Raw genomic sequence first — 57,671 nt, 5'->3', positions numbered from 1 at the left:
CACTATCACAAGCCCATCGCACGGATCGAAGCTACGTGCTGGCGCACCCAATAATTGGTGCACAAAGACAAGCGGTACCGTCTCGCCACGGACGTTGATGACATCGCGGCGATTGGGCATGTGAACGATTTGTTTCGAAGAAGGCCGAAGTGATTCGACGATGCTCAGCAGAGAGAGATATGCACAGCAATAAATGTATTAACATGCTAATAAGTGTAATTGAATGGAGCATTATTGATGCCTGCGCCGGTAATCCAGCATGGCAACAGACCAATTTGCCACGAATCCGAGGTTTCCGCTGGTCGCCCCTCTTGAATTGGCGCGCAGACCTCAACAGCAGGCTAAATAGCAACGAATTTCTTAACTTGCCGGCTAGTCTTCTCGGTTCCACGGGGCTATGGTCAATTTGCTCAGCAACTCCCGACCTTCCTTCATATAACTGCCTGATAAAACTCGAAGATCATTCATGGAACACTTGTTCGATCCTCGCCGTGGTGACCACGCGATCCGTCTTAGCGATTTGCGTACAAGCGGCAATGCGTGGGAACCATCTCGGACGAATTACTTCACCATCTATTTCATCCAATCCGGATCGGGGAGGTTCTGGGCAGATACGGCGTGTTTTGACTTTGGTCCTGATTCCACTTTATTTTTCGTGCCCTATCAGCACATTCGGCTTACTGCGGATTCGCCTGTTCAAGGAAAGATCATTCAGTTTCACGCTAACTTTCTGTGCGTTGAAACATTCCATGCGGAAGTTGGCTGCAGTGGTATCTTGTTCAATGATCCCTATGGGATTCCGCTGGTTCAACTGGATGAAGAAACCAAGGTCAAAGCCGTGCGTCTGATCGAGGAGCTTAGCACCGAACATGCCGAGCAAGAACTTGCGTTCAGTGAAGTGATGCTGGCCCACCTTAAAGTGTTGCTGGTTCTTGCAACGCGTCTTAAAGCTTCCACCACAGAAATTTGCGTTCCGGCCACGCACGATCCCAAACACCCGGTTCTAATCGAACTTCGGGAGTTAATCGAGGAAAACTACTGCACGCTGCATGCGCCTGCCGAGTACGCCAAGCTGCTTCATGTGACGCCAAAATCGCTAGGCAGAATTGTCCGCGAGAACCTTGGCACCACCCTTACTGAACTGATTCGGGCTCGTATCTTGACGCATGCCAAATGGCAATTACTGCATACACTGCGGCCCGTCAAAGAGATCGCGCGCGAAGTAGGTTATACCGACGAGCTTTATTTTAGCCGTCTGTTCAAGAAGGCGACTGGCTGTTCTCCCAAGTTCTTTCGCGAATTCGAGACCGAAATTCGCGGAGGGAGCAATTTGTCCATGCCTTCGTCCCCTTCATCCATTCTCGACGCAGGCGGTTCGGTCGATACTAGCTCTTCTACGAAAAAGAAATCGAAACCGACCGAGATCTGACGCTTCTCGGTCTTTCCGCCCAGAGGAGTATCGGTAGATGGTGAAGCTGTTTGAACTGGCCGCCCGCATGGACAAAGTGGGCGTAACGGTGACTCGGATCGGTTTAATCGTAGTGCTCCTCTGGATCGGCGGTCTCAAGGCGTTCCGATACGAAGCAGATGGAATTGTTCCCTTTGTGGCGAACAGTCCCTTCATGAGCTTCTTTTATGCCGACGGCGACAACTACAAGCCTCACATGAATCCCGAAGGGGTGCTCAATCCAGAAAACCGTGCCTGGCACGAAGCCAATTACACCTACGAATTCGCGTACGGCCTAGGAGCCGTGATTGTGCTTTACGGGCTGCTGATCTGTTTGCATCCTTGGCTCCCTCAAGCAGCCACGTTAGGGAGTTTTCTGGTATTCGTGATGTCGCTGGTGACGCTGTCGTTTCTCATCACCACCCCAGAGACATGGGTGCCCGACTTGGGAGATGCCCAGCATGGTTTTCCTTATCTGAGCGGCCGGGGCAGACTGGTCGTCAAAGATGCCATTATGATGGGCGCGGCTTTGGTCACCATGGCCGATTCGGCGAAGTCCTATCTCCGCAAACGCAAAGGTCTCAATCACCCCGACGTGGTTGCAACTTCCTAAAGAAGTGCGACGCCATATTACAGAAAGTGCAAATCAGACCCATGGGACGTTTCACCCAAAGTGTCTCTTGGTTTGGCGCTGGGGATTTGATTCGACTAGAATAGTGGCAACACCTCCCACTCAGGATCTTGCCATGCGAAGCGTTACTGCTCTTCTTTTTGTTGTCGGACTGCTTTATCCCCAGTTGGTCAGCGCGGCCGATAAGCCCAACATCGTGTTCATCCTGGCCGATGACATGGGCTATTCCGATCTCGGTTGTTATGGTGGCGATATCGAAACGCCCAACCTCGATCAACTGGCCGCCCAAGGTCTGCGTTTCACGCAGTTCTATAACACGGCCCGCTGCTGGCCTTCGCGGGCCGCGCTCATGACCGGTTATTACGCGCAGCAAGTCCATCGCGACGCGTTGCCTGGTTTAGGTGGGGGCGGCGGTGGTAAGCGGCAAGCGTGGGCGCGGTTGTTGCCTGACTTTCTGGCGCCGCATGGTTACCGTAATTATCACAGCGGCAAGTGGCACATCGATGGTAAGGTGCTACCAGCGGGCTTCGACCGTTCGCTTGATATGCGAAACCAAGGCAATTTCTTTTCGGCCCAAGGCAACGCAATAGACGATCAACCGATTCAGCCAGCCGCAGATGAATCGGACTATTACGCCACCACGGCTGTCGTCGATCACGCGATCGATTGCCTGCAGGAACATGCCGAAAAGTATGCCGAGCAACCGTTCTTTCATTACGTGGCGTTTATCGCTCCCCACTTTCCTTTGCATGCCAAGCCTGAAGATATTGCACGCTATCAAGACAACTACGTTGCCGGTTGGGACCAAATGCGGCAACAACGTTTTGCTCGGCAGCAAGAGCTGGGCCTAATGGAAACCGAACTTTCTGCGCTCGAACCCGATGTCGGGCCGCCCTACCATTTTCCGGAAGCATTGAAGAAGCTGGGGCCTGGCGAAATCAATCGCCCGCTTCCCTGGGAGGAGCTAACCGCCGAACAGCAGCGATTTCAAGCCACGAAAATGGCCATTCATGCCGCCATGGTCGACCGCATGGACCAAGAGATTGGCCGCCTGATCGCTCAATTGAAGGCGATGGACCAGTTGGACAACACAATTATCTTTTTCGCCTCCGATAACGGGGCCAGTGCTGAGATCATGGTGCGACATGGCGGGCACGACCCGACCGCCCCTCCGGGCAGCGCCGCGACGTACCTTTGCCTTGGTCCCGGCTTTTCGAGTGCCTGCAACACGCCGTTTCGCCGCCACAAAACCTGGGTGCATGAAGGAGGCATCAGCACACCGCTGATTGTCCATTGGCCCGCCGGAATCAAAGCCCACGGGCAACTGCGGCAAACCCCGGCCCACATGGTCGACATCGTGCCGACGATTCTCGATGTGTTAGATATCGAGAAACCAGCCGAGTGGAACGGCCAACCGATTCCGCCAGCCCCCGGGAAAAGCTTGTTGCCTGCGTTCGCGGAAGACAAAACCATCGAGCACGATTTGCTGTGGTGGCTGCACGAAGGGAACCGGGCAATCCGGATAGGAGATTGGAAACTCGTCGCCGCCAAGGGAGATGCGTGGGAACTATACGATCTGCGAACCGACCGCGCCGAGTCGCACGATCTGGCCCAGCAACATCCCCAGAAGGTGCAACAGATGGCAGCGGCCTGGAATCGGCAGCTAGCCGACACGCAAGAGCTGGCAGCGAAAACCGCTCCGCAAAAATCTTCCCCCAAACCGAAGCGAAAGCAGTAGACAACCCAAGCAGATGAAGAACGCGGGAAGTCGTCCCCCGGCCTTTTCGGCAATTGACAATTCAGGTTCGTGAAACTAGCTTTAATATTCACCTACCCCAAAGTCATGCGACCCTTCCCTCGGTTCGTTCTTGCTAGGATTCCTGGTACGCGTGTTTTTCTTGCTGAGTAGTTCGTCTCTCCCCTTGCTGGCATTGCGTTGCTTCGTAATGTTCGCGGTGTGGACTGGGCCGATTCCTTATTTGCACTGCCATGGTGCGTTGGATTCGGTTACAGGGACAGGCTACGTCCAGTTGGCTAAACATCTTTCCCGGCATCACAAGTGCGATTCCAGTTGCATTGCTAAGAGCTACAGTTGGCACTTTCATTTAGCCGTGCCAACCGGGGAAGAAGAAGGAACCATTCCTCCTTCGCAATGCCTCTCTGCCGATGGCATGACCACCAATCAATCGAGCGATTGGGACGACTGTCAACTCGCCGCTTCGCTGGCCCACCCCTTCTTGCAAGACAAGGGGATGTGCGTTGCGCCCGTGGCGGACTCGGTTTTTCTAAGCCGTGGTTTCTACGACTCTTACGCGCGGACTCTGCCGCTGCCAATGCGTTTTTCGGTCGTTCGCTGCTAACGACACAATTACGCAAACTTCTTTCCTGACGCTGCGCTGTCGACCGCCGAATTCAAACCGGTTCGTCCTGTCAGTCTGCTGCTTTCGTTCTAGCCATTTGTGTGATCCTACGGAGATACGGGATGACAACCCATTCCTTGAAACAGTCTCAAACGAACGTAATCTTGGGCATCGCCGCGTTGGTCCTGTGCGGTATTGCCGCATGGTGGATGATGTCCTCCTCCTCCCATCACACCGAAGCCGTTGGCCCTGCTGCGACCGACAAATCGGAAGCAGCTTCTGCTCCGGCAGACAGTAGCGAAGGCTCGCAGAACATCGAGTTCCCCCCAGATCGCTGGGAAACCGCTTCCATTGAAGTCGCCCCAGCCGAGGTCTTGCCGTTTCGGCAGATCTTCGAGTTGACTGGCAAAGTCGAGATCAACGACGACCGCCGGGCTCATATCTATCCGATCGTTGATGGTGTCGCTGAAGAGGTGAACATTCATCTGGGCGACCGGGTGAAGAAGGGGGATGTCCTGGCGATTGTGCAAAGCAAAGAAGCGGGTCAGGCCAAGCTGAAGTTGTTCCAAGACCGCCTCGAACGCGACTTTGTCACGACCCGCGATGGGTGGACGCAAGAGATCGTGACCAACACGCGCAACTTGATCGAATTGATTCGCAACGATGCCCCGCTGGAAGAGATCAAGCAGCAGCTTCAAGGCAAACCAATTGGCGAGTACCGCGATAAGTTGCTCTCGGCTTACATCAACAAGTACACGCTCGAAAAAACGGTCGAACGCCTGTCGCCGCTCACGCAAGACGGTGCGATCTCGGGCAAGCAAATGATAGAAGCCAAAGCCCAACTCGATGCCGCGCGGTTCACGCTTCAGTCTTTGTTAGAGCAAATTCAGCACGAAACGGTGCAAGAATCGCTCCGCTCGACCCACTCGGTCAAAGAGCTTGATACCCGAGTTTCGGTCGACGAAGCGGCTTTAAAAATCTTGGGGCTGAATGACGAAGACCTGAAAAACGTCGAGCCTGCCAGCCAAGGCGAAGCGGTCTCGCATGTCCCTGTTTTGGCGCCGTTCGATGGAACCGTTATCTCCAAGGATGTCGTCTTGATGGAACGAGTCGGCCCCGACACACAAATCGTCAGCCTGGCCGATCTTTCCACCGTGTGGGTGACTGCCGACATCTACGAAGATCACATGCCGCTGCTCAACGAACTCGACGGCCGCACCATTCAGCTTCGTAGCAGCGTGTGGCCCGATCAAAAATTCGAGGCCAAGGTCTTCTATACCGGCGATATCGTCGACCAGTCCACACGGACGATCTCGCTCCGAGCGATTGCCGACAACTCGAAACGGATGCTCAAGCCTGGCATGTTCATCAACGTGTTGTTGGAAATGGGAGAAGAAAACGAGCAAACCTTGCAAGTCCCCCTAACCGCCATCCAAGAGCACGAAGGCCGGACGTTTGTCTTTGTGTACCTCGGCGATGGCCAGTTTGCCATCCGCGATGTCACACGGGGGCGTCAAAATGCGCAAAACGTCGAGATTTTAAGTGGTTTGAAACCAGGTGAGGAAGTGGTTGTTAACGGCGGCTTTGCCTTGAAATCGCGCATGCTGGCCAGCTTGCTGGAAGAGTAATTTACCTCGCGCACCCTCCTTGTCGCTTGCATCAACGGATCGATCTCACCTCAGGGTAATCTCGTGGTTCAACACATCATTGAATGGTCCCTCAACAATCGTTTTATCGTCATGTTGCTGGCCGTCGTATTGCTGGGGGCTGGTGCCGTTTCGGTGACCACGCTGCCGCTCGACGCCGTGCCAGACTTAACGAACGTTCAAGTCCAGGTTCTCACCACGTCTCCTTCGTTGGGGCCGGTCGAAGTCGAGCAGTTCATTACCTTCCCGGTCGAAAACGCCCTGAGTGGTCTGCCGAATGTTGACGAAATCCGTTCGATTAGCCGTTTTGGTTTGTCGGCGGTGACGGTCGCCTTCAAAGATGGCACCGACATCTATTGGGCCCGGAACTTGGTGACCGAACGCCTGCAACAAGCTCGGGAAAGCATCCCGCCAGGCATGGGCGATCCTCAGCTTGGCCCTATTGCCACCGGGATGAGCGAGATCTACCAGTTCGAGGTGAAAAGCGACGAGGGGTACGATTACAGCTTGATGGATCTTCGGACGATTCTCGACTGGCAAATCGCCTTCCAACTTCGCAGCGTCCCCGGTGTGATCGAAGTCAACACGTTTGGTGGCGAGCTGAAAACGTACGAAGTGCAAGTCGATCCCAACAAACTGCTGAACTTCAAGATCTCGCTCAATCACATCTTCGAGGCCCTGCAAGAGAACAACGCCAACGCCGGTGGTGGTTACATCACCCACGGCGCCGAGCAACGCCTGATTCGTGGCGAAGGTTTGATTCAAAATCTGGACGACATCCGCAATATCGTGCTCGATAGCCGCATGGACGGCACGCCGATTCGCATTTCCGATATCGCCGAAGTCCGCTTTGCTCCGATGCTACGTCAAGGCGCGGTGACACGCGACGGCAATCGCGAGGCGGTGACTGGCATGGTGATGATGCTGATGGGAGGCAACTCGCGTCAGGTGGTTGAAGATGTGAAGCACAAGATTGAAGAGATCGAAAAGACCCTCCCCGCAGGGGTTCATATCGATACCTTCTACGACCGGACCGAATTGGTCGAGAAAACGATTCACACCATTGCCGAAAATATCGGCGTGGGGGTGATCCTGGTGATCATCATGCTCTTCCTTTTGCTGGGGGACATCCGGGCTGGTTTAATTGTCTCTGCCGCGATTCCTCTCTCGGCCATGTGCGCTTTGATTGCGATGAAGATGGCTGGCGTTTCGGCGAACCTGATGAGCTTAGGGGCGGTCGACTTTGGGGTGATTGTCGACGGGGCGGTCGTGATGATCGAAAACGCCGTCCGCAGTGCCAGCCACTACAAACGAACCCACGGCAATGCTGGCATCGTCCCGAAAGAAGTCTTCAAGGAATCGGCCAAAGAGGTCGGAACCCCCATTTTGTTCGCCGGAGTCATCGTGATCATCGTGTTCCTGCCGATCCTCAGCCTGCAAGGGGTCGAAGGCAAGATGTTCCGCCCGATGGCGTTCACGTTTATGTCGGCCCTGACTGGGGCGTTGATCCTAAGTGTCACGGTGATGCCGGTCATGGCCTCGCTGTTTCTGGCCCGGCGAATTAGTGCTGGCGATACCTTCCTGGTTCGCAAGCTGAAGCATTGGTACGAACCGATGCTGAACTATTCGATGCGTCGCCCCGCGATCATGCTCGGCACCGCGTTCGCCATCTTTGCCGTCAGCGTCCTGGTGGCCGCGCGGTTTGGTGTCGAGTTCGTGCCGAAGCTCGACGAAGGGGACATCGCGATTCAAGCGGTCCGTTTGCCGAGCGTTTCGCTCGAAACATCGCTCGAAATGACCAAGGCGATGGAGCGCACCTTGCTGAAGTTCCCCCAAGTCGAAACGGTCATCTCGAAAACAGGTCGCCCCGAAATCGCCAACGACCCGATGGGCGTTCATCAAACCGATATCCTGGTCCGGATGAAGTCGCCCGACGAATGGCCTGAGAAAATCGACAAGACCGAACTCGTTGAGCAAATGCAAGCGGCACTCGAAAAAGAGGTGCCGAGCAATTCTTACGGGTTCACCCAACCAATTGAACTTCGCGTGCAGGAACTCGTTGCCGGGGTGCGATCCGATATCGGCATCAGCATTTATGGTGACGACCTCGATGTCTTGAAAGAGCAGGGGGATCGCGTGGTGCGAGCGTTGAACCAAGTGGAAGGCGCCGCCGACGTGCAAGCCCAGCAAGTGGCTGGTCTGCCTTACTTGCGCGTCAAAATTCGCCGCGACGCGATCGGACGTTATGGAATCAATGCGTCCGACATCCTCAGCGCCATTCAAGTGGTGGGTGGGCATCCGGTTGGGGAAGTCTTTGAAGGGCAACGACGTTTCCCCCTGCAAGTCCGTCTCGCCCCAAAATCTCGGGAAGACGTCGAAACGCTCAAGCAGATCAAGATCGAGGATCCCCAAGGTCGCCAGATTCCGATCTCGCAATTGGCCGACATCGTCATCGAGGAAGGCCCTTCCGAAATCAGTCGCCACGCAATTCGTCGTCGTTTGCTGGTTCAGTGCAACGTCCGCGGGCGAGACTTAGCTGGCTTCGTGGCCGATGCTCAAGCGACCATCGATCGCGAAGTGAAACTCCCGCCTGGTTACACGCTGACTTGGGGGGGCCAGTTTCAAAACTTGGAACAAGCCTCGCAGCGGCTAATGATCGCCGTGCCGGTGGCGCTGTTCCTGATTTTCTCGCTGCTGTACATCACCTTCAGTTCGGTCAAATTGACACTGCTGATCTACTTGAACGTCCCCATCGCCGCAACCGGCGGGATCTTTGCTTTATGGATGCGGGGGATGCCGTTCTCGATTTCGGCTGGGGTGGGCTTCATTGCCTTGTTTGGTATCGCCGTGATGAACGGGGTGGTGCTGATTGAACACATCCGTCACTTGCGTCATTCCGGCAAAGACCAAACCACCTCGGTCGTGCAAGGGGCGATCGACCGTTTGCGACCGGTGCTCATGACCGCCACCTGTGGTGCGCTCGGCTTTGTTCCGATGGCCATCTCGGGCAGTGCCGGGGCCGAAGTGCAGCGGCCCCTGGCGACCGTGGTGATCGGGGGGCTAGTGACCTGTACGATCTTGACGCTGCTGGTATTGCCAGCCATTTATCGCTGGTTCGAGCCTGTCGAAAACACCAGCCCCGCGCAATAAAGTCGTGCGATCCGAAATATCAGCATTTTTTCTGGCAGCAACTATCAAGGAGACCAACGGACAACCCGATATTGGCTATAAGAGCCGAAAGGTGTTAGCATGGCCCATGATGCGCCTTGCCGACATGCTGGCAGAACATTCGTTTAGGGAAATGCCCCAGGACGAATTTCTCCTGTAGAGCCGCGTCAAATCCCCATTTGGGGGTGTGCGACAAAAAATGTGTCCTATTTGCCTGGCGGTTCTCGCTAGGAATAATAGATCACCAACTTATAGCGATTTTGAAGGGTTTCGGACGTGACCTCTGCCACAACCATTTTGACCATGCTTGCGATGCTTTGGCACGCCATGGCCGGTTGTTGCGCTCATCACGTCCACGAAGGCGTTGCCCACCAGCACGAACATGTTGCCACTTGCGGACACGGACACACCCATTTCGTGCCCAGTGCTTGTGGACATCAGCACGCACATCCTAAGAGCGGCTCGCCCGAGCAGCACGAACATCAGCACGATGTCTGTGAAAGTTCGAATTGTGTCTTTTCGCTCCCAGATGGTGGTGCCGAATCGCTCGGCCTGAGCAAGGCCATCGGCTGCCAGCCTTACTTCGATACCGGTTGCCTGGTCTTTTCTGCCAGCACGCCAGATTGGTTTGCTCTTTCCCACCCCCATCTGCCCGACCGGTGTCCGCTCGGCAAAACGCGGGTACACCTGCAAGTTCAGGTTCTTCTCATTTAAGCGTCGTCTCTTGGAAGACCGGTTTGCGCTGGTTTTTGCTATCCCTCGACCGCTGATATCGCCCATCGATTCCAGTGGTTCTTGATTGCACGTTACCCTCTGACGCACGCTTACAGCTTGCCCCTTTCGCTTTCAAAGAAGGAGGCCGAGAGAACTATGAACACGCACAGCATCCCCTCGTGGGTTTGGAGTATTTTAACGGTCGCCGCACTGAGCATCGTGGCCCTTGTCACGTCCTCGTTGTGGTTGCCCACCGTACGAGAACTCGTCGCCCAACCGAGCGATCCCCAGCACAATGCGGAAACCACCGACCCGCACGCTGGGCACGACCATGCCCACGCTGGCCACGCCGAGACGACCTCGGTCAAGTTAAGTGCTAACGGGCTGAAAAACATCAACTACCAACCCCTCACCGTCGAGCTATCGTCTTACACCCGCAACATCACCGTTCCGGCGATGATCGTGGAACGCCCCGGGCGGACGCAGCTGAATATCTCGGCGCCGTTGACCGGTGTGATCACCAAGATCTACCCGGTGGAAGGGGCGTCGATCGAATCGGGCAGCCCGATGTTCGAGATTCGCCTGACCCACGAGGAACTTGTCACCGCCCAGAGTGATTTGATTCGTACGGCGGAAAACTTAGACGTGATCAATCGCGAACTGGCGCGCCTAACGGGCTTGCCCGAAGGGGTCGTCGCCGGAAATCGAATTCTCGAACAGCAGTACGAAAAGCAGCGGCTCGACGCCTCGCTACGTGCCGAACGGCAATCGCTGTTGCTGCATGGCCTGAACGAGAAACAAGTTGCCAATATTCTCGAAAACAAGCAACTGCTCGATACCCTCACCGTCCATGCTCCGAACCATTTAGAGGGAAGCGAAAGCTGCTCGGAAGCCCACAGCTTTCACGTGCAGAAGATGGTTGCGCGGGTTGGCCAGCAAGTTCAAGCTGGCGAACTACTGGGGGTGATCGCCGACCACTGCGAACTATACATCGAAGGACGAGCCTTCGAAGACGACGCTGTCCGTCTACGCGAAGTTGCCGCCCAGCAGTTGCCGATTTCTGCTTCGTTGTTGACCGCAGGCAAACTCACCGACGAAATCACCGGCCTGCATCTGATGTACCTGGCCGACCACGTGGACCCACAAACGCGGGCCTTTCGGTTCTTTGTCGCCTTACCTAACGAAGTCGTAACCGAACGAACCACAAACGATGGCCAACACTTTGTGGAATGGAGGTTCAAGCCAGGGCAACGGATGGAACTGCACATTCCCGTGGAAACATGGGAAGACGAAATCGTGCTGCCGGTGGAAGCGGTTGTGGATGAAGGGGCCGAGAAGTATGTCTACCAGCAAAACGGCGACCACTTCGATCAGGTACCGGTGAACGTGAAGTATCGCGATCAAACGAATGTGGTGATCGCGAACAACGGCGCGTTATTTCCGGGCGATGTGGTCGCCGCGCGAGGCGCGTACGAAATGCATTTGACTTTGAAGAATCAAGCTGGCGGGGGCGTCGACCCACACGCAGGACACAATCACTAGTGCTTCCAAGATACACGTCGCACTAGTCCTGATCCCTACCATTCGCCACCGCTTCGGAGTCATCCCTATGCTTAACGCCATCATTCGATTTTCGCTGCAAAATCGCATGCTTGTCATCGCGATGGCCGTGTTCCTGCTGCTGTACGGCGGTTGGCAAACGGTTCAATTGCCGATCGACGTCTTCCCCAACCTCAACCGCCCGCGGGTCGTCATTATGACCGAAGCCCCCGGGATGGCGCCTGAGGAAGTCGAAACGCTGATTACTTTCCCCCTGGAAACCGTCCTCAACGGAGCCACCGGCGTGCAAGATGTTCGCACGCAATCAGGCGTGGGCCTGTCGGTCATTTATGTTGAGTTCGACTGGGGAACCGATATCTATAACGACCGCCAAGTCGTTGCCGAACGCCTGGCCTTGGCGACCGATCGCCTGCCAGCAGGAGCCAGCCCGCAACTGATGCCCATCTCGTCGATCATGGGACAAATCATGATTATGGGCATGGTCAGCGAAGGAGGGAAAACGCCTCCGATGGAACTTCGCACGATGGCCGACTGGGTTGTGCGACAACGTTTGCTGACCATTCCTGGCGTTTCGCAAGTGATTGTGATGGGAGGCCAGCGAAAGCAATTTCAAGTGCTGGTCGATCCCAACAACTTGCTGCGTTACGGCATTACGCTCGACGAAGTCAAACGCGCCCTCAGCGAAAGCAACCAGAACACGGCTGGGGGTTACCTCGACGAACAAGGCCCCTCGGAACTGCTCGTTCGTTCGCTGGGGCGGGTGACCAGCATTGAGGAGTTGGAAGGAATTGTCGTCGCCCACCGCGATGGTCGTTCTATCCTTCTCTCGCAGGTTGCCGAGGTGGTCGCAGGGCCGCAGGTAAAGCGAGGCGATAGCTCCGCGTTCGCGCGAAACGAAGCCGGAGAGTTTATCGGTGGGTCGTCGGTCGTATTGACCATCCTCAAGCAGCCCAATGCCGATACCCGCTTGGTGACAGAAAAAGTGATGGCCGCCCTGGAAGAAATGCAGCCATCCCTGCCCGCCGATGTCAAAATGCTGCCAGAGCTGTACCAGCAGAAGACATTCATCGACCTGGCCATCGAAAACGTGGTCGAGGCCCTCCGCGACGGCGGTATTTTGGTTGTGGTGATCTTGTTTCTGTTTTTAATGAACTTGCGGACCACCTTCATCACGCTGACGGCGATTCCACTTTCGCTTGTGATGACTGCGTTGGTCTTCGCGATGTTTGGGCTTTCGATCAACACCATGACGCTTGGCGGTCTGGCGGTTGCGATTGGTGAATTGGTCGACGACGCAATTGTCGATGTCGAGAACATCTTCCGCCGCCTCCGCGAAAACCGCCACGCAGCCAACCCGAAGAATCCGCTGCTGGTCGTGTTTCAAGCCAGTTGCGAGGTACGAAACTCGATTGTCTACGGCACCTTGATCGTGGTGATCGTGTTCGTTCCCTTGTTCGCACTTTCTGGCATGGAAGGACGCTTGTTCGCACCGCTGGGAATTGCCTATATCGTCTCGCTGATTTCGTCTCTGTTTGTCTCGTTGACGGTAACACCGGTGCTCAGTTACTGGTTACTCGGCAACGCGAAACTAGGGCACGGCGACAAAGACGGCATCATCCTGCGTGTGCTGAAAAGCATTGCCGACAAGGTGATGACGTTTAGTTTGAAGCTGGCCTATCCAATCTTAACCTTGGCCGCGGTTTGTGTGCTGGTCGCAGGCTGGGGGCTGTGGCGCTTGGAAAGTGACTTCCTCCCGCCGTTTAACGAAGGAGCGGTGCAGATCAACGTCGTGTTGCCGCCAGGGACTTCGTTGGCCAAGACGAATGAAGTTGCCCAACGCGTGGAACGTCGCCTCCAAGAGATCGACGACATTCAGGCCTTCGTCCGCAAAACCGGCCGGGCCGAGCTCGACGAACATGCCGAAGGGGTCAACGTCAGCGAGTTCATCGCTACCATCAATCCCCATACCGAGCGTTCTCGAGAAGAGGTTATCGAGGAAATTAGCGAAGCGTTGGCCGACATTCCTGGCATTGTCACTGCCGTCGAACAGCCGCTGGCGCATTTGATTTCGCACATGCTTTCCGGCGTGAAAGCTCAAGTAGCAATCAAGCTGTACGGCGACGACCTCGACGTGCTGCGGCGCGAAGCCAAGCAGATGGAAGCTGCCATCGCCGGGGTGGAAGGGGTTCGCGATTTACAAGTCGAACAGCAAGTCAACATCCCGCAACTACGGATCGAAGCCGACGGCTACAGCCTGCAGCGTTACGGGTTGCGGCGGCAAGATATCAACGAGTTCATCGAAACGGCCATGCAAGGGGAGGTCGTTTCCCAGGTACTCGATGGCCAGCGCACGTTTGATTTGCTCGTTCGCCTTGATGAACAGTTTCGTGAAGATCTCGATTCGGTGAAACGCCTGACGATCGAACTGCCCGACGGCGGTACCGCCAAGCTCGAGGACGTGGCCCGCGTCTATGAGGCCAGCGGCCCGAATACGATCAATCGAGAACAGGTTCGCCGCCGGATCATCGTGCAGTGCAACGTAAGCGGACGGGGGCTGGTCGACGTGGTCGGAGACATTCGTCAACGGCTTCAGCCTATCGAAGCCAGCCTGCCGACCGGTTACTTCACCGAATACAGCGGCCAGTTCGAGAGCCAGCAATCGGCATCGCGGATGATCCTGATTCTGTTTGCGATCTCGATGGCAGGGATGTTTTTGGTGCTGTACAAGATGTTCGGTTCGGTCAACCTTTCACTGCAAGTGATGATCGCCCTGCCGATGGCTTTCATTGGCTCGGTCGCCGCGTTGTATCTCACGCAGCAAACGCTTACCGTGGCCAGTATGGTCGGGTTCATCTCGCTCTGCGGGATTGCTTCGCGCAATGGAATTTTGCTGATTAACCATTACTTGCACCTGGTGAAGTACGAAGGGGAAACCTGGTCGCAAGCGATGATTATTCGGGCGGGCAAAGACCGTTTAGCCCCAGTCTTGATGACCGCTTTGACCTCGGGCATTGGCCTGGTTCCGCTGGCCATGGCTGCCGGAGAACCAGGAAAAGAAATCCTTTACCCGGTGGCAACCGTCATCATTGGTGGGCTGATTACCAGTACGCTGCTCGAGTTCCTCGTGCGGCCAGCATTGTTCTGGACGATCGGAACCGGCGCCGGGCGTCAGGTGGTTGAACGGCAAGACCGTCAAATCGAACTCGTCGAAGAAGCGGAAGCTCACTCGGCGGATGGCTTGTCCCCGGCAGCCAACTAGAAACAACCATTTTCGTTACGCGAGATCGCTCGGAGTCGTCGATCTCGCTCACTCGTAAGGCTCATACCAAGTATCCTACGCAAAGGAATTCGAAATCATGCGACAAATTACCTTGCTCTCGCACCTGCTTTTGGCGGGCGTTGTTACGATTGGCCTGACCGGCTGTGGCGGTTCCCCCTCGAAAACCGACGATCACGACGTCAGCGAAGAAGGGCACGATCACGCGTCGGAAGGCCCCCACCATGGCACGCTGATCGAGCTGGGCGAAGAAGAGTACCACGCCGAACTCGTACACGACGACGAGGCCGGAACGGTCACTATTTACCTGTTAGACGCAGCCGGGAAAGAGCCGGTGGCCATTGAAGCCGAAGAGTTGACGCTCAACGTCAAAGCTGGCGACGAAGCGGCCCAATTCAAGCTTGCTGCCGCTGATGCCGCCGATGGCAAAGCCGCGAAGTTCACCTCCAGCGAAACGGACTTGGCCGAAGCGTTTGACGAAGATGGAGCCGAAACCGTGTTGGTTGTCACCATCGCAGGCAAACAGTTCCGTGGAAATGTCAAGCATGATCATGATCACGACCATGATCACGGACACGACCACTAAGCACTATTGAGGCCTGGCACGAATCGGGGGCTTCTATGGGGCGCCCCTGTTAGCTTGGCGGCGTTGTCGTCGTTAGAAACTGGGCGAAAGCCCCAACCGAAACCGGCGTCTATTCTGGGCAGGGCCGGTTTCTTTATTGGTGCAGGTCAGCCAAAGAGCAACGAGCTATTCCAGCGGTTTTTCAATCGAAAGCGAATACTTCACATCGCTAGGTGGGTTGCTGGAAAAGTCACCGTCGGTGTCGTTAATTTGCAGAAAGACGGTCGGATAGTCTTTGTCCGCGGTCCAAGTGAATGGCCGAATGTCGGTCATACCGGGTACAACCGCCAGCTTGACGATTTCCGATTGATTTTCCAGCGCACTGAGGGCCAAGCGGCATTTCTCACCGCCACCAATGTATTCTGCATCGGGCGATTCCGAAGCCAAGCGTCCCCAGGCTTTCCATTTGCCACTGATGTAGCTCAGCCGGATCGTGTCTCCCTTTTTCACCGCTCCAATCATATAACCAACCGCCAATTGCGAGTCGACCATCACCTCTTGAGTGGTCACCGAGGTTGGTTTCTTCTCGGTAAAAGGATCTTCCGCCAACGGCTGACTGGGCATGTCGCTCGGCTGTGCTCCGCCAGGTAGACGAAGATCCTGGGCAGAGACCCACCTTGAGAAAGGAATATCGGACTTGCTGAATCTCACGTAATAGGTGTTATCCGCCGGGCGAACTGCCAGGATAGTTCCGGAGTACCAGGTACCGTCGTCGACAATCTCGATCTCGTCCCCTTGCTTGTAAAGTTGCCCTGGGCTGCCAGTTGCTGAGTCGGCCGGCACCTCTTGAAAAGGATTCTCACTGAAAGGATCTTCGCCGCCAGTGGCAGGGCCAGGCGAAGGTCCGAAGAAATCGGCGGGCGGTGCTTCGCCGTCGTTCTCTTCCACGGGGGTCATGCCCACCGGCGTCATCCCTGCCGGAGCAGGCTGGCTATCAGAAGGCCGACTTGTGGCGGCCGGAGCGGGGCCATTTCCGGCCAGATGATTCAGATAGTCGTGGTCATCTTGGCTCAGATATTTCAGCGGCAACGTGATTTCAATATTCTTCGACGTCTTGAACGAAATGAAATCCCCTTTGCGCTCGACCGCTCGGCCCGAGAAGACGAGGCTTCCTCCTTTGCCTTTCCACGTGTGCATGGTTTGCGAAGGAGGATAAAAATAGGGCGTTCCCCCTTGGGCTAAAAGCATGCTGCTAAGCAGGCCAGTTGCCACGAATGCCAGCGTGCCAATCAGGAAATAGCGCGGACGATGGTTCGACATCCTCTCCGTTCCCACAAAATCAAAGGCTCGTAGAGGCATGATTGCCCCCAGGTGTTTACCAAACTAAGGACGTCTGCGTCCCTCAACATGACACGCGACGCTTGCTAGTGGATTGCCTCGGCTAAACGAACCGCCTGAGTCGCCATGCTCAACAAAAGCGAGAGCATGGCAACGGTTTATTCAGGCCGATCAATGCCTAGTATACACCCCTTGGCCCATGATTGCGGCGCTAGTTGGGGGGCTGTCGGCTACTTTTTCCCGGTCTTTTGCTATTCAACCGCCAAAGCCGAGCTGCCGCGACGCCAATCCCCAACTCCTTTGGCGACCCCAGTTTCCGTATCAACAATAATTCCCTGGGCACATCCCTGGCGACCGCGACCAGGATCGACCTTGTAGCCACGGGCCTCTAGGTCGGGAATGATCTTGGTAAAGACGCCATCGTCGAGCTTCTCGAACCGAATCTCATCGGGGAACCACTGGTGATGGAAACGGGGGCCATCGATCGCTTCTTCCAGCGAACGATTTAAGACCAACGTTTGCACCAAGATTTCGGTCACGGTGTTGATAATCGTTCGTCCGCCAGGGCTGCCGATCAACAGCTTGGGCTTGCCATCTTGCAGAACGATGGTCGGCGACATCGAACTCAGCATCCGCTTGCCAGGGGCCAGGCGATTAGGCTTGGTACCGATCTTCCCTTCGTGGTTGGTGTAACCAGGGTACCAGTTGAAATCCCCCATTTCGTTGTTCAGCAGAAAGCCCGTTCCCGGCACCACAATCCGGCAGCCGAACGTCCCTTCCAAGGTGTAGGTGCTGCTGACCGCCACGCCATCTTTGTCGATCACTGAAAAGTGGGTCGTCTGCGGGCTTTCGTATGGGCCATCGGTCAACTTGATGTCCCCGGCGATCTCGGTGCTGGGGGTCGCTTTGTAAGGGTCGATCGTTTCGGCCAGTTTCTTGGCGTGCTCTTTGGTGAGCAAATGCTCGGGAATCGTAACGTAATCAGGATCGCCTAACCAAGCCGCTCGTTCGCGGAAGCCACGTCGAATGGCTTCGGTCAGCAAATGAACTTGTTGGGCGGTCCAATACTCTTTTTGGTCGGTCGGAAAGTCGAGGGCTTCGATGATCTGCATCTGAATCAAAACCGTGGTGCCGCCGGAAGAAGGAGGCGCGGCGCCGTAAATGGTGTAAGGCCCGAAATCGGCCTTGACGGGCGTTTGCACCTTGGCGGTGTAATCTTTCAGGTCTTGCTTGGTCATCACCCCGCCGCCACGTTTCATCTCTTCAACGATCTTATCGGCGATGGGCCCTTCGTAAAAAGCTTTCGGACCTTCTTCGGCGATCAAAGTCAACGAGACCGCCAGGTCTGGCTGTACCAGCGTATCGCCTGCCCGCCAAGGTCGCCCTTCCGGATGGCCATAAACCCGCCGCAACTCGGCGAAGCGTTCCCCTTTTTGAATGTAATCTTGCAGCAATACCGAGTTCAGCGAGTAGGCCAGGTAGCCATCTACTTTCAAACCATCGCGCGAGGCGACGATCGACGGCTCGATCAGATCTTTCCATGGCAGCTTGCCATATTTTTCGTGAGCCAAGGCCAAGCCGCGAACCGTTCCCGGAACGCCTGCCATGAAGACGTGATGCTCGTCGGTCCACTTATCGAAGCTGTACTCGTCGACGGCAGCCGGGGCTTTCTCGCGGTAGCTGACGCAAACCACTTCTTCATCCGGCTGCGCGATCATCATGAAACCGCCACCCCCGATGTTGCCAGCTTCGGGCCAACTGACCTGCAAGGCAATCGATACCGCCACCGCCGCGTCGACCGCGTTGCCCCCTTTGGCCAAGATGTCGCGGCCAACTTCCGAGGCAAACGGGGTATCGGTGACCACCACCCCTTGCTTGCCGGTGGCTACTTTCACGGGCTCGCGGGGCGGACGAGGGTTGGCTTCCTGGGCCAAGGTCGCCACCGGAATGATCAGCAGTGTGAGGCAAACCAGCGAGAGCGAAACAATAGCCCGGCGACGCGGGAGAAGCGTTTGGAAGTAATTTGTCATGCGTATATTCTTCAATTCCAAGGAAGCAATACCAATTCTTATTAGCAGAAAAACAAGGTCATCGCTGTCCAGCCAACAACCGCCAGCAGGGCCGCGAACGAGGCCGGCACAATTTGTGTCAGCACGTGATCCATCAGGTCGGCTCCCGAGGTCATCGCGCTGAGGACTGTGGTATCGGAAATGGGCGAGCACTGGTCGCCAAACACACTTCCGTTAAGCACACAAGCAAAGCAAATTGCCACATAAAGCGATTCGTTGTCGAGTCCCTGCATGCCAGCGACCGAAGCAGCCAGGGGCATCGCCAGCGGAAACGTCACAGCAAAAGTGCCGAAGCTGGTTCCCGTCGAAAACGAAATAATAATGGCCAGCAAAAACAATATCGTGGGCAGGGCCCAGTAAGGAATCGAATTGCCTAACTGCTCGACCAGATAGGTTCCGCCGCCAATGGCCTGGGTCATGCCGCCTAAGGTGACCGCCAGCATCAAAATTACCGAGGCAAACACCACGCTTTGCATTCCGGAACCGACCCCGGCCATCAAATCTTGCAGCGACATCCCGCGAATCATCGCGATACTGCCAGCCACCAGCAAAGCGGACGAAAAAGCCAATTCAACCTGGGGTTTGCCGTAAAGGTAGTAGCTGCCCACAGCAATTCCGGTCAGCAAAAGCAGTGGCACGATAAAGTCGAACGCATGCGGCTTGTAGTGAACGGCAACTTTCTGGGAAGCCGGTTCCACAAAGGCCAACGGTTCGCTGCCCGGCCGATCGAGCTTACCCGTGGTGCGGGCCCGCTCGATCGCCGTCCGAAACCGCTTGCCGAGCAAAGGAGCCATGTCGAGCGAAAGCAAAAAAGTGCTTAGCACGGCAAAGATGGCATAAAAGCTGAGTGGCAACGATGAGAAAAAGAACGACAGCCGATCGTCCTCGGTCGCCAAGTAGGCAATCCCAGGCACATAAATCAAACTTTGAATGTAAGTCGGCCACGCATTAAAGGCGATCAGCACCGCAATTGGCGAGGCAGTCGAGTCAACGATGTACGAGAGTTCTTCGTGGCTGACGCGTTCTTGATCGGAAATCGGACGCACAGCGGTACCGACCAGCACGGTGCTGATCGTTCCCCCCTGAAAAAACAACACGCCCAATAGCCACGCCACCAGCTTGGCCGAACGTGGCCCACGGACAAAATGCTTGGTGGTCCACTCGGCAAATGCCTGAGCAGTCCCGGTCCGGGCCCAAATTCCCAATAAGCTCCCCAGCAGCCACAAGTAAAGAATTAAAATCGTCGCCGCTTTCACCGACGCCAGCGACGGAAGCAATACCTCTTGGGTGAAGTTGTACTTCTGCAAAATCAACGCCCCGCTGATCGTCCCCAGCAGTAGCGCAGTCAACGGTTCCCGAAAAACCCAACACGAGGCGATCGCCACCAGCGCCGGAAAGAGCGACCACAAGCCGTAATGCTTGCTGGCGGTCACCTGCGCGAAGATCGTTTCCCCCTCGGCGTCCTTCTCGCGGACCAGCACCTTCAATTCCTTGGGCTCGGTTCCGTCTTTCTGATAGTTCTCGATGTCTGCCGGGGTGAGGCCAGATTGGTCCGCTGCCACCACCTTCTCAGGTTCTTCCACGGTGCTGGAGTCGACCCGGAATTGTTTCACCACCCAGGTGGGCGTGACAAATAAACCGACCAGCGCCGAAATAGCGAGGATCACGCCCAGCAAACTAAAAAAGGCAATGCGATTACGCACCGGAGTTAAAGCCCCAGAGGTATCGACGACCACGTCATCAAGTTCGGTATTGTTTGGATCAGAAGAATTCAAGCAACTGTTTCCCTAATGGCGTTGATTGGATGAGGATGAAAGGAAGGTCGAACTTGGTACGTTGGTCGTCCCAAGTTTAGCAAGCCCGATGCCGAAGCAACGAACAACCGCATGTAATTGAATCAAAGCAGCCAGAATTTCTGTCTGGTCTGCAAGGAACGTAGACTCGATTGCGTAAAGTGGAGATTGTCAGCAAGTCGGCTCCCAATTTGGTGTCTCCTGCGTTTCTTAGGGTTGATGCGAAATCGTCAACGTGTTGACTGCCATGTTGTGGATTCGTCAACAACGTAGTTCGATTTCAAGTTCACCGCTACGTTCGTCAGACAGTCCGCAAAAAATTTTTGCACGTTTTATTCCTCCCCGTTCGGAGTCAAGCCATGGCGTTTGGCCAGGCGATAAAACTGGCCTCGGTCCATCCCTGCCAGCCGTGCCCCTTCGGCCATGTTGCCATTCGCCTCCTCGATCGCTTTCAAGAGATAATCTTTCTCGAACTGGTCGCGAGCTTCGCGAAATGGCAGCCGCTCGGCGGGTGGCGACACGCGAGCGGCCGGGGCTGAACGGGTAGGGGGACGCAAAATTCGTGCAGGCAAATCGGTCGCCTCGATCCTTGCCCCAGCATGCAGCACGGCCAGTTGTTCGGCGAAGTTCTGCAGTTCGCGCACGTTGCCGGGCCAGTTGTACTGCCGCAACGCTTCGACCGCCGCTGGCGTAAAGGTTGGTGGTTGTTGACCTTCTGTCACGAACTGATTGATAAAGTGCTGAGCTAAAATGCCGATGTCGCCTGGTCGCTCGCGCAGCGGTGGCAGCTCGATCGAGATGACGTTCAAGCGGTAATACAAATCGGCCCGAAAGCGACCAGCTTCGACCTCTTGCATCAGGTCGCGATTGGTCGCCGAGACCAAGCGGGCCCGGCTGATCATATCGTTCCCGCCACCTACGCGGGTGAACTTGCCGCTGTCGAGAACGTGCAGCAGTTTCGACTGCAGCTCGAAGCTCAATTCGCCAATTTCGTCGAGAAAAATCGTCCCTTTGCCTGCCGCTTCGAACCGTCCGATCCGCCGCTTCGAGGCCCCGGTGAACGCCCCTTCCTCGTGACCGAATAGTTCGCTTTCTAGCAGGTTAGCGGGGATCGCGGCGCAGTTGACTTCCACAAACGGCTCTTGCGCGCGGCGGCTTTGCTGATGAATGGCATGGGCCAACAACTGCTTCCCGCTGCCGGTTTCCCCCAAGATCAACACGCGGCTATCGGACGGGGCGACGGTCTTCACTTTGTCGAAGATCGCGCTCATCTGCCAATCGCCAGAGATCATACGCGCCAACGACTTAGGACGCTCTGGCGCGCGCGGGGCATGCTCGGCCAACACGCGTCGTACGCGGGCAACAAGCTCGGTCTTCTCGACCGGTTTGGTCAGATAATCGGCTACCCCCAAGCGGGCCGCTTCGATGGCCGATTGATCGGTGCCGAAGCCAGTAATCATGATGATTGGCACCCGGCAACCGGCCCCCCGCAGGCGACGAATGATCTCGAAACCGCCCATTTCGGCGATCACCAGGGTGGTAATCACCAAATCGAAATCCCCCCGTACAATCTTAGAAATCGCCTCGTGGGGGCTAAGCATCGACACGGCGTCAAGCTGTTCGCTTTGCAGCGTGGCGACCATCTCTTCGCAAAACGCCGGGATGTCGTCGATGAATAAAATTTTCTGCCGCTGGGTCAAGCTCATTCCGCTGTCCTAGTTTCGCTTTCCGAACCCATGTTGGGTCAGTCCGGTACGATTCTTGCATAACGGGCCAGCAACCAACTGCCAAGTAGCCTTCGCCCAAATCTGGCCGAAGATGGAACCGTTTCGACCTTTGCTGCCAAGGAAACGCAAAACATGACAACCACCGTCCCTCAAACCGCGCTTCGCCCCTTCCACTTGGCGGTCCAAGTCCACGATTTGGCTGCCGCACGCGAGTTTTACGGCGGTTTGCTGGGCTGCCCTGAAGGACGCAGTAGCGATACGTGGGTCGACTTTGATTTCTTTGGTCATCAGTTTGTTTGCCACCTGAACCCTAACAAGTCGGCGCATTCCATTCATTACAACGAAGTCGACGGGCACGGAGTTCCTGTCCCGCACTTTGGTGTAGTACTGGATTTAGCAACCTGGGAAACACTCGCAGCCCAGCTCAAGGAAAAAGGGATCGAGTTCGTGATCGCACCTTACATTCGCTTTGCCGGTGAACCGGGCGAACAAGGGACGATGTTTTTCTTCGATCCCTCTGGCAACCCGATCGAAATCAAAGGATTCTCCGACATGGGACGCCTATTTGCCAAGTAAATCTTGCTTGGCAAGCGAGCAACATGGAAGGGACGGGACACCCTTTCACGCCAACCCCAACCTGCTTGTCCCCAGTTTTCATTTGTCATTTTAACACTTAGGAACCGGCTCACTCCTATGAGCACCACGGAAAACGCTTCAACGGAAACTCCCAAGTCACAGCCCAAGACCAACACCCCTTTGGACTTGACTTCCTATCACCGCATTGTTGTGCTGACAGAAGGTATGACGACGCCGTTCTCGGCCAAGACCGCTATCGGTCTGCTTCGCTTTCGGGGCGAAGATGTCGTCGCGCTGCTCGACAGCCAAGCCGCCGGACGCACCACCGAGCAGTGCCTTGGACACGGGGGCAACACGCCGATCGTCGCCGCGCTCAGCGATGTTGACCGGCCCGACGCCTTGTTCATTGGTATTTCGCCCCCGGGGGGACGTTTGCCGGAAGCGATGCGGAAAGCGGTGTACGATGCCGCCGAAGCTGGCGTCGATGTCGTTTCGGGGTTGCACGACCACATGATCGAGGACGAACAGTTGGCGGCCATCGCGGCGAAAACCGGCGCCAAGCTGATTGATGTCCGTCGTAACCGTTTCCGCGAGACGGCCAAACACGCGACGTTCCCGGCCAACTCGGTCCGCGTGCATACGGTGGGACACGATTGTTCCGTCGGCAAAATGTTCACGGCCTTGGAAGTCGAACGGGAATTGCTGCGGCGAAACGAAGACGCCCGCTTCCTGGCGACCGGCCAAACCGGCATCATGATTTCTGGCTACGGCATTCCTATCGATTCGGTTGTCTCCGACTTTGTGAACGGTACGATCGAAGGCATGGTTTTGGAAAACTCGTCGCACGATTACTTGCTGGTGGAAGGGCAGGGGAGCGCCGTTCATCCTGCATTCTCGGCGGTTACGGTCGGTCTGCTGCATGGCTGCGCACCGCACGGCTTGATCTTGTGCTACGAAGCAACTCGGGCGACGACGAAGGGATTGGATCATGTGCCACTGAAATCCCTGGCAGAACTGAAAACGTTGTACGAAATGTTGGCTTCGGCTCGAAACCCATGCCAGGTGATCGGCGTGGGCATGAATGGTCGGCGGATTACGCCCGAAGAAGCGGAAGTCGAAAAGGCGCGTGTTTCCCAAGAACTGGGACTACCCGTTTGCGACGTGTACCGCGACGGGGCCGGCATGTTGGCCGATGCCGTTCTCGAACTCGGAAAGAAGGTGCGTTCGTGAGGCTGGAAATTCATCAAGTCAAATTGCCTCTTCGACGGGTTTTTGCCATCTCTCGCGGTGCGATTACCGAACAAGAGAGTGTTATTGTCGAACTGCACGACCAGGGCAAAACAGGCCTGGGCGAAGCGGTTAAAAGTAGTTATTACGGGCACGATGCCGATACCATCACTGCGGCGCTGCAGCGCATTGCGCCGCAGTTGGAAGCGTACGAATTTACGACGCCGGAAACGTTATGGGACGTGATCGCGCCGCAGTTGGAAGACAACTACTTCGCGTTGTCGGCGCTCGATCAAGCGGCCCACGACCTGTACGGGAAGCTCCATGCGACCACGGTTTACCAACGTAACCGGTTATCTTGGCGAAACGTTCCCCAATCGAGCGTGACCATTTCGCTCGGCCCCATGGAGGAAGTCCTCCGCGAGGTCGAAAGCTACGCCGATTGGCCGATCCTCAAGGTGAAACTCGGTACGCCGAACGACTTGGAAATCGTCGCCGCGCTGCGGCAAAACACCGCTGCGATGATCCGTGTCGATGCCAATTGTGCCTGGTCGGTTGAGGAAACGATTCGCAATTCGCAAACGTTGGCGGACCTGGGAGTCGAGTTCATCGAACAACCTCTGCCCGCCAATGCTCCGGAAAGCTCGAAACGTGTCGTCTACGAAGAATCGGCCTTGCCGATCATCGCTGACGAAAGTTGTCAGCGAGAGCATCACGTGCGCGAATGCGACGGCCTGTTTCACGGGATTAACGTTAAATTGTGCAAGTGCGGCGGATTGACCCCGGCGTTTCGGATGCTGCGTGAAGCAAACGTGCGCGGGCTCAAGACGATGGCCGGTTGTATGATCGAATCAGACGTAGCGATCTCGGCTGCCGCCCAGTTGGTTCCCTTGTTGGACTTCGCCGACCTGGATGGTGCTTTCCTCTTGGCGAGTCAGCCTGCCCAAGGGGTGAAGCTCGAACAAGGCAACTTCAGTCGTCCGGAAGGTTACGGTTGTGGTGTGACCTGGGACGCCAGTTTGGTGTAAAGGTTCTAGCGGAAACTCGAGCCGGGTGATCGCGTCGAATCGCCCGGTTCTCTATTTTCTTCGGCATGCAACGAGTCGATCATGCGCGTGTTGCGAACCCAGGTACTGGCCCGGAATGCGTCGAGAAACTCGTTGGAAATCGCCCGGCACCCGTCTTCACAAACGGCGTGATATCCTGGGTGGGGCAAAATCGTGGAATCAATCGTCTGCCGTCCACCAAAGGTATCGCGTCGACACGACAAAAAGTACGAAATGTGGGGCACAAGGTGGTCGTGCTCCCAAGCTACCGTCCATGCCGGTAGCAGATCGTACGCCGATTCGCGGATGTGCAAAGCTCGAAATGCTTCGATGTCGAGCTCAAATTCGATTCCGTTGAACCAGTCGGTAGGGTCGCTTGAAGCCCTCGCGTTTAACACGCCGTAATTGCCTGGGGAAGGCCCTTCGCCATAGACGCCCCTTCCGCGCGGGCTCATGACGTATTCGTAAATTCGCTTTGCCCCCAGTACCACTACCGGCCGAGCAAGTCCGACCGCTTCTTCCGAAAACGAACGCCGGGCTGAGATTAAATTGATTAAGCTGCCGTATCCCACAAACGAGATGCGCGAGTTCGGTTCCGGAAATAACTCGGCCAAGTCCCACGGGTACTGGTGCTCTTTAGCTGTCGTAACCGGACATGGCAGCGTTAGCCGCGCGATTCGATCGAGCAGCTGCAAGCGAAAGGTGCGATGGAAGATCAAACGCAAATTCCTACCAAGGAGACAAGACAACGAGCCCAGGAAACAAAGCTCCCCAGGCCAGCGAACCAGAAAAGATACCAGGCCGAACTATTTCTTCGGAGCCGAGCCTGCCCAGCGCACCCCTTCAATCATCAGTGCGTTGGGACCGCCATCTTTTTCTGGATGAGGGCTGAAGCAGATCACGCGACCTTCGCCGTACTTCGTCCGCACAATCGCATGCGTCCCGACCATCGCCCCTTCAGGAGCCCCCTTCTTGGCAATCTCGGTTCCGTAAGTGGCCAACACTTCGTAGCCTGGCAGATCTGGATTGTTGTCTGGCACTAGCAACGGGCCTTGGCCGTAGTAGCATTCCATCTCGTCTTTCTCGGCCTTGAGTACCTCTGAGCCGCTGGAAGAGAATTCCAATTCAACGTTACCCGTGCCCCGATTCCAGTGCGAACGGTCCCAGACTTTGGCGTTGAGAATGCCCAGCGACCAGGAATAGTGAGAGGAAGCGAGGTACGAACCGGCACAGATGCCGACGTACGAACCGCCTGACTTAACGTAGTTCTTAACGTTTTCGCGTCCTTTTTCTTCCAGCATCTTCGACTGTTTGCTGCCAGACCCGCCGGGCATGATCAGCACGTCGTAATCCTTGAGCACGCCATCGCGAATGTCTTGCGGCGTGACCATGGTTGTCTCGAAACCGGTTTCCGGAACCAAAATCTTCTTCAGGTTCTTCCAGCCGCCAGAATCGCCGTTGGAATGATCGTAAACCGCCACGCGAATCGTCTTTGCCGGGGCAGCCTTTTGGGCATGGGCTACGGCCGGAACTGCCAGGGCAACCAATGCCACGGCCAAGATCAAATGAGTACCAATTGCTCGCATACTTGTCATTGTTTAAAGACTTTTTCAGGTGTTATTCATGGAATCAAGGAAAGGAGGTCGGCTGACTGTAATCGCCAGGCGATTAGAACTGCGGTGCCAAGGGAGCAGGCTGAGCCAATGCGGCTTCTTTGGCTTCCAACAGCTCTTTTTCCATCGCCTGCATGGCGGCTTCGGCGGCCTTTTCCTGCAGGTTCTTCACTTCTTTCAGCGAGACGCCTTCGGTCGCCCAACGCTGCTTGGCGGCCAGGGTGCGATCGAGCAGCAGATCTTCAACCGGCCAAACGTCTTGCCAGATATCGGGCAGACTGGTGGTGACAATCGATTCCTTGTCGGCGGTCATGTTCCAATCGCGAAGCGAGATGGCAATTTCACCGATTTCGCCCCCTTTTTCATCCGTTAAGTCATCCTGAACCGAACCAATTGGAAATGTGGGAACCGCGATCGAAAATTTCGGATCGCCCAGCATCGTCCACATGGTGGTCAGCTTCGGATCTTCGCCTGGCTTCACCCCATGAAACACCGCAGCAGAGACGGTGGTGGTGCGGCTAATGGTATTTTTTGTCGAAAGGATTTCGGGCAAGCTACCTGGGCTACCATTCACCGAGCCCGGATAAGGCACCCCGCTGTCGTCACTCAGATCGCGGGCACAATTTCGCACGACTTCCTGTAGCGAAATCAGTTCGTCCGAGCGGCAAGATTCCAGCGTCCGGCAAGCACACAGAAAGCGATCGCTCGAGTAAATCTCTTCCAGTTGTTCCGGCTTGGGGTTCGCGCCTATCTTACGAGCCGTGGTGGCGAAGTTCGAGCGGACGATGTACCCGTTGGGGGCAACTTGAGGGTCGTTGGCATCGAAAAACTTAAACGTCTTCGGGCCGGTTTCAAACAACCCGGCACCACCATGGGCATCGATAACGCCGTAGTTGGCGACCGTTGAACGCCCCGTTTGGTTGGTTTCTTCCAGTAGTTTTTGGAAGTCTGCGACCGTTTTGCAGGTTTGCAGGGCCATCCGCATGATGGTGCCGTTCCCTGGGCCAGAAGCCCCCCCTTTGATGGCCAGGTCTTTGCTGAGCGAGTTCTCGATGCAGAACCCGGCTTCGTTCACCCCCATCCAAACGGTCTTGCGTTCGCCAGCGTTGACAACCGCCACCGCTTGGAACTTGCCCCCCTCAATAACGGCAACTTCATTGTGCAAGTTCGAGGATGTATCGCGATTTTTCCACAGCAGCGGCCGACCATCTGCGGTCACTTTGCCACTGATTACTGCCGTTGTGCAGGCGTACAGTTCCGTAGTGATTGTCGAGGTGCAAACCAAAAGCAGGGTAAGCTGCGTGAAAGCGTATCGCCAATGGAAACGAGACGTCATAGCGGCTCCTGAAGACAAAGGAAACTCGGGCGGGAAAGAAGCATATCCGAGATAAAATGCCTGATAATTAGGCATCTTTGGTATCTCTGTAGCACAACTATCCCCGGTCTTATGGGTAGTCGCAATGTTCTTCTGCGCAGAAAAATATTCGATTTTTCCGAGCGTAGCCGCCCGATACAGAGTTTAATAGGAATATCCCGCCTTAGACCAAACTAATGCAATGAGCTCGCCTGTATTGGTCCATGAGTTGCATTGAATGAGTCGAACACCGTTGTGAGGGATGAAGAACATCGCTCCGGCGGGAACAGAGAAGATCTCGTTTCCCCGCAAGAGAAGCCAACCATGATTAAGCGGATATCCGCCTACCCCGATCGTCTTCGCATTGCTTTATTAATTCTCAACGAAAGCCACTGGAGCCGTGGAGTTCTGGATGGAATCGCTCGTTTCGCCTCGGAACATGGGGGCTGGGACTTTTGGCTTCATCCGCGCGGCGTCAAGCAACCACCCTCCCTACCACACGATTGGCAGGGACAAGGGGTCATCTCCCGCATTTCGGACGAACCGCTGCGGCAATCGATTGCCAAGCACAACTTGCCAACCATCAATGTTTCGTGGCATGGGGTCCATAGTCCTCGGTTTCCGAAAGTGATTGCCGACCCCCAAGCCGCCGGTCGATTGGCAGGCGAGTTCTTCGTCAATCGTGGCTTCGAGAACATCGGCTACATCGGGCCACCCCTCTACTATAGTTATCAAGATGCCGTTTTGCCCGACTTGGTAACCGCCGCCGAGAACGGCGGGTGCCGCACTTTCCAGTTTGCCCCCGATCCGAATGTGGCACAGCCCGACTTCGACTTTCAAAGGTTGCGTCTGGTGCACTGGGTGCGTTCGCTCCCTAAACCGGTTGGCATTGTCGCCTGGAATACAATCCAAGCACGCGAAATCATGCTGACTTGCAGTGCCGAGGGGATTAACGTGCCGAACGATGTGGCCGTCTTGGCGGTCGAGAACGACCCGGTGGTCTCCAAGCTTTCGCCGATGCCAATCTCGTACATCGAGCAGCGCGTCGAGCAAGTTGGTTACGAGGCCGCGCAAGAGCTTCAGCGGCTGATCTCCGGCGGTAAACCACGCGATACGCCTCTGTTGGTGGCCCCGGAAGGGATTGTCGAAAAGGCTTCGACCGACACGATTTTCGCCACCGATACGCTCGTGCAAGATGCCGTCGCGTTTATCAAACGAAACTGCGATGTCGCCATCAGTGTGTCGGACCTGACACGGCACTTGGATGTCTCGCGACGGTCGCTCGAAGAACGCTTCCGCAAAGTGCTGAAACGCTCGCCCGCCGAAGAAATTCGCTTTGCCCGCGTCAAGGTGCTTAAAGAAATCCTCAAGCAAACCGATCAAACCCTGGCTGAAATCAGCCAGCAAGCGGGCTTCAGTTGCGAAAACGCGATGCTCCGTTTCTTTAAACGGATGACCGGCATAACCCCGGGCGAATTTCGCCGCAACCATCCGCAAGATCTACTGCACGAAAGCTAGTAGCGATTGCGACCTTTGAGTCCTTCCCAAGAGCCGGTTTTCGTCGGCTCTTGTTTTTTTAAGGACTGCGCGGCCCACGAACGGGCCCTAATCGCGGATACCCGCAGTTTGCTTAAGGCAGCTTTTCTGCCAAAGATTTGTGTACGCCGTTCTCAAAATGAGCTGTATTTTTCAGCTTTTTGCGGGGAAAAAGCTTCTTTCGGCAGTGCTTAACCAGATCTGCAAATTCGGTTAATCATTTTGCGCGAACGTCCCTAGGGGCATGGTAGCAACCGGTCTATCCTGGCAGATGGAAAAGCAGACGGGATGTTTGCTCTGGCCTTTATGGTCTTATTCACTCCCTCTTTTATCTCAACTTTACTAAAGAGACTTTATGGAAAAGAGAACTGAGGCTTTACAGCAAGTTTCGCGTCGAGGTTTTACCCTCGTCGAATTGTTAGTGGTGATCGCCATCATTGGTGTCTTAATTGCTTTGTTGTTGCCAGCCGTCCAACAAGCACGCGAAGCCGCTCGCCGGATGCAATGCTCGAACAACTTGAAGCAAATCGGCCTAGCCTTGCACACATACCACGACGTGCATGGAGCTTTCCCAGCTGGTTTCTGGCGGCGCACACCGTATACCATTAACACTTTCTCTGGTCCAGGCTGGGGCTGGGGTGCCGCCATCCTGCCGCAAATCGAACAAGGTGCTCGTTTCGATGCTTTGAAGATCTCGCAAGGGGCCTACACTTCGGACGCGCAAGATGTTCTGCAATATTCGCAGCCACTTATCTCTGGCTATCGCTGCCCCAGTGCTCCAGGCAAAGACGTCAACGATGTCTTGGTCAGTGGCAGTGCGACCTACTCGCATGGTCTTTCGACCTACAAGGGTGTGTTCGGAGACAAGAACACCCAAGCTTCGTACAGCGACAACAAAGATGGTTGCAAGAAGGCTCAAGGAAGCTGTGTCGAGGGTGGCAACGGCATGTTCTCGGCTAACAGCAGCGTTAAACTTCGTGACGTAACCGACGGCACCACCAACACCGTGATGGTGGGTGAAGTTGCTTTCGGTGTGAATGGTGCGACCGATTCTTCCGGCAATCCGAACAGCTACCTCGGTGCCGTTTGGATTGGGGTTACGCCTAGTGGTGCTTCCAGCAATGTGGCAACCTTCCAAACGTTGCGAGGTATTCTTGCTAGTGGAAATACCAGCAAAGAGTACGTTATTAACGGTACGAACCCACGCTCGTTCAGCTCGCATCATCCTGGTGGGGCTCAGTTTGTTCACAGCGATGGAAGTGCTCGCTTCTATTCCGATACGATTGATCAGCTGATGACCAATCGCATCTCGGCTCGCAACGATGGACAAGTTGTCAGCGAGTAATCTTCGCTGCCTCATCGCTTACCTTGGCCAGATTCAGCCAACTGAATAAAGCTGAATCTGGCCCACCTTCGAGACCCCACACAGAAAGATCCAAAGAGACTTCCTATGCCAGCTTACTCTCCCACAGCGGCAGTTGTCACGTTACGTTCCTACACCGTTGGCTGGACATTGCCTAGCCTTTTGTTCGCTCTATTGCTAACCGTAGGATGCTCGCACAGCGGGCCTAGCTACAACTTGTCGCCTGCTTCTGGCTCGGTCACCCTAGACGGCAAGCCGGTGACCAATGCGTTGGTTGTTTTCCATTCCGACTCATCTCCGGTAGCCTCAGGCAAGACCGATTCCAGTGGCAAGTTTGTTCTGGAAACCGGTAAGCACGGCCCTGGTGTTACCAAAGGAGATTTCCTGGTGCAAATCATGTCCACCGAGGAAACAACAGACAGCGCTGGCAAATCGGTGACGATTCCTCACGTTTACTCCGAAAACGGTTTGGAAGTTGTCAAAATTGGTGAGGGGGGAGACAACACGTTCACCTTTGAACTGAAAAGCCGACCTGGCAAGAAAGATTATCTCTCCAACAACCCATTGGCCGAGCCTTAATCGAATCGACGTACAACACTGGCAACCACAGCACATTCTGTTGCCGTATAACGTGAGGCAAGGTTTCGTTGACTGAACACACTTGAACCTGCTGAAATCAGCGAGTTGGTGATTTCGACTCTCCGGTCGATGATCTTTTTGTTGATTCAACGAAACCTGGCAGAACAGCCGCCGCGTCCCCCCGTGGCGGCTGTTTCTGTAGGTACGTGCGAGGGATTATGCATCCGACAAGGCCCTCCCATAGTGTCAGGTTAATTCTGCAAATTCTGGTAATATGTTTGCGCAATCTAACTCTGTCGATAAAACGGCTTGGCTAGTAGCGTAGAAGGCATGCCCAACTAGTCGAACGAGGCAACCGGGCATCCGAATTCATCTTTCCCACCGAAACGGCGTATACCCAGAGAGGACTCAAATGAGTACACGACCCGTCACCCGGACGCGAAATGAGCGAAGCGGCTTTACCCTCGTCGAACTCTTGGTTGTGATTGCGATCATCGGCGTTTTAATCGCTTTACTTCTTCCCGCAGTTCAGCAAGCTCGCGAAGCGGCTCGCCGGAGCCAATGTTCTAACAATCTCAAGCAAATGGGATTGGCGATGCACAACTATCACGACGTCAACGGCTGCTTCCCAGCCGGTTTTTATCGACGTACTCCGTACAAAACCTACTCGACATTCTCTGGCCCGGGCTGGGGCTGGGGGGCGATGATCTTGCCGCAGATCGAGCAGAACAATCGTTACGAAGGGCTTCGTGTAAACCAGCGGTTTTGCTCGGACGATTCTGACATCTTGAAATACTCGCAGCCGCTGATCGAGACCTTTCGTTGCCCGAGTGCCCCTGGTAATAACTTGAACCCCGAGTTCAAAAATAGTAGCTCGGAACCTTCGCACGGGCTATCGACCTACAAAGGTGTCTTTGGCGACAAGAATACCCAGTACAACTACTCGGGCGACGACTGTCCCTACTATGCCGGTAGTTGTGTGGATGGTGGTAACGGGGTGTTCTCGCCCAACAGTGCGACCAAATTTCGAGACGTTACTGACGGAACCACCAACACCGTGATGATCGGCGAGGTCCCCTTTGGTGAAAACGGTACCCGCGATTCTTCTGGCGACCTGATCCATTATCGCGGTGCGGTTTGGGTCGGAGTGACTTTGGGGGGAGCCAGCAGTAACGTTGCCACCCATCAAACGCTTCGCGGCGTAACGGCCAGCGGCAGTCAAAGCTCGCAGTACAAGATCAACGGAACGAAAGATTTCGCCTTCGGATCGCATCATCCAGGCGGAGCCCAGTTTGTCCTCAGCGACGGCAGCGTTCGCTTCTTCAGCGATACGATGGATAGCGTTTCGATCAATCGCATTGCGGACAAGGGAGACGGCCAAGTCATCTCAGGTGACTTGTAGTCGGTTCCACCGATCCGAGATCAACCTTCAATACCGTCGCGCTCGGTTGCAGGGATCAATGCTGCCCCGTTGATTCCTGCGACCGACCGATGCTTCTTGGCTGGCTTCAAGCCCCATTCGATCTAATCCTCTTCGGGGATTTCATGCACGGTGGCAAATAGTTCTTCCGTGAAGAGTTTCCCTTCTGCGTCCTGAAACCGCATTTCTAGGCGCAGTTGGTCGCACACTTCCAGCCCCGGAATGTTTAGCCGCACGGTTTTGGGGTCGATCATCTCGACCGATTCGATCGATAACGGGTCGTGCCCTCGCTGTTGCGGATGGCGGACCGAGAACTGGTCGGAACCGTATCTGGCCGACCATAAGTAGTTCCACATTTCAGCGGACCAACTTTTGGGATCGGTTGCCGAACGCCGATCGACCTCGAAGCTGAACGACACCTGCACGCCATCCGGTGTGACTTGAAAGCTGTCGATCATCGCGACCGGCTCGCCGGTGTATCGTAACCGTTGCAAGCAGCCATCTTGGCCATCGCTGGGGCCTTGCCAGCCCGAAAGCCCCGTGCCGTACAATTGGCCATCGTGCGGATTAACCCGCAGTCGCATCACGCCAGCGTCCCACTGATGCGGCAACGCCACAATCGAGGCTTGCATCGTATCGTCGATCTCTTGCAGCGAAAGATAATACAACCAACCCTTGCCAAACGAAGAATGAATCAGCCTTCCCGCCAGGGGACCAAAGCGGGGGTCAGCCACCCAAACCTGGCCACCACACGAGTTGTCGAGCTCTTGCGGCATCCACACGATAGGTTCGTCGAACGTATCTGGTAGCTTGCCTCCATGCTTCGCGGCCAGCCACTGTCGCTGCTCGTTATTGATGGGCATGTTTCCTAGAAAGCTATCTTGTCGAATCAGCGAGATCTTGCCCGCTGGCATCCAGGGCCCTTGATTGTCCGATACCGTAAACCGGTCGTCCTGTAGCTTGCCCATGCCGTTGGGTGTTCGTAATCCCCAGGCCACCACTTCGGCGCGGCCACCTTCCGGCGGGACCCGCATGATGGTCCCTGGCCGATGATGTTGTGTGTATTGTCCTGCTTTGGCAAAGTAAAAATTGCCTGCCGAATCGGTTTGCAAATCGAAGTTGTAGGCATGGAACATCGACGATACGTCATCGTCATTCCAAAACGCTTCCACAAAATCCGCCTCGCCGTTGCCATCGAAATCGTGCAAACGCTTCAGGCCATCGCGGCAAGTTACATAAATGGTTCCTTCAATCACCCGCACGCCAAACGGCTCGAACAGTCCAGCAGCAAACCGTTTCCAGGTGACCTTCTCCAAGCCTTGATCAAGTCCACTCACCAGGTAAACATCACCGCCATGCGTCGTAACAACCGCGCGGCCATCGTCCAGAAAATCGAGCGCACTTGTCCGCAGCCAGGCATTCCAGGGGTTACTCGCGGGAATCGGGATCGTGTCTAGCGCGTAACCATTGATCGCTTCCCCTCGTGTTCCTTTCACCTCTAATACTTCCGGCCATCGAACCGGCCCGCCATGCGTCCATTGCTGCAAATCGACAACTCGTTGCTCTTCAGCCAGCGAAGCCGTGTCATCCTGAAAATGAGTGATGTCGGCCAGCGTCTCGCACGAGGCCCGGACAATGCGTAACCGCCGAGGCTGATCGCTCGGGGGAATGGTCAGCACAAGTCGGCCATCATCGGTCGGCTCCCACTCCAGCCCAGCGGTTTCTCCTGAAAGGGCAGCCGCGACAAATGTCCCAGCGAATTTCTGTCCGGGCGCGTTTTTCTGAAGTGCTTTTTCAACGGAAGGGCGTTCGCTCGACGGCTTCCAGGCAAAGAGAACCTCGTCGGCGGTTGGCTCGGCATCAGGCTTAATAGCCGCGATTTGCTGAGCAGACAGAGCGCCCTCGCGAATTTGCACCCAACCAATCTCGCCGACATAATCTCCCCCGAAGTTCGTCGCGGTCGCGCCGATCTTCAGCACGTGATCTTTCACAGGTGGACGCCGGAACTTGGCTCGGGCAGCCTCTAACTTGCCATCGACGTACAATCGTGTCTGGGCATCGTCGACGACCACCGCGGCGGTATGCCAACGATTGTCGGCGACGTTTGTTTTACCGACCAACGCCCCCACCCAGCCAATATCAAATACCACTCGCTTTCCGCGGATAAACAGCGTCTTGCCGTTGGGGGCCCACTTACCTTCCGGCGGTGCCGAGGCAATGAGCGTTCCTTCCTGATCGGTGCGAAAACGAACCATAATCGTCCGTTCCGGCGTTCCCAGGTCAAACCGCTGGGCGTCCTCTCCGGCGACCAACTGCAGCGGTTTGTTGTCCATCGTCGGAGGCTGCCGCACAGTATCAGGCTTCCCGTAAATCACGGCCAAGTTCGGCCCTGATGTATCAACCGCTTGAGGCTCGGTTAGCAGGTGCGGAATTTCGATTTCCGGCAGAGGTAGTTTCTCTAATCGCCCGATGCTCAGCTTTAACGGTTCATCACCCGCCTCGATACGTAACGTGTGAGAAATCGTTGCCAGGGTGCCCGCTTTTTCCCCAGTAATCGATTCCAAAATCTTCCGGTCACCGATCGTGTAGCTGAGGATTGCCTGATCGCCGTACAGGTAATGGCCGTGGTAGGTCGCTAAATCGGCGCTGACCGGCCCTCGGGCAGGTTTCTGCTCTGGGGTAATTTCAAACGAACTGTTGTCTAACGACCATTGCCAGTCGGTCAGCCCAGAGAGAATCTCTCCTTGGATCTGCGGCATCTGTTCGCCCCGTTGGCGGTAATGCTGTGTTTGCGAAAGATTCAGAAACCCTCCCTGCCAGGCCCCCGCCAGACGCATGCGGTGCAGGTCATAGCTAACAGAGATCTCGTCGGCCAAACGAAAGGTCAGCGCGTTGTTCACTTCGCTGCCAATCTGCGATCCCAATACGGGGCCAAAGTCGCGTTCGCCGGTTTCGCTCCGGTCGCCGGTGTCGGTCCCAGCAGGCAGTCCGGCCAGGTACTCCTTCGTTACCTCTTGGTAGCCTGGGTTGCGATCTTTCATCAGTCCTTCGCGAATGAAACCAATCACCTGGTAACGTTCGCGGGGCGAAAGATGTTGCATCGGAGCCATCAGCCCAGCCCCTCGGGTCAACGTTAGGAACATCGCGTAAGGGTCTTCCCCAAACTTCAAGCGATCTTTGCCAAACGCCCGCGCCGTTGGTAGCTTAGGCGTGTTCCCATCTTCGCCGTGGCAATTGGCGCAATGTCCCAGATAGATCTTGCGTCCTGCTTTAAAATCGGCTTCGCTCAGCGAGCGCAGAATCCCTGCGTGATCTAACCCCACCGAGTCGTCTTGCACCAGCAGTTCCTCTGCCGAAGGGCGAAGCTGTTCCGCTCGCTCGGCCCCACCCTGCGCGACTTCGCTGACATATCGGACCAAGTCGTAAAACTCTTTCTCACTGCGCAGCGACGCGACCAAGCCATCGGGCATGAGCGACTTGTCCGTTTGCGCCATCTCTTCAATCGAATCAAGACGGAGTGTCGTGACCTCAGCAAGGTTCGAAGCGTCGCGCAGCACAATCTGCTCGTCAGATTTCGACTGCACCAAACCGACATGCAAATGCCCCTCGTCGGTCAAAATCGTAACGGTCTCGTACCCTTTCCGAATCGCTTGCGAAGGACGCAAGATGGCGTCGATCAGATATTCATCGCTCAGGTCTTTCCCCAGCTCCGCCAGCTTCGGCCCTAACGAAACGGACTGGGCGTCAGGCTCATGACACTTCGCACACGCCGCCGCCGACTTGAAGAACACCAGCGCGCCTTGCTTCGGATTCCCCCGCAGTCGCGCCTTGGCTGCCAGGGTACTAGTATCGATCTCTCGGAGTCGCGTTTCCAAATCTTGAGCGGAAGCCAACGAAGTTAGCCCAAGTAACCCACCGATAATCAACCACAGCGAAAGCAATCGGATCATGTTAGCAGTACACCGCATCGACAAGGAAAGAGAAGCTAGAAGCAAGTGCAAAATGGCGCAAGAGGAAGGAGTCTTGCTGTTGTACCCTTTCTCGACGTGAAAATGCAACTAATTCCCGAGGAAAAACAGCCCCGCCGCTGACAATCCCCACGGAGTCTTCGTGTGTCGGTGTTTGTACGATCGCTTGTGGCCATTTGGCTTTGTTGGTTGGCAACGCCCCTCCTGCACGCCGAGGACACAACCGAGCGGCGTTTGGCCGATTTCTTCAAGGCAAAGACTCGTCCGGTCTTGATCGAAAGTTGTTACGCGTGTCACGACTCGCACGAGACCGCCGAAGGAGAGTTTGCGCTCGACCATCTTCACGTCCTGCTCAGGGGAGGGGGCCAGCGGAGTGATGGTGGTGCCAGGCAAACCAGAGGAAGCGTTGAGACAGCGCAACTTTTAGAAAGATATGCACATAACTTTAAATCGTCCCTCGCTATCCTGGCCACAATCGGCTATTATCTTCCATTGCCGGGGACGTGGCTGTTGCGCACGTAGCAACGATGGTCCAAGAAGCTACGTTCCCGGCATTGTTCCTTATTGCTTGCCTGAGAAAATCCCTTGATTTCCGTTTCTGCCTACCGATGTTTTGATGGCTCAAGACGAACTCCAAGATCTGCAGCGACAATGGCTGGAAGTGAAACAACAGCTCGATAACTTACCGGCTGCCGAAGAAGCGTTCGACGAAGATACCGTCGACTTGGAAGCCAGTTTGCAACAACGCTTGGATGAGCTGGAATTTGAAATCGCCCTCCGCCAACGAGGCGGCGGCCCTTGCTCGCTGATGTAATCATCCCGTCAATTTAAGCCGCGTCGCGCTAAGCGATTTCTTGTTTGAGCAGCTCCACAAACTTATCGCGTGCCCGAAAAGGCAAGTCCCCCTGACTCTTCAGCAAACAAACCGTGCGGGCTGGGGTTGGTTGCACTAAACGAACCGTGGCAATTCTCTTATCTTGCGTGGCCAACGTCGGCAAAATCGTGGCTGGCCCGCCTGCCGTGGTGACGGCCAGCAGACCTTCCACCGAGTTCATCTCGACCGCCAGACGCGGGACATAGCCACTCGCAGAAAACCACGCATCGATCATCTGCCGCGTCCCATACGAACTGCGCAGCAAGCAAAGGGGTTCGTCCGCCAGCGATTTGGCTGAAAGTGTCTTCCGTTTGGCCAGCCGATGCCCGTGCTGAACCATCAACACCAATTCTTCTTCGAACAACGGTTCGGCCAACAAATCGCGTTCGTTCTTCGGCGAAAACGCGATTCCTAGATCGAGCTTGCCGCTTGAGACGCCTGCTTCAATTTCGGCGGCAGATAGTTCTTCCACGCGGAGCAATACATGCGGATAGCGGGTAACAAACTCGGCAATCACCTTCGGCGTTAAATAGGCGTTCACGGTTTGTACCACCCCCAGCGTAAGATTCCCGCGCAGCAGTTCGCCGAACTCGTGCAGGGCGGCTTTCCCTTCTTCAATCACGTTCAGCGATCTGCGGGCGTAATCGCGAAACGTTTCGCCTGCTTGGGTCAAACGGACCCGCCGTCCGACACGCTCGAACAGGGGCGTTTTCAGTTCCTTTTCCAGGTCTTTGATTTGCTGCGTCAAAGTCGGCTGAGAAACCAGCAACTCTTCTGCCGCATGGCGAAAATGACAGTTCTCGGCAACCGCCAGAAAGTAACGGAGATGGCGAAGTTCCACCGGAAAACCCTTGATAGCCTACAACGATCAGTCTGATCAATATTACGTATTGGACCTATCATTCTAGCACTGATACGATGCCTTCGTCCAATCAAAATGTTCTTTCACCGGAGGCTATCTCATGCCAGAAACCACAACACCCCAGGATGTTTACAGCTCTGCCGATTTCGATAAAACGCCGGTCCAACCGCAGGTGGTCATTCCCGACCGTCTCATCCATCGCAATGTGGAATCGGTCGGCCAGCACGATGCTTATTCGGCCGAGCGAAAGCACCCAGTCGCCTTCGTCGACTTGCCTTCAAAGTGCCTCAGCATGACCATCGGCGGACTTGCCCCGGGGCAATCTTCCAACATGCACCGCCACACCTACGAGACCATTCTGTACGTGTTAGAAGGAGAAGGTTACTCGACCATTCAAGGCAACAAAATCGAGTGGAAGCAAGGGGATGCCGTTTATATCCCTGTGTGGGCTTGGCATCGGCATACCAACACCGGCACTGGCCAAGCCCGCTATCTTGCCTGCGAGAACGCTCCCCTGCTACAAAACATCGGCGGCGTGGCACTTCGAGAAGAAGCCCATGGAAAGGAAAGCTAACATGAGCAGTACCATCCCCCTAAAAGGCATTGTCGCCTATCCCATTACGCGGTTTGGCCTTGATGGCCACGTCGATTTAAAGACCTATCGCCAACTGTTAGAACGCTTACTGACCTCTGGCGTGCAGGCGATTGCCCCTTTGGGCAGCGCGGGCGTGCTGCCTTACCTGAGCGATGAAGAACGCGAGGCGATCACCGAAGCAACCATCGCTCAGGTTGCCGGCAGAGTCCCCGTGATGATCGGTGTGTCGGCACTCACCACCGAGCGCACGCTACACCATGCCAAGTTTGCTGAAAAAGCAGGCGCGGCGGCGGTCATGATCATTCCGATGAGTTACTGGAAATTGACCGAAGACGAGATCTTCCAACATTACCAAACGGTTTCGGAAGCCATCTCCCTGCCGATCATGGCCTATAACAACCCAGCCACAGGCGGCTCGGACATGAGCCCTACCTTTCTTGCTCGGCTGTTGCAGCTTCCTAATGTTACCATGATCAAGGAAAGCACCGGCGATGTGAATCGCTTGCATCGGCTCGTGCAAACGGCAGGGGACTCGGTCGCGTTTTTCAACGGCTCGAATCCGCTGGCATTCGACGCCTTTGCCGCCGGGGCAACCGGTTGGTGTACGGCGGCGGCCAACTTGATCCCTGATTTAAACTTGGCCCTTTACCAGGCATTCCGTGAGCCTGCGAACTTAGAAAACGCACGAGCCGTTTTCCTTCGCCAACTTCCCCTCTTGCAGTTTCTCGTCGCGCATGGTCTGCCGCGTACGGTAGCTGCCGGCTTAGAATTAGCAGGAATCGAAGTCGGTCCGCTGCGGGCTCCGTTGTTGCCGTTAAGCGAGAGCCATCGAGCGGAGTTGCAGCGTCTACTGAAGCAAGTTCGGGAGTCACACGAATGATGCCGCCACCCTTGGGCCATCTTCATTCCATTCAGGTTGGTCGGCCCCAGAAATATGAATCTGGGGCCGATTCGACCAAGCCGTGGACCTCTGCGATCGAGAAACACTTGCTCAACGGGCCGGTTCACGTCGGCAAGCTTAACTTAGCCGGAGACGAACAAGCCGACCTGGTCCACCACGGCGGCCCCGACAAAGCAGTGCTGGCCTACGCCCTGGGGCACTATGCAATATGGAAGCAAGAGATCCCCGACCGGCAATTCTCGCCAGGGGCATTTGGCGAGAACCTAACCCTCGCTCAAGTCGACGAATTCAACGTCTGCGTGGGAGACATCGTGCGCCTCGGCACGTGCGTCCTGCAAGTTTCTCAGCCCCGCCAACCTTGTTGGAAGTTATCGCGGCGCTGGAATCTCCCTAAACTGGCCGTCGAAGTTCAAAAAACAGGCCGCACCGGTTGGTACTTCCGCGTGCTGGCTGAAGGAGAAATTGAACCTGGCATGCCCCTAGAACTGGAAGCCCGACCTTATCCCGATTTCACCATCGCCTGGGCCAGCTCGGTCATGTACGCCAAACCCAGAAACCCACGCGAAGACCTCCGCCTCGCCCAATGCCCAGCACTATCACAATCGTGGCAAACCACGTTGCTCAAACGGAGCCAAGGGAAAGGCTCCGTAGATGACTCGCTGAGGCTGTTTGGCAGGGGGAACGACGAACAGCCTCAACGATAGGCTTCTGAATCAAAGCATCGCTCCAGACGGCATACAGCAAGAAACGAAAAAAGCCACGAAGCATTTCACTTCGTGGCTTTTTCATTCAGTGTGGGCGACAGGGATCGAACCTGTAACCTTCGGTTTCGTAGACCGATGCTCTATCCAATTGAGCTACGCCCACATGGGGTTTTCCGCCTCTGTGGGTGCCTTATCGGCACTTCTCTTTGACGGAAGATCATGGATTATAGTAGCCTCTCGCTACGTCGTAAAGACGGGCCTTGGGGCTGAAGGTTCAGGATCGGGAGAAATTTTTCGTGAGGGCCTTATTTTTCCTACGATCCGTAACTTCTTTTTCAGGAATCAGTTCGGACGAGGGGCGGGAACGCCGGTTGGGCTTAAGCGAAGGGGAGGGCGGCTTCTAATTGCAATAAACGCTGCTTGAAGCGAACGCCTTGCGGGTTGGTGAAACCGCCGATCTTGTTGCCTGCCGCAATCACGCGGTGGCACGGAATGATGATCGGAATTTGGTTGTTCGACATCGCGGAACCAACGGCCCGGGCGGCCCCAGGGCGACCGGCCAGCTTGGCCAGTTGACCGTAGGTTACCAACTGGCCATACGGTATCTGCTGGCAAGCCTCCCAAATCCGCCGCCGGAAAGGTGTCGGTTCATCGTAATAGACCTCAACCTGGCTAAAATCAATGCGCACGCCTGCCGCGTAATCGATCAGATCTTGGAGCAAATCTTGTTGGGTTTGGGTAAGGTTGGCTGCCAGGGCAATATTGTCCACTTGATTGCCTGAACCAGATTGTTTCGCTAACCAGCGAAATCGGCGGACCTGATCACCCCGCCAGGTGAGTTCCGCCATCCCTAATTGGGTCTCAAAGCGCACCATTAAATCGTTTTGACCGTCGATTACGGAAGAATGTCGATTCATGGGAGGGCTCCTTTCGCTGGCCCAGCGCCTTTGACACTGTTGCGACGGTCATTCTATACTTGAACCAGAGCCGTGCCACTCCTACCGTTTGGTTGGTTCCCCACGCCCAAATCATTAAGGAGGTTTGAATGGTGGATATCCGCTCGCTAACCGACGACTTCTATATCAATATGAATCTCAATACGGAGATGGATTTACCAAGCGGGCGAGAAACGGTCCTTCACTTCTTTGAACTTGTGCGCAAACGTTACCCGAACATGCGCAATTTCTACGCGCGCGATCGGAACGAGTATGTGCTGGAAGAAGACAAAGATGGCGGAAGCTATCGCTGGACTTCGGTCGAGCCGAAGCGAATCCTCTCTGGCCACGTGAACCCAGCCACCTTCGAAGAAGCAGTCGAACAGCACTGCGTGGTTTTAGACCAGGTACCTTACACGTTGTCGATCAGTCCGTTGGACTGCGAGTCGCTCAACGCAATGTATGGGTTCGATTTCACCTATAGCGGCAACCACAATCAACTGGTTGCTGAAGCTTTGGGTTTGCCGCCTGCTTTGGATCGCATGGTGCAGGGCAACGAACATCGCCTCATCGGCTTCGAACCCTCGATTCAATGCAGCCTCGACGACGACTGCCGCACGCAGTTTCGCCTGAGCATCGAAACACGCACGTCCGCCTACCATGTCCGAACCAACGAGTTCCCCGAAGAACAACTCAGCGTTTACCTAACCGTACGCCGGTTTGGCAGCCTGGACGAATCGGATACCTATGTTAGCGCGTTTAAGCGGCTGCACGATCAAGCGGTCATGCTGCTCGAAAACCATGTGATCGGCAACATCTTAGAGCCGCTGAAACAAGCGATTACCATCCGTTAATGGGCGGCGGAGTTTTTCAGAGAAGCAAGATCGTGCCGCCCCGTTGGGGCTTGGTTTTCGCAGTGCTTTCTTTCCAGGGGCTTATGCCCCTGGCTATTATCGGGCGCCCCTTTGGGGCGGAGCAGTAGAGAAAGAACGCGTCCTGTGGCGTACGGCAACAGGACGATTCTCGCTAGAAGCAGGCCGGTTATTCTTCGGCTTCGATTTCTTCCGTGGCCACGTTCTCTAAGAAGGGTGGTTCTTCCCCTTCAATTTCGTGCAAGGCGTTCTTGGCGGCTCGCTGTTCGGCTTCCTTTTTGTTCGACCCCCACGCCGACGTGTAGCGGTTGCCTTGCAACTGCACGGCGACGTTGAAGATCTTGCTATGATCGGGCCCTTTTTCGGCGACCAATTCGTAGTTGGGGGTGGTGCCAAACTCGCGCTGGGCGTATTGCTGGAGCATCGATTTGTAGTTGCTCCCGACTTCCCCCGCCGAGGCCTGTTCGATCTCTTCGGCCAGAACTACGTCGAGGAATCCGTTGACCTTTTCGTTGCCACCATCCAAATAAATGGCCGCGATGATGGCTTCAAACACATCGGCCAGCAGCGACCTGGGAACGGACTGGGACGAGGCCATCCCTTTGCCCAAAATCAGAAACGGTTCCAACCCCATCGCATCGCTCAGTCGGGCGCACGTACTGCGGCTGACGACAATCGACTTGATGCGGGTTAAATCCCCTTCCAAATAGTTCGGAAACTTATGAAAGAGCGTTTCGCAAACGTACTTGCCGAGGATCGCATCCCCCAAAAACTCTAACCGCTCGTTGCTTCCCAAGCGGTGCGAAGCGCCCGAAGCATGCGTGAGGGCCGATTGAAGAAGAGCACGATTTTGAAACGTATAGCCGAGTTTCTGTTCGCACTCTGATAGCTGATCTTCGCTGGAATCCAGCGAATCTTGGCTTCGTAGCATACCGAACTGGTCCATGTTGTTGGCGTTCGATATTTTCTTCGTTTCGATGAAACGCCAAAAAACGGCCAGCAAAACGAAGGAAATACCCAACAAATTATCGTGTTAGATATTCTGAACGTACTTTCAGGGGGAGCGAATGTCAATCGCAACCCCATTATAGTTGCTATCTTGGGGCAAAGCGTTCCCATCCGCGGTGAATAATTACCATTTATCGGTCACTTTGGGGCAGCCCTCCGCACGAAGTGGTGTCTCCAGTAAGATATACGCTCAAGAATCCGCGAAAGAGGGACTCACCAAGTCGATCGATCAAAGGAACTCCATGATTAACACGCTGTATCTGCCGGAACTGCGAGAAATGCTGGCCGAAAACGACTCGAACGGTCTCCGTGAGTTCTGTACGGCTTTGCATCCGGCCCGGACAGCAGAGTTCATGGAAGGACTTGCCCCCCAAGAGGCATGGGGGGTGCTCGATCACGCCGATTTGAATCTGCAAGGCGAAATCCTCTCTTACTTCGAGCCCCACCTTCAGGCCGAAATGCTGGAAGTCCGTTCGCCCGAGTCGGTCGCTCCGGTGGTTGCCACCATGTCGGCCGACGATCAGGTCGACTTGCTGGGGGAAGTTGGCGAAGAGACGGCCGAGCAGATCTTGGCCTGCTTCACCGTCGACGAGCGCCGCGACGTGTTGCGGCTGTCGAACTATCCGGAAGGAACCGCCGGCGCGATCATGACGACCGAGATGGCCCGTCTGAGCGAAAACCTCACCGCCCGGCAAGCCCTGCAGGAACTGACCGAACAGGCCGAAAACCTGGAAACGATCTATTACCTGTACGTGGTCGACGAACATGGCAGCTTGCATGGTGTGGTCTCGACGCGCGATATCGTTTCCGCGCTCAGCAAGCCGCAAAAACGGCTGAACGACATCATGGAGACCGAGGTCATCCATGCCAGCGTGATGGACGACCAAGAAGAGGTGCTGCGGAAGATGGCCGACTACGACTTGCTGGCCATCCCGGTCGTCGATGAAGAACTGCGCCTGGTCGGCATCATTACGCACGACGATATCTTGGACGTGGTGGTGGAAGAAGCTGCCGAAGATGCGTACCGCGCGGCGGCGGTCGAACCGTTGGAAGAAACGTACCTTCGCACCAGCGTGCTGACCCTTAGCCGTAAACGAGGCGTCTGGCTGGCCGTACTGTTTGTCGGCGCGTTCATGACGACGTTCGCCCTGGAACAGTATCAAAACGACCTCGAGCGGATACCGTGGCTGGTGATCTTTATTCCGCTGGTCATCTCTACCGGGGGCAACTCAGGCAATCAATCGGCCACGCTAGTGATCACCGCCCTGAACAAGGGGGAAGCGAGTGTCGCCGATTGGTGGATCATCATGCGCCGCGAGATCGTGATGGGTTTGATCTTGGGGCTAATCATGGCCTTCATGGGCATGCTGTTGGCGCTCTTTAAATCGCCGTCGGTCTATTCCGCCTTAGTCGTCCCCTCGACACTGGTGCTGGTGGTCATCGCCGGAACGTTCATCGGCTCGATGTTGCCGCTGATGTTCAAAAAAATCGGCCTCGACCCAGCACTAATGAGCAACCCATTCGTGGCCGGACTGATCGACCTGTTCGGCATCGTGATCTATATGAAAGTCTCCCTCTTCCTGCTAGGCGAAGTGCAACCGTTGGCCACCCCTTAGCCAATTGCTACCCCAAAAAACTCCGTGTGCCACGGTGCCAGAGGCCCGTGCCTTAGTAGCGAGAACACGCACGGCATCGAAGTTCAAATTGCCAAACGTGCTTCCTAAAAAGGGTGTCATGCCGTCGTCTTCGTCGGCATGCGTATCCTACTCTACGTGAAATTCAGTACCGCCATGTATGAATACCGTCTATGGATTGAGCTTAGCGAATCAACTGAAGAATCCGATTGCGGACAACTCGCACAAAAAGTTGAATTGCTTAAAGCAAAGGTCAGTGACAATTTAAAGTGCCTTCCCATCAACTGTATCATGCAGGTGAACTACGCCACGATTTTTCAATGTTCAGGAGGTGCCAATCATCGAGGTGCAGAACATGATAAGTTGTTAGATGTACTGCAATTCCTGGTCGAACTTCTCCCAGGTAGTCATGGTCTCGTCTATTGGTCAGATGACGAAAACCCCGGCAACTCCGTCTTTGATGGTTACAAAGTACTGGTGGTGGCAAGAGGAACAATTATTGAGAAATTCGACCCTTTTCTATCACCAAGAAATCCTACTGTGGAAGACTGAATGTTTGTTGCCATCTTGCCCATGGTCAGCACGTGTGCCACGGTACCTCTGGCCTGTGCCTTCGTGGCGAGAACCCGCACAGCAACGAAGTTCAAATTGCCAAACGCACTTCCCAAGAAGGGTGCCATGCCGTCGTCTTCGTCGGCATGCCAAGCTCAGAGAAAAGATCCCATCAACAGACGGACCAAGTTGAGCAGACTGATTCGACCGCCACACCATAGCCTTCTTCGGCAAACGCAGGGGGCGGGTGAGCGACTTATTGAACTAGCCGCTCGGCTTGGAATCGCTCGGTAAGAAGAATTCCCAAATCAACCGTATCAAACGTCGATCAGCGGTTGCCCTACGTACATCTGCAGAATCTGGCTTTGCACTTTAATCGCGCGGATGAGTACCCAGATTTGATCGGGCGAAAACTTACGCGGGTCCGAGTGGGCGAGTTCGTCCAGCTCGTCCGTCATGGCCGCGTGTTGATCGGTGGCGGCTTGCAGACGAAGGCCCATTTCCTGCCAGGCGGTGGTCAGCTCTTTATCTTCCGCCAGATCGGAAAGGTCATCTACGGTGTTCGACAAAAGCAGGCACAACCGGGCTACATCACGGGGCTCGGCATTGGGCTGCATACGCTCGATGCGACCTGCAAGTTCTTGGCAAGACATGCTCATGACAAACCTAACAGTAATACGTGACGAGGCTGAAGTCGAGGAGATAAAGATGAGCTCGTCGACCCATGGCCACTCGACCTAGGAGTCGAACTTCTGATTAATTAAATCTAGCTCCCAATTCCCTGCACAGAGCATTCTTGAGCTATTTCGCGGGCGAGCGCAACACATTTTGATAGCGAGCAACCAACTTATCCGCATAACCGGAAACGCCCAATTGTTCCATCCGTTGCCGTGCCTGCAGCCCAAGCTTTTTGCGCAACGCATACGAAGCACTTAGCTTGCCTAGGGCGGCGGCGATGCCTGGTGGATCGTCAGGCGGAACCAACAGGCATTCCCCGGCAGGGAACATCTCGCGAGTCCCCCCCACAGCGGTTGCCACAATCGGCAGCCCGCACGCGGCCGCTTCCAGCAGAACACGCCCCCACGGCTCTTGCCGCGCTGCATGCACCAACACGTCGGCCTGGCGCAAAACGGTCGCCGCGTCGTCGGTTCGGCCTCGAAAGCCGACCCGCCCGGCCAGCTCGCCTGTCTGGCCGCTGCGGTGCAGATCGGCCAAGTAGTGCTGGGCTTCTTGCTTGGCAGAGTGACACTCGCCGTACAAATCGAGCGTCACATCGGCACCTTGGGCAATCGCCAGGCGAACCCCTTCCAGCAGCACATCCACCCCTTTCCGCATCACCAGTTGGCCGATGTAAACCAACCGCAGCGGCAAGCGATCAGGCCGCTCGGCTGGGGGCGAAAACTTCGCCAAATCGATTCCGTTATGCAGCACGCACGAGTTCTCTGCGCTCAGCCCTTGGGCCAAATGAAAATCGCGCGTCGCTGTCGAAACGCAGTAGATTTCGTCTAACCGCGAAATATCGGCCACCACGCGGCGATTGAGCTTGATGATATCGCGGAGGTGCCCCACGAACTTGCTGCCCGCTGGCCGCTCGACCGGCCCCAGAATCCGCGCGACCGACAAGCTGTTGGCATGCACGAGATCGACTTGCCAATCGGCCGTGTGTTGCCTTAGCTCGTCCCGCAGAACTTCCAGCGGTTTGCGGCGGCCAGATTCGTCGGTCCACACGACCGGTCGATGGGCGAACCCCAACGAAACAACCTGCGCTGCTAACGGGCTATCTGGCGGGCAAGCCACCGCCACCTCAAACCCGCGGGCCTTCAGTTCGGCCAGCCCGCTGAGCATGCTGTTCTCGCCGCCGTAGATCGTCCCGTATTCGCAAAGATAGACGACCGACGGCATGGCAAGTTTCGGTTAGGCTTTCGGCAAACAGAGATTACAGCAGGCCGTATTCGGTTAGCACCTGGGCCAGGCGTTTTTCGCCGTTCTCGCACAGTGGCGTCATTGGCAGCCGCATCTCGCCGGTGTCGCGGCCCAACATCTTCATCGCCGACTTGAGCGGGATGGGGTTGGTCGACAGGCCGAGCATCTCGCGGCAGAGGGTAAACAACTTGAAGTGCCACTTCTGGGCTTCGGCGAAATCACCCGAGGCAGCCGCAGCGACCAAGGCCAGCATATCCTTCGGCACGATGTTGCTCACCACCGAAATAACCCCTTCACCCCCGATCGACATCAGCGGCAGCGTCAAGCTGTCGTCACCACTGAGCAAGGTCAGGTCGGTCATTTCCAAGATTTGCGAAGCCTGATCGAGTGAACCGGTCGCTTCTTTGACCAGTTTGATTTGCTCGAGTTCGGCCATGCGGGCGATCGTTTCTGGCTCGATATTCTTGCCGGTGCGGCCGGGGATGTTGTAAACGCAAATCGGAATCCCGGCGTCTTCGGCCAGCACCTTGTAATGCTGGTAAAAACCTTCCTGGGTCGGCTTGTTGTAGTAAGGGGCAACTACCAAGGCGGCGTCGGCACCTTCCTTCTCGGCCCAGCGGGTCAGCTTCAAAGCTTCGTGTGTGCTGTTCGACCCCGTACCCGGCATCACCTTCGCGCGACCGGCTACCGTTTCAATCACGGCGCTAATCACCCGTTCGTGCTCTTCATGCGAAAGGGTAGGGGATTCGCCGGTTGTTCCCACCGGCACCAGGCAATGCACGCCTGCTTCAATTTGGTATTCGACCTGTTTTTTCAGCAGATCGTAGTCCACTTGATCCCCCTTAAAGGGAGTCGTGATTGCTACCGATACGCCTGCGAAATCGCTACCTTTGCGTGCCATGTCGAATTACCAACTGAGTCAAAAAACGAACAGAAATGGATTACGAAACTACAAAAATCGGTTGGACAGTCTCGAATCTGCCCATAATACGAAAAGCCCACAATCTTGGCCAGTGCCGCCCACCTGGCTGCCGGTGAGGAATCAACTTGAAGGGGGCCATGGCATCTTTGTTAAGATGCTCAACGTCTTTCTTGCGCCGACTTTCATAGGCCCAAGGGGCCGACCGTCAATAGCCAGGGTGCGACAGCCCCTGGTATGGAGTGTCTTAACGCGAAGCCCTGCAAGGGCGGTCGTTATTATGTTGGTCACCTACGGTCGCCCTGCCAGGGCTTGTTTTTCTGCGATACAAACTCCAGGGGCTGCCGCACCCTGGCTATTGACGGTCGCTCCGTTGGAGCTGGCGAGCGGTCACGTCACGATCTCAATAACATGAACCGATCTGAGAAATTCAACCGGCAGTTAAACGGTAATCAACCGCTTCATCTCCGCAACGGCATCGCGGAAACCAACGAACACGGCGCGAGAGATGATGCTGTGGCCGATGTTCAGTTCGGCCATTTCCGGAATGCGGGCCACCGGCTGGACGTTGGTATAAGTCAGCCCGTGCCCGGCCAGCAGTTCCATCCCAGCCGCGCGAGTCTGTTGGCCGGCGGTGGTTAGCCGGGCCAGCTCTTTTTGTTGGGCCGCGCCGCTGTGCAGGGCATATTGGCCGGTATGCAGTTCGATGCCGTCCGCTTGCAGCTTGGCGGCCATGGCGATTTGCGCTTCCTCGGGGTCGAGAAACAGGTTGATCGAGATCCCCGCGTCACGCAGTTTTTCCATCGCCCGGGCCACGGCCGCTTCGTGCGAAACGAGGTCGAGTCCCCCTTCGGTGGTCACTTCTTCTCGTTTTTCGGGGACCAGCGTCACCTGGTCTGGCATCACGCGGCAGGCAATCGCCACCACTTCTTCTTCGATCGCCAGTTCCAAGTTCAGCTTCACTTTGACCGTTTGCCGCATCACTTCCAGATCGCGGTCTTGAATATGCCGACGATCTTCCCGCAGGTGCAGCGTAATGCAATCGGCACCCCCCAGTTCGGCCAGGGCAGCAGCCCACACCGGGTCTGGCTCGTTCGTTTTGCGGGCCTGGCGAATGGTAGCGATGTGGTCGATGTTGACGCCCAAGTTTGGCATGGAGCCAGAATCCTCTCTACTGCGAATCAGCCGCCCGGCCGCGCCCATTCCAATTGGGCACCGACATTGTTCGGCTCGGAAATTTCCAGGGTCATTTCGTGTTCAGAATACCGCTCGCGCAAGCTGGCCGAAAGTGCCTCGGCCTGGCTGGGGCTCTCGCACAGGCCAAAAATGGTCGGCCCCCACGAACTTTGTCCCACGCCAGCGATGCCGAACGCACGCATTCGCTGGACAACCTCAGTACACGTTGGGTTCGCGTATCTTCCCCCTTGCAGGGCAGAATAGCAATCGCCCGCCAACGCGCCGTACTCGTAAACGGCCTCACCAAACTGGTCGATATCGGCCTTTTCGAGCGCCGGAATCATGGCCTGCTCGACCAATTGCCGCAAACGACAGGTCGTCGGCTGTGGCACGCGGTTCAACTGGCGGAAGCCTGCTTCTTCTTCCTGGCCATACATCCCGCGCACTTCCCGCTGAATGGCCAGCACAAACCGCCACGCGTCCGGCAATTCGCTGCGGTATTCCAATTGCGGAAAGTGATGCTGGCGATGCCCCGTTTCAAACAGAAAGCCCCCTTGCAGAAAGCCATAGCAGCCAATCGCCGAGCGTTTCGCCCGATCGACCGTGCCGGCCAACGTTTCCAGATTCGGCAAAGGGAAGTCGGCCAGCTTGGAAAGCAGCGTTGCCACGGCCAAGCCCAACTGCGTTCCGCAGCCAAGGCCAACATGATCTTCCAGGGTCCCCCGCGTCGCCAATCGCGCTGGCGGCAGTTTCAAGCCGGTCGTTTGCTGCCACAACTGCGCGAACGCTTCGATCCGGCCAGCCAACGGTCCCACGGCCACAAACGTGTCGGCTTCGCTGGCCTGAAGCTCTAACCCTGGGCGATCGATCATCGCTCCGACGCCCCCGAAGGCCGCTTCGTCGGAATCGAACGCCAGCAAACCAAAGTGCAGCCGCGCGCCGACGCGGATCTTGGCGATCAACGGCGAACAAAACTCAGGCAGTGGCGAAGGCTTGAACAACGACATGCGCTTAGTGTACCGTAGTCCGGCCTTCAGGACGATTCCCGGGCGCCGTTTTCCGCGTTACGCCGCTCGGCAATCACGTTTTGCAGGAAAGCGAACGCCTCGATCTCTGCCTGGCCACCCGTTTTCTCGACCCAAGGGGTCAGCATGCCAATCGTCTGGTCGATCTCTTCCCCCGGCAGCAAATGGACGCGGGTGGCCAGAATCGCCAGTTCCAGCACGGCATGCTTGGCTCGGTTCAGCCCGAAATAATCGCGCTGGCGTCCGCCAGCAACCACGCGGCAAGTCAGCGCGGCCCGCTCGCCAGTGGTCTCGACTTCCACCGCTTCTAGCTGGTACCAGCGGCAACAGTTTGCCAGCACGTGATAGCCGGGCATCTCGGTCGGGATAAACGTCGGCTCGGTCAGCAACTCGCCGACCGCCGCTTGGGCGATCATCGCGACGTCGTCGGTCACATGAAAGGTCGCTTTCCGCGCCTGCAGCAAGTTCTCGTACGTCCGCGAACCAGGAAAGGGACGCAGCAGAAATCGCGTGAACGATTCATCCACCTTGGGCCCCATCGGGGCAACGTTCACCGTGCCGTCGGCGTTTTCGGTGGTCAGCATCCCCTCGACAATACGTAGCGGCGCTAGGCTCATATGGGCTCGCTTCCAAATGGGTCTCCTGCCGTCGACATGGCGGCGTGGTTAGCAACGTCGGCGCGAAGGGGCAAATCGCTTTCGCAGGCCAAACCGGCGATCTGCAAAAAGTTCGCCAGCAGCCGATACCCATGCTGCGTCAAAACCGATTCCGGATGAAACTGCACACCGAACAATGGCCAGGCTTCGTGCGAGACCGCCATGATGGTCCCTTCTGCGGTGGTGGCATCTACCCGGAGGCCAGCAGGCAGCGATTCGGCTGCGGCAATCAACGAATGATAACGACCTACTTGAAAGGGCGAAGGAACATCGCGGAAAAGCCCCTCGCCGGTATGCTGCACCAGGGAAGCCCGTCCGTGCATGGGCTGCGCCGCGCGAACGACCTTACCACCGAGCGCCGCGACAATCGCCTGGTGCCCAAGACAAACACCCAGTATCGGCGTGGTGGCAGCCAACTGCGTGACCACTTCCAAGCAAACGCCTGATTCCGTCGGCGTGCATGGCCCTGGCGAAAGCAAAATCGCCTCGGGCTGCAGGGCTCGAATTTGTTCGATCGTGATCGCATCGTTGCGGCGCACGACGGTCTCTTGCCCTAGCTGCCGCACGTAGCGTGCCAGGTTGTGTACAAAGCTGTCGTAGTTGTCGATGACTAGTATCATTCGTCCAGCACGGCGTGCAGAAGGCCCAATGCTTTATGCCACGTTTCCTCATATTCCCGCAAGGGGTCCGAGTCGGCCACGATGCCACCTCCCACCGGAAATTGCCACCACCCACCGGCCGCCACGATCGTCCGAATGAGGATATTCCAGTCGATCGAACCATCGAAACCGAGGTAGCCCAGCGACCCGCAGTACGGCCCTCGGGCGGTCGGTTCTAGCTCGGAAATGATCTCCATCGCCCGAATCTTCGGCGCCCCGGTGATCGAACCACCAGGGAAAATGGCCTGCAGCAAATCGCGGACGTCGACCTCTTCCCGCAAGCGGCCCAAGATGATCGATACCAAGTGCTGCACCGTTTGGTAGGTTTCGAGCCCGCACAAGCTGGTCACCTCGACACTGTCATCCTCGCAGATGCGCGCCAGGTCGTTCCGCAGCAAGTCGACGATCATCACGTTCTCGCTGCGGTCTTTCTCGCTGCGGACAAGTTCGTCACCCCAGTACATATCAAGCTGAGGCCGTCCACTGCGGCGCCGCGTCCCTTTGATCGGTCGCGATTCGATCTGCCGGTCGCGCACCTGGATGAACCGCTCGGGCGAGGCCGACACAATTTGCCCCTGGCCAAAATCGTAATACGCGGCGAACGGGGCCGGGTTCTTCCGTCGCAGCTTCTCGTACAACGCCGCCGCAGACGTTCGCGCCTCCATGATCAGACGCTGCGAGATGTTGACTTGAAAAATGTCTCCTGCGTGGATGTATTCCACCGACTTGCCGACCGCTTCCAGGTAAGCATCCTTGGGGAAGTTGCTCATCACGCCTGGCAACTCGGGGCATGCGAAGCAGGGGGCCAACTCTTCCGCCGGAACGACCCGGCTGGGGCTTGCCGCGCACGAGCCACTGCCTGACTGCAGCACCTGTAAGAAGCTCTCCGCACGCTGCTTAGCCCGCGTTTGCCGCTGGTGGCTATCGACCTCCGGATAACCGCTTGAGATCAACCAACCTTCGCCGAGAACATGATCCCAACTCAGCACCACGTCGTACACGCCAAACGACAGCAGCGGCAAGTGAAACTCGTTGAACTTGGTTTCCGGCACGATCTCGAAGTGGCGATTCAAGTCGTACGAAAAGTAGCCAGCCGCCCCGCCTTGAAACGGTGGCAAGCCTGCCACGGTCGGCAACTTGAATTCGTGCTGCAGCGCGGCCAGCTTCGTCAGGGCTTCGTCAACCTGCAGCGGCCCGGCCTGAATGACCTCGGCCGGATCGGCCATCAAAAACGAATACCGCCCCAACGTTTCATCGGTCCGGGCACTATCGAGCCACATGCACTGCGCAAGGCCGGTCAATTGCCGGAAAGCAACCTCCGGCGTCCACTTCGGTTCAAGCCGCACCACGTACGGCTGCTGCCCTGCCTGGTCACTCATTGCCTGACTCCTCGCTGGTCGTGCGTGACGGTCGATCCTTGTGCAGGTTAATCCGATGCGATTCTTCTTCGTGCGTCAGGTAACCCCAATCGAGTGCCTCGTCCTGGCGATATTGCTTCCCTAGGTGCAGCGCGGTCATCGCCTTGCAAAGCTCGAACCCTAGATAGAACGCATGCGACGGGCTCAAGTTGCTTGGCTTGGTCGCGGCCAGCTTTTCGAACAACGCGAACGGGTCGACATCTTCCAAATGCAACCCGCTGCTCACCAAGTGCAACATCTGCTGGGCGACGAATAGGCGGTAGTTTTGATCCTTCAGCTCGTGCGGCAACCGGGCCAGCTCTTCTTCGCTCGGCGCGCTTACTTTGGCATCGCGCAGCGTCACCAGGCGTGGTTCAATTCGCTTTGGCAACGTGCGATGCGTCAGTGCGTACCGCATCAACCGCCGCGCGAGGTCGCACTCGCGGACGCTGGTTTGGGCCCAGTTAATGACCTGCGTGGTCAGCACGCTGCGGATCCCCAATTCCTGACAAACGCCCAGCAGCATCACGTTGATGCCTGACGAATCGGCGTCGGTCAGTTCGGTCAGATTGCCGATCCCCATCATCATCTCGGCGGCGGGGTAACGCCTACGCGTTTCGAAGTACCGCACGATACTTTCGGTAAAGCCAAAAGAGATCGGTTCCAAAATCGGATCGAGCCGAAACGGCACGTTCCGCGCGGCCAGAAAGTTGATCGTCTCGTCGAATTCACGCAGCGATTTCGGCTCGTCCGGTATCACCACCACCTCGCAGCCCCAGTCGACCGCATGCTCACGATTACTCGAGTTCACCGAAAGCACCAACTCGGCCCCTGCTTTCACGGCCGGGGCAATCTCTTGCGGGTTCAAACTATCGATCGAAACCCGCAGCCCCGCATCGCGGAGGGCCTTCACGCAATCGCTTACCCGGGGCCAGACGCTGCCTGGGTCGCAGCCGATATCGATCAGATCGGCCCCAGCCTCGCGCAGCTGCTTCGCTTCCGCGACGATTTCTTCCAGCGTGAAACTCGGGGCGTGGTTGATCTCGGCGATAATCGCCACATCGTACGCGCCGTAGTCGTCGGCCAAAGTCGGTTGATCGAACCAGTCCGGCAACTGCCGCAAGTCTTTCGGGCCGCGTTCGACCGGCACCTGGGCGACCGCTTCGATTGCTTGCAAGTCGCCGCGACAATAGCCGGTGACCATCACCTTGGTCGTCCCAGGCGGCACTTCGATCCGTTTGGCGATCCATTCAGAAGTCATCAGGGCCGCCACGGTGATGTTGAGAACTTGCACCGTGTAGTCGAACTCGGCACGTTCGGCCAGATTCAGCAACATGCTGCGAAGCGATGCTTCGGCCAACTTCCCGGTGACGAAATGAATTTGCGGGCGTGCCATCGCTGCCTCAAGTTTCCTTGGCGGTTCGCGGTGGCTGCCCGCCATGGTTGAAGCCACCGTTGACGGCAATCGTCTGGCCGTTAACAAACCGCGCCGCAGGCGAGACCAAAAAGCCAATCGTCGCCGCCACGTCTGCCGGTTGCCCCCAAGTTCCGATCAACGATTCTCGGGCAGCGCGGGTATGCCAATAGTCCGACGTGTTTTCGCCCCAGGCCGTTTGAATCCACCCCGGCGCGACACAGTTCACCCGCACTTCCGGCGCCAGCGACCGTGCCAGGCTTTTCGAAAACGCCATGATCGCCCCTTTCGACATCGCGAACATCTCGCCACTGTCCCCTTCCATGCCGTGGGCGGCCTGATCCCAGCCGATGTTCACGATCGAGCCACCTGGTATGCCTCGCATTTGGGCGCCGAGCGTGCGTGAGAGACGCATCGTCGCCACGACATCCACCCGGTAAACCAGTTCCAGTTTCTCTTCAAAGGAAAGCTCCGCCGCCGCGCCGGTCAGCACGTCGACCCCGGCGTTGTTCACCAAAATGTCCAGCCGCTGTTGCCAATTCCAAGCTTCTTCGCAGAAGCGGTCTTGCTGGCTAGGCTCGACGAAATCTGCCTGGACGAGCTTGATTTCGATGTGAGGCGCGATGCGCTGGGCCAGGTTTGCCGTTTCCCGCAAACCGTGGTCGTTGCTGCGAGTATGCAGTAACAACGAGGCCCCTTGGCCCGCTAGCTGCAACGCAACCGCCCGGCCAATACCGCTGGCAGCACCGGTCACGGCCGCAATTTTTCCGCGTAACGAAGCATCGTTTTGAGGGCTAGGGGGGCTGGTTTCCATCTTCGTCCTGATAAGCAATACACCCAGTGCGTGCCTGCATTGTATATTGTCGATAGGCAAAACGGGATGCCGTGCTCGTAGGTTGGCACGGAACTTCATGACGAGCACCTTTGGGGGAAACCGCGAAAGCACCCCCCAGCGATCTTCACAGGCAACCATGGCGGATCAAATTTTCAAGCGGCTGAAAACCACGACTTTTGTGTTTCGTGGTTACAACGTCACGAATTTAGGACGTTGTGGCGACCTCTTAAATCACGCGCGATTTGGCAACTACTTGTTGCGGCGGCTCGAACAATGCGGCCAGATCGCGTCCGACGTCGTCCATCGTCCGATCGATTTGGTTAGCCGCGTGACCCGCCGCGAAGAAACCGACCTCGAAAGCTACTCGGACGCCATCGCGCTGATCGTCGCCGCCGAGATGGCCCACGTCGACATCTTGCAAGAAGAATTCGGCGTTCAGCTTGCCAACGCGCAGTACCTGATGGGCTATAGCTTGGGGGAACTAACCGCCCTGGTCGCGGCCGACTGCCTAACGCTGGAAGATGCGCTGACCATTCCGTTGTCTCTTTCCGAAGACATCGCCAAGCTGGCCCCGACCTGCACCCTGGCCGTCGTCTTCTCGCGAAAAGCCACCCTCGCGTCCACGCTGGTCAATCGCATTTGCCAAGAGATCAGCGCCGAAGGGAACGGGCTGATCGGTATCTCGTCGATTCTTTCTCCCAACTCGGTGATCGTCATCGGAGAAGGGGAGACCACCTCGCGACTGCATACCCGCTTGTCCGAGATGATCACGGACCGAGTCTATGTCAAAAAGAATCCGCACAAGTGGCCCCCCATGCACACGCCCATCGTCTGGCGCGAAAACATCAACTCACGGGCTTCGCTGCAAATGAGCGCCATGCAAAGCGGCTTTACCGCCCCGCAGCCGCCAGTCTTGTCGCTGGTGACCGGCGCGTGCAGCTACACCGATTGGAACGTCCGCGATTTGATTTGCCAGTGGGTCGACAAACCACAAAACCTGTGGTCCGCCGTCTACCACACGCTGCGTACCGGCACCGAAACCATCATTCACATCGGGCCGGAACCAAACATCGTCCCCGCCACCTACAGCCGCCTGGCCGAAAACGTCGAAACCCAAATCCAAGCCAGCCTCAGCACCCGCACCCTGTCAACGCTCGTCTACCGCCCCTGGTTAGAAGCCCTCATCGGAGAACGAGCCTACCTCCTCCGCGCCCCCTCGATCAAACAACTAACCCTAGAAGACTGGCTGCTGGATGAAGCGAACAAGTAGCTTTGAGCGAAAAGTTCCTGGTAGACTGGGTTAGCGCCAGCGTAACCCAGCGATATCAATCCGGGGCAAACGAAAATCGGCATCTTCCCTTGGCAACCAATCCGCACCACTTGGTTTAAATCAACAAGGCGGTGCGGCAAGCAGTCGCCGGTTTGCCTTCGCTGGGTTACGCTGTCGCTAACCCAGCCTACGGAGCTGGCATGCAATGAGCATTTCGGTACGTCTACACCTGCCTTGACAGTTTACAGCATTCAGCAATTGGTGGATGAGGTCCTTGAATGCAACGCCATTCGTCTTGTGCGGCGAGAAGTATCCGAACTTGGAATTAGTTTTCCTGAGAATGAAAATCCTGAGCAGGGGATAACGTCCTAAATATTGCGCGAATTTGAGAGCCAGCTCTGGCTCTGGTATGGATTTGATTACCAACATCAACCAACCAGAACCGAGGACTGACCATGACGAATGTACCAGAAGATCACGTGA

General features: G+C 56.2%; 48 protein-coding genes and 1 tRNA gene (1 of these 49 running past the window's edge). 25 read left to right on the top strand and 24 right to left on the bottom strand.

Annotated elements, in window-relative coordinates; translation table 11 throughout:
* Positions 1-168, bottom strand: the beginning of a protein-coding gene (locus DTL42_RS01660) for a chemotaxis protein CheW (RefSeq protein ID WP_261341594.1). The gene continues 231 nt to the left of window position 1, outside the view; only the first 168 of its 399 coding nucleotides appear in the window; its start codon is at positions 166-168; its stop codon lies off the left edge, out of view.
* Between the two features lie 298 nt (positions 169-466).
* Between DTL42_RS01660 and DTL42_RS01655 the strand changes: the two genes are divergently transcribed.
* The 6 genes from DTL42_RS01655 to DTL42_RS01630 all read left to right on the top strand — a co-directional run bounded on the left by DTL42_RS01655 (position 467) and on the right by DTL42_RS01630 (position 9,234).
* Positions 467-1,429: an AraC family transcriptional regulator gene (locus DTL42_RS01655; RefSeq protein ID WP_114366966.1), complete on the top strand. Its 963-nt coding sequence runs from the start codon at positions 467-469 to the stop codon at positions 1,427-1,429.
* Positions 1,430-1,466: 37 nt separating this feature from the next.
* Entirely contained in the window at positions 1,467-2,060 is a 594-nt protein-coding gene (locus DTL42_RS01650) for a DUF417 family protein (protein ID WP_114366965.1), read from the top strand.
* 133 nt (positions 2,061-2,193) lie between these two features.
* A complete protein-coding gene (locus tag DTL42_RS01645; RefSeq protein ID WP_114366964.1) occupies positions 2,194-3,816 on the top strand; it encodes an arylsulfatase in 1,623 nt (540 codons plus the stop codon).
* A gap of 151 nt (positions 3,817-3,967) precedes the next feature.
* Positions 3,968-4,438, top strand: coding sequence for a hypothetical protein (locus DTL42_RS01640; protein ID WP_114366963.1), 471 nt, complete (start codon positions 3,968-3,970; stop codon positions 4,436-4,438).
* Between the two features lie 122 nt (positions 4,439-4,560).
* Positions 4,561-6,066 (top strand): efflux RND transporter periplasmic adaptor subunit, encoded by a 1,506-nt coding sequence (locus tag DTL42_RS01635; RefSeq protein WP_114366962.1) that lies wholly within the window; start codon positions 4,561-4,563, stop codon positions 6,064-6,066.
* Positions 6,067-6,129: 63 nt separating this feature from the next.
* Complete coding sequence (locus tag DTL42_RS01630) at positions 6,130-9,234, top strand: efflux RND transporter permease subunit (protein WP_114366961.1); 3,105 nt, start codon at positions 6,130-6,132, stop codon at positions 9,232-9,234.
* A gap of 267 nt (positions 9,235-9,501) precedes the next feature.
* Here the strand turns inward: DTL42_RS01630 and DTL42_RS01625 are convergent, their stop codons facing one another.
* Positions 9,502-10,032, bottom strand: coding sequence for a hypothetical protein (locus DTL42_RS01625; RefSeq protein ID WP_114366960.1), 531 nt, complete (start codon positions 10,030-10,032; stop codon positions 9,502-9,504).
* A gap of 90 nt (positions 10,033-10,122) precedes the next feature.
* Here DTL42_RS01625 and DTL42_RS01620 point away from each other — a divergent pair, with 90 nt between their 5' ends.
* From DTL42_RS01620 to DTL42_RS01610, 3 genes are all read left to right on the top strand, one after another.
* A complete protein-coding gene (locus DTL42_RS01620; protein WP_114366959.1) occupies positions 10,123-11,508 on the top strand; it encodes an efflux RND transporter periplasmic adaptor subunit in 1,386 nt (461 codons plus the stop codon).
* Positions 11,509-11,575: 67 nt separating this feature from the next.
* Entirely contained in the window at positions 11,576-14,785 is a 3,210-nt protein-coding gene (locus tag DTL42_RS01615; protein WP_114366958.1) for an efflux RND transporter permease subunit, read from the top strand.
* 97 nt (positions 14,786-14,882) lie between these two features.
* The gene (locus DTL42_RS01610; protein ID WP_114366957.1) at positions 14,883-15,389 is read left to right on the top strand and encodes a hypothetical protein; all 507 of its coding nucleotides are present in this window, start codon (positions 14,883-14,885) and stop codon (positions 15,387-15,389) included.
* A gap of 165 nt (positions 15,390-15,554) precedes the next feature.
* Here the strand turns inward: DTL42_RS01610 and DTL42_RS01605 are convergent, their stop codons facing one another.
* The 4 genes from DTL42_RS01605 to DTL42_RS01590 all read right to left on the bottom strand — a co-directional run bounded on the left by DTL42_RS01605 (position 15,555) and on the right by DTL42_RS01590 (position 22,274).
* Positions 15,555-16,688 carry a tudor domain-containing protein gene (locus DTL42_RS01605; RefSeq protein ID WP_114366956.1) on the bottom strand — a complete coding sequence of 378 codons (1,134 nt, stop codon included), beginning with the start codon at positions 16,686-16,688 and terminating at the stop codon, positions 15,555-15,557.
* 269 nt (positions 16,689-16,957) lie between these two features.
* Positions 16,958-18,736, bottom strand: a complete 1,779-nt coding sequence (gene ggt, locus DTL42_RS01600; protein ID WP_114366955.1) for a gamma-glutamyltransferase — start codon at positions 18,734-18,736, stop codon at positions 16,958-16,960.
* A 41-nt stretch (positions 18,737-18,777) separates the two neighbouring features.
* On the bottom strand, positions 18,778-20,550 hold the full coding sequence (locus tag DTL42_RS01595) for a Na+/H+ antiporter NhaC family protein (RefSeq protein WP_114366954.1): 1,773 nt from the start codon (positions 20,548-20,550) through the stop codon (positions 18,778-18,780).
* Positions 20,551-20,900: 350 nt separating this feature from the next.
* Positions 20,901-22,274, bottom strand: coding sequence for a sigma-54-dependent transcriptional regulator (locus tag DTL42_RS01590; protein ID WP_114366953.1), 1,374 nt, complete (start codon positions 22,272-22,274; stop codon positions 20,901-20,903).
* Positions 22,275-22,427: 153 nt separating this feature from the next.
* On the opposite strand from DTL42_RS01590, the gene DTL42_RS01585 reads away from it, so the two are divergent.
* The 3 genes from DTL42_RS01585 to DTL42_RS01575 all read left to right on the top strand — a co-directional run bounded on the left by DTL42_RS01585 (position 22,428) and on the right by DTL42_RS01575 (position 25,126).
* The gene (locus DTL42_RS01585) at positions 22,428-22,871 is read left to right on the top strand and encodes a VOC family protein (protein ID WP_114366952.1); all 444 of its coding nucleotides are present in this window, start codon (positions 22,428-22,430) and stop codon (positions 22,869-22,871) included.
* A 117-nt stretch (positions 22,872-22,988) separates the two neighbouring features.
* A complete protein-coding gene (locus DTL42_RS01580) occupies positions 22,989-24,101 on the top strand; it encodes a DUF1611 domain-containing protein (RefSeq protein WP_114366951.1) in 1,113 nt (370 codons plus the stop codon).
* Entirely contained in the window at positions 24,098-25,126 is a 1,029-nt protein-coding gene (locus DTL42_RS01575; protein WP_114366950.1) for a dipeptide epimerase, read from the top strand. The genes DTL42_RS01580 and DTL42_RS01575 overlap by 4 nt, the downstream gene beginning before the upstream one ends.
* A gap of 5 nt (positions 25,127-25,131) precedes the next feature.
* Here the strand turns inward: DTL42_RS01575 and DTL42_RS01570 are convergent, their stop codons facing one another.
* The 3 genes from DTL42_RS01570 to DTL42_RS01560 form a co-directional block, all read right to left on the bottom strand.
* Positions 25,132-25,863, bottom strand: coding sequence for a hypothetical protein (locus tag DTL42_RS01570; RefSeq protein ID WP_114366949.1), 732 nt, complete (start codon positions 25,861-25,863; stop codon positions 25,132-25,134).
* Between the two features lie 87 nt (positions 25,864-25,950).
* The gene (locus DTL42_RS01565) at positions 25,951-26,730 is read right to left on the bottom strand and encodes a BPL-N domain-containing protein (protein WP_234824029.1); all 780 of its coding nucleotides are present in this window, start codon (positions 26,728-26,730) and stop codon (positions 25,951-25,953) included.
* A gap of 82 nt (positions 26,731-26,812) precedes the next feature.
* On the bottom strand, positions 26,813-28,093 hold the full coding sequence (locus DTL42_RS01560; RefSeq protein ID WP_114366947.1) for a carcinine hydrolase/isopenicillin-N N-acyltransferase family protein: 1,281 nt from the start codon (positions 28,091-28,093) through the stop codon (positions 26,813-26,815).
* 342 nt (positions 28,094-28,435) lie between these two features.
* On the opposite strand from DTL42_RS01560, the gene DTL42_RS01555 reads away from it, so the two are divergent.
* The 4 genes from DTL42_RS01555 (at position 28,436) to DTL42_RS01540 (ending at position 32,991) form a co-directional block, all read left to right on the top strand.
* Positions 28,436-29,629, top strand: coding sequence for a xylose operon transcription regulator XylR (locus DTL42_RS01555; protein WP_147274127.1), 1,194 nt, complete (start codon positions 28,436-28,438; stop codon positions 29,627-29,629).
* Positions 29,630-30,002: 373 nt separating this feature from the next.
* Positions 30,003-30,992, top strand: a complete 990-nt coding sequence (locus DTL42_RS01550) for a DUF1559 domain-containing protein (RefSeq protein WP_114366945.1) — start codon at positions 30,003-30,005, stop codon at positions 30,990-30,992.
* Positions 30,993-31,097: 105 nt separating this feature from the next.
* Positions 31,098-31,589: a hypothetical protein gene (locus tag DTL42_RS01545; protein ID WP_114366944.1), complete on the top strand. Its 492-nt coding sequence runs from the start codon at positions 31,098-31,100 to the stop codon at positions 31,587-31,589.
* Positions 31,590-32,001: 412 nt separating this feature from the next.
* The gene (locus DTL42_RS01540) at positions 32,002-32,991 is read left to right on the top strand and encodes a DUF1559 domain-containing protein (RefSeq protein WP_114366943.1); all 990 of its coding nucleotides are present in this window, start codon (positions 32,002-32,004) and stop codon (positions 32,989-32,991) included.
* 122 nt (positions 32,992-33,113) lie between these two features.
* On the opposite strand, the gene DTL42_RS01535 is transcribed toward DTL42_RS01540, so the two are convergent.
* The gene (locus DTL42_RS01535) at positions 33,114-36,959 is read right to left on the bottom strand and encodes a DUF6797 domain-containing protein (RefSeq protein WP_158545186.1); all 3,846 of its coding nucleotides are present in this window, start codon (positions 36,957-36,959) and stop codon (positions 33,114-33,116) included.
* A gap of 162 nt (positions 36,960-37,121) precedes the next feature.
* Between DTL42_RS01535 and DTL42_RS27050 the strand changes: the two genes are divergently transcribed.
* Both DTL42_RS27050 and DTL42_RS01525 read left to right on the top strand, forming a co-directional pair.
* Entirely contained in the window at positions 37,122-37,499 is a 378-nt protein-coding gene (locus DTL42_RS27050) for a c-type cytochrome domain-containing protein (RefSeq protein WP_114366941.1), read from the top strand.
* 94 nt (positions 37,500-37,593) lie between these two features.
* Positions 37,594-37,791: a hypothetical protein gene (locus DTL42_RS01525; protein ID WP_114366940.1), complete on the top strand. Its 198-nt coding sequence runs from the start codon at positions 37,594-37,596 to the stop codon at positions 37,789-37,791.
* Between the two features lie 28 nt (positions 37,792-37,819).
* On the opposite strand, the gene cynR is transcribed toward DTL42_RS01525, so the two are convergent.
* Positions 37,820-38,692, bottom strand: a complete 873-nt coding sequence (gene cynR, locus DTL42_RS01520) for a transcriptional regulator CynR (RefSeq protein ID WP_114366939.1) — start codon at positions 38,690-38,692, stop codon at positions 37,820-37,822.
* A gap of 121 nt (positions 38,693-38,813) precedes the next feature.
* Between cynR and DTL42_RS01515 the strand changes: the two genes are divergently transcribed.
* From DTL42_RS01515 to DTL42_RS01505, 3 genes are read left to right on the top strand one after another with little or no spacing between them, the layout of a single operon-like run.
* On the top strand, positions 38,814-39,287 hold the full coding sequence (locus tag DTL42_RS01515; protein ID WP_114366938.1) for a cupin domain-containing protein: 474 nt from the start codon (positions 38,814-38,816) through the stop codon (positions 39,285-39,287).
* 1 nt (position 39,288) lies between these two features.
* Positions 39,289-40,188 (top strand): dihydrodipicolinate synthase family protein, encoded by a 900-nt coding sequence (locus DTL42_RS01510; protein ID WP_114366937.1) that lies wholly within the window; start codon positions 39,289-39,291, stop codon positions 40,186-40,188.
* Positions 40,185-40,913 (top strand): MOSC domain-containing protein, encoded by a 729-nt coding sequence (locus DTL42_RS01505; RefSeq protein WP_234824028.1) that lies wholly within the window; start codon positions 40,185-40,187, stop codon positions 40,911-40,913. The genes DTL42_RS01510 and DTL42_RS01505 overlap by 4 nt, the downstream gene beginning before the upstream one ends.
* 89 nt (positions 40,914-41,002) lie before the next feature.
* Here the strand turns inward: DTL42_RS01505 and DTL42_RS01500 are convergent.
* Positions 41,003-41,076: transfer RNA gene (locus DTL42_RS01500), tRNA-Arg, on the bottom strand.
* A 214-nt stretch (positions 41,077-41,290) separates the two neighbouring features.
* The gene (locus DTL42_RS01495; protein ID WP_114366936.1) at positions 41,291-41,830 is read right to left on the bottom strand and encodes a methylated-DNA--[protein]-cysteine S-methyltransferase; all 540 of its coding nucleotides are present in this window, start codon (positions 41,828-41,830) and stop codon (positions 41,291-41,293) included.
* A gap of 128 nt (positions 41,831-41,958) precedes the next feature.
* On the opposite strand from DTL42_RS01495, the gene DTL42_RS01490 reads away from it, so the two are divergent.
* The gene (locus DTL42_RS01490; protein WP_114366935.1) at positions 41,959-42,702 is read left to right on the top strand and encodes a hypothetical protein; all 744 of its coding nucleotides are present in this window, start codon (positions 41,959-41,961) and stop codon (positions 42,700-42,702) included.
* Between the two features lie 187 nt (positions 42,703-42,889).
* Here the strand turns inward: DTL42_RS01490 and rnc are convergent, their stop codons facing one another.
* A complete protein-coding gene (rnc, locus tag DTL42_RS01485; protein ID WP_234824027.1) occupies positions 42,890-43,741 on the bottom strand; it encodes a ribonuclease III in 852 nt (283 codons plus the stop codon).
* A gap of 229 nt (positions 43,742-43,970) precedes the next feature.
* Here rnc and mgtE point away from each other — a divergent pair, with 229 nt between their 5' ends.
* Both mgtE and DTL42_RS01475 read left to right on the top strand, forming a co-directional pair.
* The gene (gene mgtE / locus DTL42_RS01480; protein ID WP_114366934.1) at positions 43,971-45,344 is read left to right on the top strand and encodes a magnesium transporter; all 1,374 of its coding nucleotides are present in this window, start codon (positions 43,971-43,973) and stop codon (positions 45,342-45,344) included.
* Between the two features lie 174 nt (positions 45,345-45,518).
* Positions 45,519-45,914 (top strand): Imm7 family immunity protein, encoded by a 396-nt coding sequence (locus DTL42_RS01475; protein WP_158545185.1) that lies wholly within the window; start codon positions 45,519-45,521, stop codon positions 45,912-45,914.
* A 317-nt stretch (positions 45,915-46,231) separates the two neighbouring features.
* Here DTL42_RS01475 and DTL42_RS01465 read toward each other — a convergent pair whose 3' ends face one another.
* The 10 genes from DTL42_RS01465 to DTL42_RS01420 form a co-directional block, all read right to left on the bottom strand.
* Positions 46,232-46,573: a hypothetical protein gene (locus DTL42_RS01465; protein ID WP_234824026.1), complete on the bottom strand. Its 342-nt coding sequence runs from the start codon at positions 46,571-46,573 to the stop codon at positions 46,232-46,234.
* 142 nt (positions 46,574-46,715) lie between these two features.
* Positions 46,716-47,816 carry a glycosyltransferase family 4 protein gene (locus DTL42_RS01460; protein ID WP_114366930.1) on the bottom strand — a complete coding sequence of 367 codons (1,101 nt, stop codon included), beginning with the start codon at positions 47,814-47,816 and terminating at the stop codon, positions 46,716-46,718.
* 34 nt (positions 47,817-47,850) lie between these two features.
* Complete coding sequence (gene dapA / locus DTL42_RS01455) at positions 47,851-48,738, bottom strand: 4-hydroxy-tetrahydrodipicolinate synthase (RefSeq protein WP_114366929.1); 888 nt, start codon at positions 48,736-48,738, stop codon at positions 47,851-47,853.
* Positions 48,739-49,197: 459 nt separating this feature from the next.
* Positions 49,198-49,911, bottom strand: a complete 714-nt coding sequence (locus DTL42_RS01450; RefSeq protein ID WP_114366928.1) for a pyridoxine 5'-phosphate synthase — start codon at positions 49,909-49,911, stop codon at positions 49,198-49,200.
* A 26-nt stretch (positions 49,912-49,937) separates the two neighbouring features.
* Positions 49,938-50,939 carry a hypothetical protein gene (locus tag DTL42_RS01445; protein WP_114366927.1) on the bottom strand — a complete coding sequence of 334 codons (1,002 nt, stop codon included), beginning with the start codon at positions 50,937-50,939 and terminating at the stop codon, positions 49,938-49,940.
* A gap of 26 nt (positions 50,940-50,965) precedes the next feature.
* Positions 50,966-51,574 carry a DUF447 domain-containing protein gene (locus DTL42_RS01440; protein ID WP_114366926.1) on the bottom strand — a complete coding sequence of 203 codons (609 nt, stop codon included), beginning with the start codon at positions 51,572-51,574 and terminating at the stop codon, positions 50,966-50,968.
* On the bottom strand, positions 51,571-52,233 hold the full coding sequence (locus DTL42_RS01435) for an anthranilate synthase component II (RefSeq protein WP_114366925.1): 663 nt from the start codon (positions 52,231-52,233) through the stop codon (positions 51,571-51,573). Before DTL42_RS01435 ends, DTL42_RS01440 begins: the two co-directional genes overlap by 4 nt.
* The gene (gene pabB, locus DTL42_RS01430; protein WP_114366924.1) at positions 52,230-53,651 is read right to left on the bottom strand and encodes an aminodeoxychorismate synthase component I; all 1,422 of its coding nucleotides are present in this window, start codon (positions 53,649-53,651) and stop codon (positions 52,230-52,232) included. Before pabB ends, DTL42_RS01435 begins: the two co-directional genes overlap by 4 nt.
* Positions 53,644-55,065, bottom strand: coding sequence for a DUF6513 domain-containing protein (locus DTL42_RS01425; protein WP_114366923.1), 1,422 nt, complete (start codon positions 55,063-55,065; stop codon positions 53,644-53,646). The genes pabB and DTL42_RS01425 overlap by 8 nt, the downstream gene beginning before the upstream one ends.
* 7 nt (positions 55,066-55,072) lie before the next feature.
* A complete protein-coding gene (locus tag DTL42_RS01420; RefSeq protein WP_114366922.1) occupies positions 55,073-55,897 on the bottom strand; it encodes an SDR family NAD(P)-dependent oxidoreductase in 825 nt (274 codons plus the stop codon).
* 97 nt (positions 55,898-55,994) lie between these two features.
* On the opposite strand from DTL42_RS01420, the gene DTL42_RS01415 reads away from it, so the two are divergent.
* Complete coding sequence (locus tag DTL42_RS01415) at positions 55,995-57,188, top strand: hypothetical protein (RefSeq protein WP_114366921.1); 1,194 nt, start codon at positions 55,995-55,997, stop codon at positions 57,186-57,188.
* The last annotated feature ends 483 nt before the right edge of the window (positions 57,189-57,671 follow it).

Origin of the sequence: Bremerella cremea (assembly GCF_003335505.1) — a bacterium.
GTDB lineage: Bacteria > Planctomycetota > Planctomycetia > Pirellulales > Pirellulaceae > Bremerella > Bremerella cremea_A.
This window is presented reverse-complemented; position numbering and strand designations above follow the sequence as displayed.

What these genes read in the sequence shown, in the direction of transcription:
- DTL42_RS01655 (WP_114366966.1), top strand. Translation starts at nt 467, where the DNA reads ATGGAACACTTGTTCGATCCTCGCCGTGGTGACCACGCGATCCGTCTT.
- DTL42_RS01650 (WP_114366965.1), top strand. Translation starts at nt 1,467, where the DNA reads ATGGTGAAGCTGTTTGAACTGGCCGCCCGCATGGACAAAGTGGGCGTA.
- DTL42_RS01645 (WP_114366964.1), top strand. Translation starts at nt 2,194, where the DNA reads ATGCGAAGCGTTACTGCTCTTCTTTTTGTTGTCGGACTGCTTTATCCC.
- DTL42_RS01635 (WP_114366962.1), top strand. Translation starts at nt 4,561, where the DNA reads ATGACAACCCATTCCTTGAAACAGTCTCAAACGAACGTAATCTTGGGC.
- DTL42_RS01625 (WP_114366960.1), bottom strand. Translation starts at nt 10,032, where the DNA reads ATGGGCGATATCAGCGGTCGAGGGATAGCAAAAACCAGCGCAAACCGG.
- DTL42_RS01620 (WP_114366959.1), top strand. Translation starts at nt 10,123, where the DNA reads ATGAACACGCACAGCATCCCCTCGTGGGTTTGGAGTATTTTAACGGTC.
- DTL42_RS01615 (WP_114366958.1), top strand. Translation starts at nt 11,576, where the DNA reads ATGCTTAACGCCATCATTCGATTTTCGCTGCAAAATCGCATGCTTGTC.
- DTL42_RS01610 (WP_114366957.1), top strand. Translation starts at nt 14,883, where the DNA reads ATGCGACAAATTACCTTGCTCTCGCACCTGCTTTTGGCGGGCGTTGTT.
- DTL42_RS01605 (WP_114366956.1), bottom strand. Translation starts at nt 16,688, where the DNA reads ATGTCGAACCATCGTCCGCGCTATTTCCTGATTGGCACGCTGGCATTC.
- ggt (WP_114366955.1), bottom strand. Translation starts at nt 18,736, where the DNA reads ATGACAAATTACTTCCAAACGCTTCTCCCGCGTCGCCGGGCTATTGTT.
- DTL42_RS01590 (WP_114366953.1), bottom strand. Translation starts at nt 22,274, where the DNA reads ATGAGCTTGACCCAGCGGCAGAAAATTTTATTCATCGACGACATCCCG.
- DTL42_RS01585 (WP_114366952.1), top strand. Translation starts at nt 22,428, where the DNA reads ATGACAACCACCGTCCCTCAAACCGCGCTTCGCCCCTTCCACTTGGCG.
- DTL42_RS01580 (WP_114366951.1), top strand. Translation starts at nt 22,989, where the DNA reads ATGAGCACCACGGAAAACGCTTCAACGGAAACTCCCAAGTCACAGCCC.
- DTL42_RS01565 (WP_234824029.1), bottom strand. Translation starts at nt 26,730, where the DNA reads ATGCGAGCAATTGGTACTCATTTGATCTTGGCCGTGGCATTGGTTGCC.
- DTL42_RS01560 (WP_114366947.1), bottom strand. Translation starts at nt 28,093, where the DNA reads ATGACGTCTCGTTTCCATTGGCGATACGCTTTCACGCAGCTTACCCTG.
- DTL42_RS01555 (WP_147274127.1), top strand. Translation starts at nt 28,436, where the DNA reads ATGATTAAGCGGATATCCGCCTACCCCGATCGTCTTCGCATTGCTTTA.
- DTL42_RS01550 (WP_114366945.1), top strand. Translation starts at nt 30,003, where the DNA reads ATGGAAAAGAGAACTGAGGCTTTACAGCAAGTTTCGCGTCGAGGTTTT.
- DTL42_RS01545 (WP_114366944.1), top strand. Translation starts at nt 31,098, where the DNA reads ATGCCAGCTTACTCTCCCACAGCGGCAGTTGTCACGTTACGTTCCTAC.
- DTL42_RS01540 (WP_114366943.1), top strand. Translation starts at nt 32,002, where the DNA reads ATGAGTACACGACCCGTCACCCGGACGCGAAATGAGCGAAGCGGCTTT.
- DTL42_RS01535 (WP_158545186.1), bottom strand. Translation starts at nt 36,959, where the DNA reads ATGATCCGATTGCTTTCGCTGTGGTTGATTATCGGTGGGTTACTTGGG.
- DTL42_RS01525 (WP_114366940.1), top strand. Translation starts at nt 37,594, where the DNA reads ATGGCTCAAGACGAACTCCAAGATCTGCAGCGACAATGGCTGGAAGTG.
- DTL42_RS01515 (WP_114366938.1), top strand. Translation starts at nt 38,814, where the DNA reads ATGCCAGAAACCACAACACCCCAGGATGTTTACAGCTCTGCCGATTTC.
- DTL42_RS01510 (WP_114366937.1), top strand. Translation starts at nt 39,289, where the DNA reads ATGAGCAGTACCATCCCCCTAAAAGGCATTGTCGCCTATCCCATTACG.
- DTL42_RS01505 (WP_234824028.1), top strand. Translation starts at nt 40,185, where the DNA reads ATGATGCCGCCACCCTTGGGCCATCTTCATTCCATTCAGGTTGGTCGG.
- DTL42_RS01495 (WP_114366936.1), bottom strand. Translation starts at nt 41,830, where the DNA reads ATGAATCGACATTCTTCCGTAATCGACGGTCAAAACGATTTAATGGTG.
- DTL42_RS01490 (WP_114366935.1), top strand. Translation starts at nt 41,959, where the DNA reads ATGGTGGATATCCGCTCGCTAACCGACGACTTCTATATCAATATGAAT.
- mgtE (WP_114366934.1), top strand. Translation starts at nt 43,971, where the DNA reads ATGATTAACACGCTGTATCTGCCGGAACTGCGAGAAATGCTGGCCGAA.
- DTL42_RS01475 (WP_158545185.1), top strand. Translation starts at nt 45,519, where the DNA reads ATGTATGAATACCGTCTATGGATTGAGCTTAGCGAATCAACTGAAGAA.
- DTL42_RS01465 (WP_234824026.1), bottom strand. Translation starts at nt 46,573, where the DNA reads ATGAGCATGTCTTGCCAAGAACTTGCAGGTCGCATCGAGCGTATGCAG.
- DTL42_RS01460 (WP_114366930.1), bottom strand. Translation starts at nt 47,816, where the DNA reads ATGCCGTCGGTCGTCTATCTTTGCGAATACGGGACGATCTACGGCGGC.
- dapA (WP_114366929.1), bottom strand. Translation starts at nt 48,738, where the DNA reads ATGGCACGCAAAGGTAGCGATTTCGCAGGCGTATCGGTAGCAATCACG.
- DTL42_RS01450 (WP_114366928.1), bottom strand. Translation starts at nt 49,911, where the DNA reads ATGCCAAACTTGGGCGTCAACATCGACCACATCGCTACCATTCGCCAG.
- DTL42_RS01445 (WP_114366927.1), bottom strand. Translation starts at nt 50,939, where the DNA reads ATGTCGTTGTTCAAGCCTTCGCCACTGCCTGAGTTTTGTTCGCCGTTG.
- DTL42_RS01440 (WP_114366926.1), bottom strand. Translation starts at nt 51,574, where the DNA reads ATGAGCCTAGCGCCGCTACGTATTGTCGAGGGGATGCTGACCACCGAA.
- DTL42_RS01435 (WP_114366925.1), bottom strand. Translation starts at nt 52,233, where the DNA reads ATGATACTAGTCATCGACAACTACGACAGCTTTGTACACAACCTGGCA.
- pabB (WP_114366924.1), bottom strand. Translation starts at nt 53,651, where the DNA reads ATGAGTGACCAGGCAGGGCAGCAGCCGTACGTGGTGCGGCTTGAACCG.
- DTL42_RS01425 (WP_114366923.1), bottom strand. Translation starts at nt 55,065, where the DNA reads ATGGCACGCCCGCAAATTCATTTCGTCACCGGGAAGTTGGCCGAAGCA.
- DTL42_RS01420 (WP_114366922.1), bottom strand. Translation starts at nt 55,897, where the DNA reads ATGGAAACCAGCCCCCCTAGCCCTCAAAACGATGCTTCGTTACGCGGA.
- DTL42_RS01415 (WP_114366921.1), top strand. Translation starts at nt 55,995, where the DNA reads ATGACGAGCACCTTTGGGGGAAACCGCGAAAGCACCCCCCAGCGATCT.